Raw genomic sequence first — 57,671 nt, forward strand, 5'->3', positions numbered from 1 at the left:
GATAGCCACCGACAGCGTGACGGCAAACTCTCGCAACAGCCTGCCAGGCAGGCCGCCCATCAGCAACAGCGGCAGGAATACGGCCACCAGCGACACACTCATCGACAGCACGGTAAAGCCAACCTCGCGGCTACCTTGTAGCGCCGCTTGTAGCGGCTTCATGCCTGCCTCCAGATGGCGGGAGATGTTCTCCAGCACCACGATGGCATCATCAACCACAAAGCCGGTGGCGATAGTTAGCGCCATTAGCGACAGGTTGTTAAGGCTAAAGCCGCACAGATACATGGCGGCAAAGGTACCGATAAGCGACACCGGAACCGCCACCGCCGGGATCAGCGTCGCCCGCCCGGAACGCAGGAACAGGAAGACGACGAGAATGACCAGCGCGACGGAAATCACCAGCGTCTGCTCCACTTCTTCCAGCGATGCGCGGATGGTCGGCGAACGGTCCTGGGCAATTTGCAGATCGATAGCGGCGGGAATGGTTTGCTGTAGCGCCGGTAGCTCGGCGCGAATGCTGTCGACGGTCTGAATAATGTTGGCTTCCGGCAGCTTGCGGATCATCAGCAAAATCGCCGGTTTGGCGTTGGTCATCCCGGCATTACGCACATCCTGCACCGAGTCGGTGATGTTCGCGACGTCGCTCAGACGCACCGCCGCGCCGTTGTTATAGTGAATAATCAGCGGCTTGTACTCTGCCGCCTTTTTCAGCTCATCGTTGGCCTGCACTTGCCAGCGATGCGCGCTATCTTCAATCGCCCCCTGCGGTTTACGCACGTTGGCATTGCTGATGGCGGTGCGCACGGCATCTAGCGATACGCCCTGATTAAACAGCGCTTGCGGATTGAGATCGACGCGCACGGCGGGCAGAGAGCTGCCGCCCACGTCCACGTCGCCCACGCCGTCAATTTGCGAGATATTCTGCGCCAGCTGGGTGGAGGCAAAATCGTACAGCTCGCCCTGGGAATAGGTATCCGAGGTGAGCGTCAGGATCATAATTGGCGCGTCGGACGGGTTGGCTTTGCGATAGGTTGGGCGGCTCGGCATGCCGCTCGGCAGCAAGTTTTGCGCGGCGTTGATGGCCGCCTGTACATCGCGCGCAGCGCCGTTGATATCGCGATCGAAGTTAAATTCGAGAATGATGCGGGTACTGCCCAGCGAGCTGCTGGAGGTCATTTCGTTGACCCCGGCAATGCGACCGAGTGAACGCTCAAGCGGTGTCGCCACCGACGATGCCATTGTCTCCGGCGAAGCGCCCGGCAGCGAGGCGCTAACCATGATAACCGGGAAGTCTACCTGCGGCAGCGGGGCCACCGGCAGCAGCCGGAAGCCCAAAATACCGCACAGGGTGATGGCGAGCGAAATCAGGATCGTCGCCACCGGACGGTAGATGAAGAGTGCAAAAAATTTCACTTACACTTCCTCTTCACGGTGCGGGAACCGGCTTTTCAGGTACAGCGACAGGCGGTCGAACAGCAGATAGATAACCGGCGTGGTGAACAGCGTCAGTACCTGGCTCACCAGCAGACCACCGACCATACCAATACCCAGCGGACGACGCAGTTCGGCGCCCACCCCGGTGCTCAACATCAGCGGCAGCGCACCCAGTAGCGCCGCCAGAGTTGTCATCAGAATCGGGCGGAAACGCAGCAGACAGGCCTGATAAATCGCCTCGCGCGGTTCCATCCCCTGTTCACGCTCGGCCGCCAGCGCGAAGTCGATCATCATGATCGCGTTCTTCTTCACGATACCGATAAGCAAAATGATACCGATGATGGCAATGACGTCCAGTTCGCTGCCCGAAATCATCAGCGCCAGCAGCGCACCGACGCCCGCCGTTGGCAGCGTCGACAGAATGGTTATCGGGTGGATAAAACTCTCATACAGCACGCCGAGCACGATATACATTGCCACCACGGCCGCCACCACTAGCCAGATAGTGCTGCTCAGCGCTGACTGGAAGGCGAGGGTGCTGCCCTGGAATTCGGTGCGAATATCCGTCGGGAAGTTCAGCGATTTTTCCGCATTCTGAATGGACTGCACCGCATCGCCCAGCGAGTAGCCGCTTGGTACGTTGAACGAAATGGTCGTCACCGGGAACTGGTCAAGATGGTTAATCGACAGCGGCGCATAGCGCTGCTCGATTTTGGCGATGGCGTTGAGCGGGACGATACCGCCGTCGCTGCTGGTCAGGCGGATGTTATCCAGCGCCGCCAGCCCCGGTGTGGCACGGGTATCATGCTCGAGCACGACGCGATACTGGTTCGCTTGGGTGTAGATGGTGGAGATCAAACGTTGACCGAAGGCGTTATACAGCGCGTTGTCAACGTCGGCCATGGAAATACCGAGACGGCTGGCGCTGTCGCGATCGACATTGACAAAGGCCACCAGCCCCTGATCCTGCCAGTCGCTGCTGACATCAGAAAGCTGCGGCTGCGCCTGTAGCTGGGTCATCAGCTGCGGCACCCATTGGCTTAGCGCATCCAGCGAGTTGGCCTGCAGCGTAAACTGATACTGCGTGCGGCTAACGGTGGTGTCGATAGTCAGATCTTGCGTCGGCTGTAGATACAATTCAACGCCAGGAATACGCGCCACCGACTGTTGTAGACGGTTAATGACGGTCTGGACGCGGTCATCGCGGTCGCTTAACGGTTTCAGGTTAATTTGCAGACGTGCGCTGTTGAGCGCGGGGTTGGTGCCATCAACGCCGACAAACGAGGTCAGGCTCTCTACCGCCGGGTCTTTCAAAATCGCATCGGCCACCGTTTGCTGGCGCTGCGCCATGCTGGTGAACGACACCGACTGCGGTGCCTGCAGCGTGCCTTGAATGATGCCGTTATCCTGAATCGGGAAGAAGCCTTTCGGGATGGTGACCCACAGAATAATTGACAGTGCCAGGGTGCCGAGGGCAACGCTCAACGTTAGCCATGGATGGTTCAACACGCGAGCCAGCCAGTGACCATAAACGGCAATGACCCGTTCAAAGAAACGCTCGCTGGCGCGAGAGAAGCGGTTTTGTTTGCGTAGCGACTCATGGCTTAACATGCGCGCGCACATCATCGGCGTTAGCGTTAGCGAGACCACCGCCGAGATGAGGATAGCGACTGCCAGGGTGATAGCAAATTCGCGGAACAGACGGCCAATGATATCGCCCATAAACAGCAGTGGGATCAGTACCGCAATCAGCGACAGGGTCAGGGAGATAATGGTAAAGCCAATCTCACCCGCACCTTTGAGCGCCGCCGCCATCGGCTTCTCGCCTTTTTCGATATAGCGAGAGATGTTTTCAATCACCACGATGGCGTCATCGACCACAAAACCGGTGGCAATGGTGAGCGCCATTAGCGTCAGGTTGTTGATAGAAAAGTCGAGGAATACCATCACCGCGAAGGTGCCTACCAGCGACAGCGGCACGGCGACGCCGGGAATGATGGTGGCCGGTACGTTGCGCAGGAACAGATAGATGATCATCACCACCAGCGCAATGGCCAGCATCAGCTCAAACTGGGTGTCGGAGACCGAGGCGCGAATGTTGGTGGTTCGGTCAGAAAGCACTTCAACTTTGACCGATTTTGGCAGGCTTTCGGTCAGCTGTGGCAGCATTTCGCGGATGCTATCGGCGGTCGAAATGATGTTGGCGCCGGGCTGGCGCTGCACATTCATCACGATAGCCTGCTTTTTATTGGCCCATGCGCCAAGCCAGGTGTTTTCAGCCCCTTGTTCAATGGTTGCCACATCGCCTAAGCGAATTGCGGCGCCATTTTTGTAGGCAATGATCAGCTGGCGATATTCCTGCGCCGACTGCATCTGGTCGTTGGCGGAAAGCGTGACCGCGCGCGTTGGGCCATCCAGGCTACCTTTCGCCGAGTTGACGTTGGCGCTGGTAATGGCAGTGCGGATATCTTCGCTGGTGAGCCCCAACGCGGCAATCGCCTGGGCGTTGAGTTTCACGCGTACGGCGGGACGTTGGCCGCCCGCGAGAGTCACCAGACCTACGCCGGAAACCTGAGATATTTTCTGCGCCACACGCGTTTCCACCATATCTTCCACTTCAGTCATCGGTGTGGCGGTGGAGGTCACGGAGAGGGTCATAATGGGTGGATCCGCCGGGTTCACTTTACTGTAGACCGGTGGGTTGGGCAGATCGCTTGGCAACAGGTTGGTGGCGGCGTTAATGGCTGCCTGGACTTCCTGCTCGGCGACGTCCAGCGGTAGGGTGAGCTGGAATTGCAGTGTCACCACGGAGGCACCGCCTGAGCTTTGCGATGACATCTGTTTTAAGCCGGACATCTGGCCAAACTGGCGTTCCAGCGGCGCGGTGACGGCAGAGGTCATCACATCCGGGCTCGCACCCGGATAAAGTGTAACCACTTGGATAGTCGGGTAATCCACTTCGGGGAGCGCGGATACGGGCAGAAAACGGTAGCCGATGATCCCGGCCAGCAAAATTGCCACCATCAACAGCGTGGTGGCGACAGGGCGCATAATGAACAGGCGGGATGGGCCGCCTGTGCTGCTCGGCGGTAAAACTTGCATTAGCCGCGCGCTCCTTTATGCCCAGCGGAATGGCCTTCTGCCGCCGCCGGTTTTTCAGCGCTGGTGGCGGTGGCGTCATGCGCCGTGACCACTTCGACCTTCGCACCTTCGGTCAGGCGGTCAATGCCGTCGGTCACCACGCGGTCTCCTGCGGATAGCCCGGCGTCGATAACCACTTTCAGGCTATCCTGAATACCCGGTACTACGGTGTGTTTGCTGACTTTATTGTCGCTATTCAGCACCCAGACGAAGTGGCCGTCGTTGCCCATCTGCAGCGCGGCGGTTGGGATCACGACGGCATTTTGTTGGGTATCAACCAGCATACGCGCGTTGACGAACTGGTTGGGGAACAGCGCGTCGTCCTGGTTATTAAAGCGCGCTTTCAGCTTGATGGTGCCGGTAGTGGCGTCGATTTGGTTATCGAGGCTTAACAGCGAACCTTCGCTGAGCTTGGTTTTGTTGGTGCGATCCCAGGCTTCAACCGCCAGCGCTTTGCCCGCTTTTTGCGCGGCCACCACGGTGGCAATGTCATTTTCTGGCAGGGTAAAGACGAGGTCTATCGGGTGCGTTTGGGTCAGCACCACAATTCCGGTGGTATCTCCGCTGGAGATCTGATTACCGATATCGACCTGTTTTAAACCAACGCGGCCATCGATAGGCGCGGTAATACGGCTCCAGTTGAGCTGGAGCTGAGCGCTGGCAACCGATGCTTCATCAGCCTTGATTGTGCCTTCTGTTTCGCTGACCAGCGATTGCTGAGTGTCGAGTTCCTGACGAGAAACGAGATTGGTTTTTACCAACTGCTGGTAGCGCGCCAGATCGCGACGGGCGTTAGCGAGGGTGGCTTTGTCTTTTGCCAGCTGTCCTTGCGCCTGAGCCAGCGCAACTTTGAATTGGCTAGGGTCAATTTCCGCCAGCAAATCGCCCGCTTTGACCTGTTGTCCTTCCTGGAAATGAATCGCCATGAGCTGGCCGTCCACGCGGCTTCTGACGGTGACCGTATTAGCCGCGGTAATCGTGCCTAACCCGCTTAAATAGCGCGGTACGGCTTCACTGGTCGCGGTCGCGGCCTGAACCGGTGCCAGCGTACCGCCGAAACGACCACCGTGGCGACCACCGCCCGGAGGCGCACCCGCGGGCTTCGCGCTGCTAGAGTCCGAAGTATTGGAATTCTTGCTGAAGTGCCAGATGCCGACCGCCCCCGCGATAACCACCAGCACGGCCAGCGCAATCCGCCAGCGTGAGTTATGACTGCCTTTCATTGTTATACGTGTCTCGTCCTGAATCATTCCACGAAATGATACTAGTTTAGTAACGGAACGCTCAGAAAAAATGGAGGAAATATGAAAGACGGCGAGAATCGTCCGAAACGGGAGCGGCTTTACGAGTAGGCTCGCAAAGAGAGGGGATGAAACGGCGCAAAACGCCCGTTGGTGGTACCGTCAGCGGCGTTTAGCGAGGTGCTAAAACGGGAAAGCCCCTCCTGACGAAGGGGCCTTATATAAGGAAAGGGTTATGATGAACATGGTCATCATACTGGTGATACTCTTAGTCATTAGCTTACCGGCTTACTAAGACACCAGGGGGAGGAGCAATCCTCCCTTACCCTTACTCCTTTACGATAGGTTGAAAAAACAGCGAAGTCAACGGTCCTGTCAGGCGAAAACCACCTGCGCCCAGCGTGCAAGACCGGCGGTGACCGAGCCAAAGTCATCGCCGCCAGCGATAGGAATGCCCGGCAGCTGCTCGGCCAGCGCTTTCTTAATCAGCGGGGAGCGAGCGCTACCGCCGGTTAAGTAGATAACGTCCGGTTTTTCACGGCTATTTTCTAACGCTAGCTGAACCTGTTCGAGAATGCGCGTCAGCGGCTGATTTAGCGCGGCTTCCAGACCGTCCTGGCTGATAGCGGTGGCTAACGATTCGCTGATGAACGGCAGCGCAGTGTCGATTTGTGCGTTTTCGGACAGGGCAATTTTGCTCTCTTCCGCGCAACGGACCAGACGATAGCTCAAACGTTGCTGCCAGACTTTATACAGCAGGGACACTTTTTCCGCATCGCGTGCGTCGCGCGCCAGATCGCGCAGCAGGCGTCCGTTCGCGGCGCTGTAAAAATCGGTCTGTGCCGGGACGTCGTTAATCGCCACCGCGTTCCACCATGGGAGAATGGGCAGCGCAATGCCTTTTTCCGTCTCGCCCCCCATGCCCAACAGCGGCATCAGGCTTTTAAAGGCTAGCGCAATGTCGAGGTCGTTACCGCCAACGCGGCAGCCGCTGTGGCCGAGCAGGCTCTGTTCGCGATCGTGACGAGTGCGCCATTGTGGCCCCATCAGTAAAACGGAGCAGTCGGTGGTACCGCCACCGATATCCACCACCAGCACGCGTTTTTCGTCGCTGAGGGTGGCTTCAAAATCCAGCCCCGCGGCAACCGGCTCGTACTGAAAGACCACTTCGCGGAACCCGGCGCGCTTGGCGGCGCGCTCAAGAATACCCACCGCCTGGGCGTTAGCTTCATCGCCGCCGAGTCCCTGGAAGTTGATTGGGCGGCCGATTACCGCCTGATCCAGATTACCCTGCAGTTGCGACTGCGCCTGCTGGCGAATATGCAGCATCATGGAGCAGACTAAATCTTCAAATACCGCCACCTGCTGCGGTTTGAGTCCGCTGGCGCCGAGGAAGGATTTCGGCGACTTCACGAAGTAGACCTCTTCCGGGTCAGTGATGTACTGCTTGAGCGACGCGAGGCCAAACTGCACGCTGTTGCTCAGTACGTCGATGTCTTCGTCGCGGTTGTAGTTAATCGCCCGACGCAGCAGCGCCTGGGTTTCATCGCCCGACGCCGGTACCTGGTGGTGGCGGTACAGCCACTCGCTCACCGATTCGCGCGTCGGCGCGGACAGCATTGAAGGCAGCAGCGTGCTGCCGTTTTCCATCATCAGCATGCGCGGTGCGCCATCCTGCATCACGGCGATAGAACAGTTCGCTGTCCCGTAGTCAAAACCAATAAACACGTCAATCATCCCCATGCCAGTGAAGAAAGGGGGGCGACTTTAGCGGAATGTGGGGGTGGCGGCAACTGGAATATGAAAGCAAGGTCTTCGCGTTGATTACCCGCTATGCTGTAACGCTTGAACGATCTCTTTGCATAAGGACCGATATGTTTGAACTGCCGTGGCTTGCGCCGTACGACTGGCACTGGATGTTCAATTTTTTACAGGCGCGTGCCGTGACCGGTATTGAACGTTTTCAAGATGGTAGCTACATCCGAAGCTGGCGCTGTGGGCCGCACAGCGGGTTGATAACCATGACGCCGGACCCCGTGCGTCAGGTGCTTCGCGTCCAACTCACCCCGGGGCTTCTTCCGGTGGAGAAAGAGGCGCGAGAAGGCGTGATAAAGCTGCTGGATTTAGCCTGCGATCCGCAGCCGGTCCTGGATTCTCTGGGGATGCTGGCCGCGCCCCGGCCAGGATTACGTCTGCCCGGCTCGCTGAACGTCTTTGAGCAGGGTGTGCGCGCCATTCTTGGGCAGCTGGTGAGCGTTGCGATGGCCGCGCGGCTCACGGGCAAAGTGGTGGCGCGATACGGCGAACCGCTGGCAGAAGATGGGGGATTTATGCTCTTTCCCACGGCGGAACAGCTGGCGGCAGCGGACCCAGCAGAACTGAAAACACTGGGAATGCCGCTAAAACGCGCGGAGTCGCTCATCCATTTCGCCCATGCGATGCTTAACGGTGAACTGTCTGCTACACAGCCTGATGATGTCGATCTGGCTCTGAAAGCTCTACAGCGTTATCCGGGGATTGGTCGCTGGACGGCCAACTATTTTGCGCTACGTGGCTGGCAGGTAAAAGATATCTTCTTGCCGGATGATTACCTGATTAAACAGCGCTTCCCCGGCATGACGCCCGCACAGATACGCCGCTATGCCGAACGCTGGCAGCCGTGGCGTTCCTATGCGTTATTGCATATCTGGTATTCGGATAGCTGGTCACCAGAGTGAGCGGTTGGCGCGTAAACCGTCACAATGCCGCGGCCATTGTTTTTTGAGGTGTAGCAGGCGGAATCCGCCTGCACCAGTGCTTCGGCAAGGCTGGCATTATGCTCATGAATCAATGTTAAACCGGCGCTGGCGCCAATCCGGTGCAACCGGCCGCCCCAGGTAAACTCATAGCGGTTGATAGCATCCACAACCCGTTCGCTGGCGCTCAGTGCTTGTTCCGTGGAGCAGTGGCGAATGATAAAGCCAAACTCATCGCCACCCAGTCGTGCCAGAATATCGCTTGGCCTTAATACCGAACGCATTAGCGCCGCGATTTCATGCAGCAGCGCATCTCCTGCGGCGTGGCCAGCGCTATCGTTAACCGCTTTAAAGAAATCGAGGTCGAGCATCACCAGCGCATGCGACTGGTGGCTTCCCGGCAACAGTTTCAACAGCCCCTTAAGCTGGCTCTCGAAACTGGCGCGATTAGGCAGGCCGGTCAGCGCATCGTGGGTTGCACTGTAGCTTAGCTGGCGCAGCAGTTTGCGTGATTCGGTGACATCCTGAATGACCAGCACGTAGCCGATACGCTCACCTTCCTGCGTTTTCAACGGCGTCATGGTGTAGTGGATGTCAAAGTTACCGCCGTAGCGGTTTTGCAGGATTTTATCGTGCTCGCTTTCACCGTTAGATTTCTCTTCGGTATTGAGCTGATTCAGCATGAAGCCGTCGCTGCCGTAGGTGATGCGTAGCACTTCAAGCAACGGTTTTCCCTGAGCTTCATTTTGCTTCCAGCCGCTCATTCTTTCCGCTACCGGATTCATGAAGATAATGTTCTGCTGATTATCGGTACTGATTACCGCTTCGCGAATTGAGTCCAGCGTAATGTGCAGGCGCTCTTTTTCCTGGAATAGCGCGTCGTTAGCCTGAGTGATTTTTGTCATTAACTGCTTATTGGCTTCGCGGCTTTTTTTGAGGTCGTTAATGTCTTCAATTTGCTTAATGAAGTAAAACGGTGTCCCGTCGTCATGGCGCACCAGAGAAACGGCGAGTAAGGCCCAGACGATTTCACCTTGACGCGTGCAGTAGCGCTTCTCCAGCGAATAGCTGTCGACTTCGCCGCGTACCAGCCGGTCAAGCTGGGCCAAATCATCGGCAAGATCCTCGTGCCAGGTCACTTGTTGGAACGTCATGTGCTGTAATTCTTGCTGGCTATAACCCAGGAAGGTGCTCAAGGATTTGTTGGCCTGCAGCCATTGCCCGTGAGTATCGACTACCGCCATGCCGATGGCCGAGTACTCCATGGCGTTACGAAAACGGGTTTCGCTTTCTGCAATGTGCCGCCGCTCGCTGTGCACGGCATACATGGCAATGCTCATCACGCCGGTAGGCAGCAGTACCATCAGGAACGGCAGGCCGGGCATATTGGTCAGTTGATAGATGCCAAGGGTGGTCTCAATCATCTCCTGAACCACAGGGTGCTGTGCGGTTAAGGTCAGGACGGTCATGATGGTTATCAGAGTAATCACGAATGCTTCAATGCGCGGCAAACGTACGGCGCTCCACATTAAGAGCACCATGATGAAAGTAAACGGCCAGGGCAGATAAAGAATGGACAATATGCTTAGGGCCAGTGTGATGAGGGTAGTCAGCAACGTGTTAAGCAGCAGATGCGTGTCTCGATGTCGTCGGAAAAACTGCACGTTGAGCAGCATACCCAGCGGGACTAATGCGAGTGCACCCGTGGATTCAGCAACCGCCCAGACGATAAAGGTTTGTAGCGTATTGGCCCCTGGCGATAGGCTGCTGATCAGCGTGCTGCCGAGCAGCGGTGGAATCAGCGCACAGGCAATGGCCATGCGCGTCCAGTCATGCAGATTTCGTAGTGGGTTGTCATTCACCAGCCAGCGGCGCAGTAATAGCGCACCGGTTAAGGCTTCCAGCACATTGATAAGCGGGTAGAGCAGGGTGACCGCTGACGGTGAGAATACGCAGGTTGCGGCAATGATGGCCAACATTCCACTTATGGCAATGGCTGGCCACAGTTTCACGCTGAAGCGATAAAAGGCAGTCATAATGACAGCCGTTGGGAACCAAACCGGGGAGAGTGCGCTCGGTTTGTGCATCAACATGAACGAAAACAGCGTGAACAGAAAGGTCACTGTTCCGAGGCCGAGGAGTATCTGCACCGTGTGGAACGAGGATGTAGGGATAAGGGAAATACGCGGGTTTTCTTTCTTCATTACCACTATTTCCGGGGATATTATCCCCGGCCAGACCGAAATTAACCCCGATTATGCAACAACTCGGCGCCAGTTTATCGGATCTGTGACACTAATTGACAATAATCGTCGCTTAGTGCCATCCGTAATATTCTATTGATCCTTAGACGGTTATCGTCGAAACGATCCTGGCCGCGATTCATCTTTTGTCGCCGTAGATTGGCGTATACGACTGGTATCGTCGCATTGAAATCCCTATAATTGCCGCGTTTGGCGCTAATACGCAGGATTATTCGCAGCACACCCTGTCGAATCAGCATGGCTATTCGCGCCGTCCTTCCTTCACATCCAGGTTAATCGGGTCGCAAAATTTATGACTGATAAGTCTCATCAGTGCGTCATTGTAGGCATCGCCGGCGCATCGGCTTCAGGTAAAAGTCTTATTGCTAGTACGCTGTATCGCGAGTTGCGCGAGCAGGTAGGTGATGAGCATATCGGTGTTATTCCTGAAGATAGCTATTATAAAGACCAAAGTCACCTGTCCATGGAAGATCGGGTTAAAACCAACTATGACCATCCTAACGCGATGGATCACAGCCTGTTATTCCAGCATCTGCAGACCCTCAAGCGCGGCAATCCTATCGAACTTCCGGTTTATAGCTATGTTGAACATACCCGTAAACAGGAAACGATTCATATCGAACCCAAAAAAGTCATTATTCTTGAAGGTATTCTGCTGCTGACCGATGCACGCCTGCGTGATGAGATGAATTTCTCTATTTTCGTCGATACGCCGCTGGATATCTGCCTGATGCGTCGTATCAAGCGTGACGTGAATGAGCGCGGCCGCTCGATGGACTCGGTCATGGCGCAGTACCAGAAAACGGTACGCCCGATGTTCCTGCAGTTTATTGAACCCTCCAAGCAGTACGCCGATATTATCGTGCCACGCGGGGGCAAAAACCGTATCGCCATTGATATTCTGAAAGCGAAAATTAGTCAGTTTTTTGAATAAGTCACGTGAATTGTGTAACGTGCAGTAAAGGCCCTCAACCATGCCGGAAGAGGGCAGGTAGTAAAACAGGAGAGTGATATGCGTCTGTGTGACCGAGATATAGAAGCCTGGCTGGACGAAGGGCGGCTGTCGATCAACCCACGTCCGCCCATTGAGCGTATCAATGGCGCCACGGTTGACGTGCGTTTAGGCAATAAATTTCGCACCTTTAGCGGTCATACGGCGGCCTATATCGATTTAAGCGGGCCGAAAGCTGAAGTTAGCGCGGCGCTGGATCGCGTGATGAGCGATGAGATCGTCCTGGATGAAGGCGATGCGTTTTATCTGCATCCCGGCGAACTGGCGCTGGCGGTGACGCTGGAGTCGGTAACGCTTCCGGCGGACCTGGTCGGCTGGCTCGATGGGCGTTCTTCTCTGGCGCGTCTTGGGCTGATGGTCCACGTGACCGCGCACCGTATCGATCCGGGCTGGTCGGGCTGTATCGTTCTGGAGTTTTACAATTCCGGCAAGCTGCCGCTGGCGCTTCGTCCGGGCATGCTGATTGGCGCATTAAGCTTTGAGCCGCTGTCAGGCCCAGCTGCGCGTCCCTATAACCGTCGTGAAGATGCGAAATATCGCGATCAGCAGGGCGCGGTTGCCAGTCGCATTGATAAAGACTGACCATCCGTCGCTAACCTGATGAGGGTGCCATGAGACGAATATTGACGACGCTGATGATCCTGCTGGTTGTGCTGATTGCCGGCCTGTCATCGTTGGTGCTGCTGGTCAATCCTAATGATTTCCGCAGCTATATGGTGAAGCAGGTTGAAAGCCGCAGTGGATATCAGCTTCAGCTTGATGGCTCCCTGCGTTGGCACGTCTGGCCACGGCTGAGCATTTTGTCAGGGCGTATGACCTTAACCGCACCGGGTGCGAGCGCACCGCTCATCCGCGCGGATAACATGCGCCTTGATGTTTCTCTGCTGCCGCTGCTCTCGCATCAGCTGCAGGTGAAGCAGGTGATGCTTAAAGGTGCGGTGATCCAACTGACGCCGCAAACCGAGGCTTCTCGTGCTGATAATGCGCCGGTGGCGCCGAAAGGCACTTCACTCCCGCAGGAACCCGGCGATCGCGGGTGGTCGTTTGATATTGGCGGGCTGCAGGTTGTTGATAGTGTCCTGGTATTCCAGCACGACGATGATGAGCAGCTTACCATTCGCGATATCCACCTGCAGATGGAGCAGGATGCCAATCATCAGGCGTCTGTCGATTTCTCCGGTCGTATTAATCGCGACCAGCGCGATTTAAATCTCAATTTTTCAGCCCAGGTGCAAGCCGGTGACTACCCACATCGCCTGGATGCACAGCTGTCCCAGCTGAGCTGGCAGCTACAGGGGGCCGATCTTCCGGCTCAAGGTATTTCTGGCAGCGGCAGTCTGAACGCCAGCTGGCAGGAAGAGGGCAAAAAACTCCAGTTTGACGCGCTAAATCTCACGGCGAACGACAGTTCATTAACCGGCGACGGCAGCGTGATGCTGGGTGATATTCCCGTCTGGGCGTTAAATCTTCAGTCCGATAAGCTCAATCTCGATAACCTGCTGCTGCACTCGGCTATCGCCAACAGCGACGGCGGGGTACAAAAAGCGCAGTCGGCACCAGCGCGTCCGCGTCCGGTGATTGCCAGCAGCGTTAAGGCTGCACCTTACAGCGGATTGACCGGTTTCAATGGCACGCTGGCGATGAAGGCAAAAGCGGTTATCTGGCGCGGAATGCAGTTTGCTAATGTGAGCGTACAGGCGCAAAACCAGCAGGGGATCCTGCGCATTCCTGAGCTTAGCGGTATGTTGGACGGCGGCCAAATGTCGCTTCCCGGCGCGCTGGACGTACGCAGCGGGACACCTGTCGCCGAGTTCCAGCCTAAGCTCGACAATATTCAGATAGCCAGTCTGTTGAAGGCCTTTAACTACCCGATCAACATGACCGGGATTCTGTCGCTGGCCGGTGATTTTTCTGGCTCAATGATCGATGCGGAGAATTTCCGGCGTGATTGGCAGGGCCAGGCGCATATTGATATGAAGGATACCCGCACTGAGGGCCTGAACTTCCAGCAGCTGGTACAGCAGGCCGTTGAACGCAGTTCCGATGTTCGTGGTCAGGACAACTACGACAGCGCCACGCGCCTCGATCAGTTTACGGCGGATATTGACCTCGACGGCGGTGTAATGACCTTTAGCAATATGGCCGGGCTTTCTCCGCTGATGGCGCTGACCGGTAAAGGTTCGCTGGATTTGGTGAAAGAAGAGGGTGATATGCAGTTCGCCATCCAGGTGACCGGGGGTTGGCAAGGTCAGAGTAAGCTGGTGGATGTCCTGAAAACAACGGCCATTCCGCTGCGTGTTTACGGTAAATGGACCGAGTTGAACTACAGCCTGCAGGTTGACCAAATGCTACGTCGCCATCTGCAAAATGAAGCCAAACGGCGTTTAAACGATTGGGCCGAGCGCAATAAGAACACCCAGTCGGGCAAAGATGTAAAACAGCTTCTCGATAAGCAGTAATAAAAAAACCGGCAGCGCATCGCGTTGCCGGTTTTTTATTGTCACCCGGTCAGACTAAATGCTGCCGGGATCTTCAGGCTGACTACACTTCGTAATCCAGCTCATCCTGCGGCGGCGGGATAATCTGCACCTTTTGCACGCGATGGCTTTCAACCTGTAAAGTTTTGAGCGTCCAGGGGCCAATCTGCACCACTTCTCCGGCTTTAGGAATACGCTGCAGATGTTCCATCAGCAGCCCGGCGATGGTGTGGTACTCGCGCTTCTCGTCCAGCGGCAGTGGGATATACTGCACCAAATCCTCCAGCGGCATATGACCATTGGCCGTCCAGCTACCGTCCGCGTTACGCGCGATATCATGGCGAGCGTCAATTTCTTCCGCTTCGTTTGGCAGGTTACCGGCGATGGTTTCGGTTACGTCACTTAACGTAACGACCCCTTCCACCGAACCAAATTCATCCACCACGAAGGCAAAGTGGGTACGCGCGGTACGGAACTGTTCCAGCGCCGACAGCAACGGTAAGGCTTCCGGGAAAACCAGCGGCTGGCGGATGAGTACGCGCAAATTCAACGCTTCACCGCGTAGCGATTGCTGGAGCAGGTCAATGACGTGTACTACGCCAAGCAGGTCCTCTTCATCATCACCCCCGGTGACCACCAGACGAGTATGCTGGTTTTTCTCCAGCAGCGCACGGATTTCGCTTTCCGGCGCGCTAAGATCGATATGCTCGATATCATGACGTGATGTCATGATACTGCTTACCGTACGCTGGTTGAGATTGAGCACACGCTCAATCATCCGCCGTTCCTGCGGGTCAAAGACCTGTTGGTTATCGTGATCGGCCAGCAACGAAGCGGTACCAGCATCCAGCTCGGCATCTTCTTTATTCCCGCTCAACAAACGCATTACCGCATCGGTGGTACGGCTACGTAGCGACTGGTTGGCCGTCAGGAAGCGGCGGCGGTTGAAGATGGCCAGCTGGTTGAGAAACTCAATCATCACCGAGAAACCGATGGCCGCGTACAGATAGCCTTTCGGAATAATCACGCCAAAACCTTCCGCCACGAGGCTAAAGCCAATCATCAGCAGGAAGCTTAGACACAAAATAACGATAGTCGGATGGCTATTCACAAAGCGGGTGAGGGCTTTGCTGGCCAGCAGCATCAGGCTGATAGCAATAATCACCGCCGCCATCATCACCGCGAGGTGATCCACCATCCCCACGGCGGTGATCACCGAATCTAAGGAGAAGACGGCATCCAGCACCACGATTTGTGCCACGACGGGCCAGAAGCGCGCACCGCGCCGCTGTGTCGGACCATCGTTATCTTTACCCTCCAGCCGTTCGTTAAGCTCCACCGTTGCTTTAAACAACAGGAAGAAGCCTCCGACCAGCATAATCAAATCGCGGGCGCTGAAAGTAAAATCGTAAAGACTAAAGAGGGGCTTAGTGAGCGTGACCATCCACGAGATAGAGGCCAGCAGCACCAGACGCATCAGCATCGCCAGTATCAGCCCGGTGACGCGCGCGCGGTCGCGTTGGGCTGGAGGTAGCTTTTCAGCCAGGATGGCGATAAACACCAAATTATCAATTCCGAGAACCAGCTCGATGACGACCAGCGTCACGAGTCCCGCCCAAATAGACGGATCGGCAATCCATTCCATACGTTGGTTAAAACCTTATGTTACAAGACAAATTGATCATGGATAAATGCGAGGGAAAATGCAATGTCTGTGGGTGAATTCTCCTGATAAAAAACAGGGGGATTTGTCCAATAATAACCATAAAGAGTATGTGATATATTTTAAGTAATAAGTCGAAAAATAAAGGTTGTCAGTATTTTGTCAATATAAAGAAATTCCTAAAACCTATCGTGTCATTAGTCTTAATATTATTCTTAAAAGTATTTTTTAAGCGCGCCTTACCTTGCCTGCTATTCACTTAGCTGCAACAATTCTCCCGGTACTAAATGAATGGTCAATTTATGCGTGTCATAAAATATACCTATGGCGAAGCGCATTTGTTCATATATATCCAGGAATATTCCATATTCTTTTATGGTTTAGCTCCAGTCTACATAACAATATGATTTTAAGGTGAATTGGTAGCTGAAAGCCAAGGGCGGTAGCGTGCCTGAAGGCCTGAGGTGAAGTCTCGATTATTCTGTCAATAGCCTGCGGATGAATCCAATATTTTTTAGGATATATGCCAGTTATATTCACCGGGAATTAAATGCATGGTGAATGCTCGGGTAAACAAATGGTACGGATTAATTTAATTCGCACAGGATAATTTTTCTGCCAAAGTGATAAATAATCAATGATGAAATCCAAACTAAAATTGATGCCATTATTGGTGTCGTTAAGCTTGATGAGTGGTTGCACCATACTTCCAGGCAGCAATATGTCTACTTACGGAAAAGATGTGATTAAGCAGCAGGATGCTGATTATGACATTGGCCGGATGGTGAATGTTTATCCGCTGACCCCGCGACTGATTGAACAATTACGCCCACGTCCTAACGTCGCGCAACCTAACATGTCGCTGGATCAGGAGTTAAGCAATTACCAGTATCGCGTCGGTTCAGGCGATGTCCTGAACGTCACCGTCTGGGATCACCCGGAGCTGACCACCCCTGCTGGCCAGTATCGTAGTTCGAGCGATACCGGCAACTGGGTACAGCCAGACGGCACCATTTTCTATCCGTACATCGGTAAAGTGCAGGTGAAAGGCCGAACGCTGGCAGAAATTCGCCAGACCATTACCCAGCGCCTTGCGGCCTACATCACCGACCCGCAGGTGGATGTGAACGTCGCAGCCTTCCGCTCGCAAAAAGTGTATGTCTCCGGTCAGGTGAATAAATCAGGCCAGCAGGCTATCACCAACGTACCGTTGACCGTGCTGGATGCGCTGAATGCTGCGGGCGGCCTTGGCGAGCTCGCCGACTGGCGCAACGTCGTACTGACCCACGACGGCCGCGAGCAGCGTATTTCCGTACAGGCGCTGATGCAAAATGGCGATCTCAGCCAGAACCGGTTGCTCTATCCGGGCGATATTCTGTTCGTGCCGCGTAACGATGACCTGAAAGTCTTCGTCATGGGCGAAGTGAAAAAACAGAGCACCCTCAAAATGGACTTCAGCGGCATGACGCTGACCGAAGCGCTAGGCCAGGCAGAAGGTATCGATCTCACCACCTCCGACGCCAGCGGCATCTTCGTGATTCGCCCAACCAAAGACGGCAATAACGGCAAGATGGCCAATATCTATCAGTTGGATATGTCCGACGCGACGTCGCTGGTGATGGCAACCAACTTTATCCTTCAGCCGTATGACGTGGTGTACGTCACGACCGCACCGGTTGCCCGCTGGAACCGTCTGATTAACCAACTGTTGCCGACCATCAGTGGCGTTCGCTACATGACCGACTCGGCGAAAGACATTCATACCTGGTAACCGACATGTTTAACAAAATTCTTGTGGTTTGCGTGGGGAACATCTGTCGTTCCCCAACGGCTGAACGGCTACTGAGAAGCCATCTGCCGCAGATGACCGTGGAGTCGGCAGGGCTGGGGGCACTCGTGGGGAAAGCGGCGGATGAACGCGCCACGAGCGTGGCGGCAATGCACGACATCTCCCTGGACGGCCACTGTGCTCGTCAACTCTCCGGGCGCATGTGCCGTGAATACGATCTGATTCTGGCAATGGAAAAGCGGCATATCGCCACCCTGCATGAAATGGCGCCGGAGATGCGCGGCAAAGTCATGCTTTTCGGTCATTGGGATAACGAACGCGATATTCCCGATCCGTATCGCAAAAGCCGTGAGGCCTTTGAAGCGGTGTACCAGTTACTCGACAGGTCTGCGGCCCAGTGGGCACAGGCGCTGAAAGCACAGCAGGGATAACCATGACAGATAAAGTAAAACAGATAACTCCGCCGATATCGGGCGGCGATGAGATTGATATTGGTCGCCTGGTTGGCACGGTCATTGAAGCAAAATGGTGGGTTCTCGGCATTACCGCCGTTTTTGCCGCCGCGGCGATTGTTTACACCTTGTTTGCTACGCCGATTTACAGCGCCGACGCGCTGGTTCGTATCGAACAGAACCAGGGCAGCGCGCTGGTGCAGGACATCAGTAATGCATTAACCAGTAAGCCGCCGGCCTCTGAAGCAGAAATCCAGATGATCACCTCCCGTCTGGTGTTGGGGAAAACCGTCGACGACCTGGATCTGGATATTGCGGTAAGCAAGAACACTTTCCCGATTCTCGGCGCGGGCTGGGAACGGCTGATGGGACGTCAGAACGAGACGGTTAAGGTAACAACCTTTAATCGTCCGGCGGCGATGGCGGACAGCACCTTTACGCTCGAGGTCTTGAGCCCAACGACCTATCGCCTGAGTAACGATGATGGCTTCAGCGTTGATGGCAAAGTGGGCGAGGCGTTGAACAAAGGCGGTGTCTCGCTGGTGGTTGCCGGTATTGCGGCCCATGACGGTGCCAGCTTTACGCTGACCAAATACTCGACGCTGGGCATGATCAACACCCTGCAAAACAGCCTGAGCGTGACGGAAGACGGTAAGGATTCCGGCGTGCTAACGCTGAACATGGTTGGGGAAGATAGAGACCAGATCCGCGACATTCTCAATAGCATTGCCCGCAACTACGTGGCACAGAACGTAGCACGTAAATCGGAGGAGGCGGCAAAGAGCCTCGAATTCCTCGAAGTTCAACTGCCACAGGTGCGTAGCCAGCTTGATGTTGCTGAGAACAAGCTTAACGCCTATCGCCAGCAAAAAGATTCCGTGGATCTGCCGCTGGAAGCGAAGTCGGTGCTCGACTCGATGGTGAATATCGATGCGCAGCTCAATGAACTGACCTTCCGCGAAGCCGAAATTTCCAAGCTCTACACCCGTATCCACCCGGCTTACCGTACGCTGCTGGAAAAACGTCGGGCGCTGGAGGATGAGAAAGCGAAGCTTAGCCAGCGCGTGACGGCAATGCCGAAGACCCAGCAGGAGATTGTGCGTCTGACCCGTGATGTGGAATCCGGCCAGCAGGTCTATATGCAGTTGTTGAATAAACAGCAAGAGCTGAAAATCACCAAAGCCAGCACCGTGGGCGATGTGCGTATCGTCGACCCGGCGATTACCCAACCTGGCGTGGTGAAACCGAAGAAAGCGCTGATTATTCTGGGCAGTATTATTCTGGGGCTGATGCTGTCCATTGTCGGTGTCCTTCTGCGCTCGCTGTTTAACCGCGGCATTGAAAGCCCGCAGGTTCTGGAAGAACACGGGATCAACGTGTACGCGAGCATTCCGCTTTCTGAATGGCAAAAATCTCATGACAGCGTGAAAAACGTTAACGGCGTGAAGCGCTATAAACAAAGTCAGCTGTTGGCGGTGGGGAACCCAACCGATCTGGCGATTGAAGCCATCCGCAGCCTGCGCACCAGCCTGCACTTCGCCATGATGCAGGCGCAGAACAACGTGCTGATGATGACCGGGGTCAGCCCGTCTATCGGTAAAACGTTTGTCTGCGCCAACCTCGCGGCGGTCATCAGCCAAACTCACAAACGGGTGCTAATGATTGACTGTGATATGCGCAAAGGCTACTCCCACGAACTGTTGGGCACCACCAACGACAACGGCCTGTCCGATGTGCTGGTAGGGAAAACGGCGGTTGAAAACAGCGCGAAACGTACATCAATTGCCAACTTAGATCTTATCCCGCGCGGTCAGGTACCGCCGAACCCGTCAGAGCTGCTGATGAGCGAACGCTTTAGCGAATTGCTGAAATGGGGCTCGGCAAACTATGACCTGGTATTGATTGATACCCCGCCAATCCTGGCTGTGACGGATGCCGCCATCGTGGGCCGCCACGCGGGCACCACGCTGATGGTGACGCGCTATGCGGTGAACACCCTCAAGGAAGTCGAAACCAGCCTGAACCGCTTTGAGCAAAACGGCATCGCAGTGAAAGGGGTGATTCTCAACTCCATTTTCCGCCGTGCGACCGGCTATCAGGATTACGGCTACTACGAGTACGAGTACCAGTCGGACTCGAAATAGTATTTCCCCCTCACACTAACCCTCTCCCCAAAGGGGAGGGGGCATCGTCCGGTACTCGCCTTTATCCTCCTGGAGAGGGCAGGGACGAGGGGAATAACCGTCAAATTGCCTACTCAGGGATATCCTATGACGACAGAATACCCATTAATTTCCATCTATATGCCGACCTGGAACCGCCAGCAGCTGGCAATTCGCGCCATTAAATCCATTCTGCGCCAGGACTATCCCCATTGGGAAATGATCATCGTTGACGACTGCTCAAGCCAGTATGAGCAGTTGCAGCAGTTTGTCGCCGAGCTGAATGATGCGCGCGTGCAGTACACCCGTAATGACTTTAACTCCGGCGCCTGCGCGGTACGCAATCAGGCCATTTTGCAGGCGAGAGGGCAGTTCATTACCGGTATTGATGATGACGATGAGTGGACGCCGAATCGCCTCTCGACGTTTCTTAAGCATAAGCAGCAGCTGATGGGCCATGCATTTTTATATGCCAACGATTATGTCTGTGAAGGCGAAGTCTATTCCCAGCCTGCAAGCCTGCCGCTGTATCCGAAATCACCGTTTTCCCGTCCGCTGTTTTATAAGCGCAACATTATTGGCAACCAGGTTTTTAGCTGGGCGTGGCGCTTTAAAGAGAGTCTTTTCGATACCGAGCTGAAGGCGGCGCAGGACTACGACATCTTCCTGCGCATGGTGGTGGCCTACGGTGAGCCGTGGAAAATTGAAGCGGCAACGCAAATTCTTCACATCAACCACGGTGAAATGCAGATCACCTCTTCGCCGAAAAAGTTCTCTGGCTACTTTAGCTTTTACCGTAAACACAAAGAGAAATTCGACCGCGCCAGCAAAAAATACCAGCTGTTTACGCTCTACCAGATCCGCAATAAACGCATGACATGGAAGACATTTTTAACGCTTCTTTCGGTGCGTAATGGTAAACGCTGGGTTGATGGGTTACGGAGTAAATAATGCTGCTGGAAGACTTACGCGCAAATAGCTGGAGCCTGCGCCCGTGCTGCATGGTGGCGGCCTACCGTATCGCCAACTTTTGCTCGGTATGGCGTAAAAAAAACGTGCTGAACAATCTGTGGGCGGCACCGGTACTGGTGCTGTACCGCATCATCACCGAATGCTTTTTCGGTTATGAAATTCAGGCGGCGGCCACCATTGGCCGACGCTTTACCATTCACCACGGCTATGCAGTGGTGATTAATAAGAACGTGGTGGCGGGGGATGACTTCACTATTCGCCACGGGATTACCTTGGGCAACCGCGGCCCCAACAGTCTCGACTGTCCCACCCTCGGCAACGGCGTTGAGCTTGGCGCAAATGTGGTGATCATCGGCGGTATCCGCATCGGCAATAACGTGACCATCGGTGCAGGCAGCGTCGTGCTGGACGACGTCCCCGATAATGCGCTGGTGGTGGGTGAAAAAGCGCGAGTGAAGGTAATTAAATGAATATTCTACAATTTAATGTTCGTCTGGCCGAAGGTGGCGCGGCGGGTGTCGCACTGGACTTGCATCAGCGCGCGCTTCGTCAGGGTCTCACCTCAACGTTTGTCTACGGCTACGGTAAAGGCGGTAAAAAGAGCGTCAGCCATGACCGCTACCCGCAGGTGGTGAAGCAGACCGCCCTGCTGACATCGATGGCGAATCTGGCGCTTTTTCGCCTCTTCAACCGCGACCTGTTTGGCAATCTGAACAATCTTTATCGTCAGATCACACGGCTTGAAGGCCCGGTGGTACTGCATTTTCATGTGATGCACAGCTACTGGCTGAATTTGGCCGACGTGGTGAATTTTTGCGAGCGCGTGAAGGCGCATAACAGCGATGTCACCTTTATCTGGACTTTGCACGATCACTGGAGCGTCACCGGCCGCTGCGCATTTTTAGACGGCTGTGAAGGCTGGAAGAGCGGCTGCCAGAAATGCCCGACGCTCGACAACTATCCGCCGGTGAAAGTCGACCGTGCGCATAATCTGGTGGATGAAAAGCGCCAGCTATTCCGCCAGATGCTGGCGCTCGGCTGCCGCTTTATCTCGCCAAGCCAGCACGTTGCTGATGCGTTTAATAGCCTTTATGGGGTAGGGCGCTGCCAGATAATCAACAACGGTATTGATGTGGCGACCGAAGCCATTCTTGCCGAACTCACGCCCATCCAGGCGACCACTTCACGGCCTAAAATCGCCGTGGTGGCACACGACTTGCGCTATGACGGTAAAACTAACCAGCAGCTGGTTCGCAATATCATTGCCCTTGGCGACAAAGTGGAAGTCCATACCTTCGGTAAATTCTCGCCGTTTAGCGGTGCCAACGTGGTGAACCACGGCTTTCTGACCGACAAACGTCAGCTGATGAGTGAGCTAAATCTGCTGGATGCGCTGCTGTTTAGCTCACGGGTAGATAACTATCCGCTGATTTTGTGCGAAGCGCTTTCTATCGGCGTGCCGGTGATTGCAACCCACAGCGATGCCGCCAAAGAGGTGTTGGAAAAATCCGGCGGCCAGACAGTGGATGAATCACAAGCGCTGGCGTTGGTGCAGCTGCCGAAAGCGGATATTGCGCAGGCGGTGTTCGGCACCACGCTTGAACGGTTTAGCGCACGTAGCCGTCAGGCCTACAGTGGACAACAGATGCTGGAGGAATATGTCTCGTTCTATCAGAGTCTGTAGCTATCTGCTGCTGCCGTTAATCTATCTGCTGGTTAACGTCAAACTGGCGCAGCTGGGTGAAAGTTTTCCGATTACCATCGTCACCTTCCTTCCCGCACTGTTACTATTGTTCGTTGAGCGTATCAATCTGAAAAAACTGATGATTGCGCTGGGGCTGGGTGTGGGGCTGACGCTGTTCAACTATGTGTTCGGTCAGTCGCTGGATCCGAGCAAATACATCACCTCGACCATGCTGTTTGTCTACATCGTGATTATTATTGGTATGGTCTGGAGTATTCGTTTCAAAACCATTTCGCCGCATAACCATCGCAAGATCCTGCGTTTCTTCTATGTGGTGATCACCATTATTGTGCTGCTGGCTGCCCTCGAGATGGCGCAGATTATTTTGTTTGGTGGCAGTAGCCTGATTGAAATAATTTCGAAATATCTGATATACAGTAATAGCTATGTACTGAATTTCATCAAATTCGGTGGTAAACGTACTACTGCACTTTATTTCGAACCCGCATTCTTCGCTCTGGCATTAATCTCAATTTGGCTTTGCATCAAACAGTTTGGTATCAAAACGCCGAAGTCTGATGCTATGATTCTGGCAGGGATAATTCTTTCAGGATCGTTCTCTGGGGTAATGACATTTATCCTGTTCTACCTGCTGGAGTGGGCATTCCAGTATCTGAACAAAGATGCGATTAAGAAAAAGTTGCCGTTGGCAATTATCTCGCTGGGCGTGTTTTTAGTCGGTCTGGTCTTTGCATTTCCGTATATTGCAACACGTCTTGGTGATTTAGGGACGGAAGGGTCATCATCGTATTACCGTATTATCGGTCCATTGGTGATGGTCGGTTACTCATTGACAAGCATTGATGGGGTAATTCGTTTCGGATCTCTTTACGAATATGTTGCATCATTCGGAATATTTAACGGTGCGGACGTCGGTAAAACCATAGACAATGGTCTGTACCTGTTAATGATTTATTTTTCGTGGTTTGCGGTGATATTAACTGCGGGCTACCTATATTATGTTTTTAAATTATTTATTAACGCTTTTGGGAATAATCGCAATTTCGCCGTGCAGCTGTATCTTTTCACGCCGATATCGTTATTTTTTACCGGTTCGATATTTAGTCCGGAATATGCGTTTTTAATTGTTTGTCCTTTTATTCTGCGTAAAGCGCTGAATATTGCCGATAGCAGATGAGGTGAAACATGTTGTTAAGTGTGGTGACCGTCGCCTTTCGCAATTATGAAGGTGTGGTGAAAACCTGGCGTTCGCTGGCGCATCTGGCGGGGGATCCTAGCCTGACCTTTGAATGGATTGTGGTCGACGGTGGGTCAGAGGACGGCACGGCAGAGTTTCTCGAAAAACGTAATGGTCAGTATCAGTTACGTTATGTCAGCGAGCCGGATAAAGGCCTGTATGACGCGATGAATAAAGGCATTCGCATGGCCAACGGCAAGTTTGTGCTGTTCCTGAATTCCGGTGACAGTTTCCATCCTGAGGTGGCGCAGTTTGTCCGCCAGCTGCGAGGCCAGAATGACGACGCGATGTTCCTTGGGGATGCGATGCTGGACTTTGGTGGTGGCCATCAGGTTCGCCGTAGCGCCAAGCGCGGCTGGTATATTTATCACAGTCTTCCTGCCAGTCATCAGGCGATATTCTTTCCGCTACGCGGGCTGAAAAATTATCCTTATGACGTGCAGTATCGCGTGTCATCGGATTATGCACTGACCGCCAGAATGTATAAGTCGGGCTACGGTTTTAAACGCATAAAAGGATTGGTATCTGAATTTTCGATGGGCGGGGTGTCCACCACTAATAATGTGCAATTGTGTCAGGATGCGAAAAAAGTTCAGCTTGAAATATTACGTATGCCAACGCTGCTGACAGAATTGTCTTATTTATTACGCCTGCGCACCACCGGTAAAACCAAGACGCTTTATCACAAAGCGTAAGGAAATAGGATGCAGGAATTATCAGGATTCAAAGTCCCTAACGGTTTTCGTGGTGCCGGGGGAATTAAAGTCCAAATCTGGTGGGCAGTACAGGCCACATTATTCGCCTGGTCACCGCAGATACTCTACCGCTGGCGTGTATTTTTATTGCGCCTATTTGGCGCAAAAATAGGAAAAAACGTAGTCATTCGTCCATCGGTAAAAATTACTTATCCATGGAAATTAACCATTGGTGATTATGCCTGGGTGGGCGATGACGCGGTGCTGTATACCCTTGGGGATATTACCCTCGGTGCGAATTCAGTGGTATCGCAGAAATGTTATTTGTGCACCGGCAGTCATGATTATCTGAGTGCGCATTTTGATATTCATGCCGCTCCGATTGTCATCGGTGAAAAATGCTGGCTGGCAACGGATGTATTCGTGGCTCCCGGCACAACGATAGGCGATGGCACGATAGTGGGTGCTCGCAGCAGCGTTTTTAAATCGCTACCGGCAAATATGATTTGTCGTGGCAATCCCGCAGTGGTCACGCGCGAACGCGTAGAGAAAGTTACTCCCTAAACGGGACTATATTGAGGAAAATATAATGTCGAAAGTCGCACTTATTACCGGCGTAACCGGGCAGGATGGTTCTTATCTGGCGGAACTGCTGCTGGAAAAAGGATATGAAGTTCACGGGATTAAACGTCGTGCTTCCTCCTTCAACACCGAACGTGTCGATCACATTTACCAGGATCCGCACAGCAGCAACCCGAAATTTCACCTGCACTATGGCGATTTGACCGACAGCTCAAACCTGACGCGTATTCTTAAAGAAGTGCAGCCGGATGAAGTCTATAACCTGGGGGCGATGAGCCACGTTGCTGTGTCGTTTGAGTCCCCGGAATACACCGCTGATGTCGATGCCATGGGCACGCTGCGCCTGCTGGAAGCGATTCGCTTCTTAGGGCTGGAGAAGAAAACCCGTTTCTATCAGGCTTCTACCTCCGAGCTATACGGCCTGGTGCAGGAAATTCCGCAAAAAGAGACCACGCCTTTCTACCCGCGTTCTCCTTATGCTGTCGCCAAGCTGTACGCCTACTGGATCACTGTTAACTACCGTGAATCCTACGGCATGTACGCCTGCAACGGCATCCTGTTTAATCACGAATCCCCACGTCGTGGCGAAACCTTTGTCACCCGTAAAATCACTCGTGCGATTGCCAACATCGCTCAGGGCCTTGAGAAGTGCCTGTACCTTGGCAACATGGATTCCCTACGTGACTGGGGCCACGCTAAAGACTACGTGAAAATGCAGTGGATGATGCTGCAACAGGACCAGCCGGAAGACTTCGTTATCGCCACCGGCGTGCAGTACTCCGTCCGCCAGTTCGTCGAAATGTCCGCCGCACAGCTCGGTATCAAACTGCGCTTTGAAGGCACCGGCGTGGATGAAAAGGGGATTGTGGTTTCCGTGACCGGTCACGATGCACCGGGCGTGAAGCCGGGCGACGTGATGGTGGCTGTCGACCCACGCTACTTCCGTCCGGCGGAAGTGGAAACCCTGCTCGGCGACCCAACCAAGGCGCATGAGAAGCTGGGCTGGAAACCGGAAATCACTTTAAAAGAGATGGTTTCTGAAATGGTCGCTAAAGATCTGGAAGCAGCGAAGAAGCATTCCCTGCTGAAATCCCATGGCTATGAAGTGGCGATCGCGCTGGAGTCCTGAGTATGACCCGACAACGTATTTTTGTGGCGGGCCACCGGGGAATGGTGGGCTCAGCCATCGTTCGACAGCTTGAGCAGCGCGGTAACGTGGATCTGGTGTTGCGCAGCCGCGATGAACTTAATCTGCTGGATAGCCGCGAGGTGAATGACTTTTTCGCCCGCGAAAACATTGACCAGGTATATCTGGCGGCGGCGAAGGTGGGCGGCATTGTCGCGAATAACACCTTCCCGGCGGATTTCATCTACGAAAACATGATGATCGAAAGCAACATTATTCATGCGGCACATAGCCATAACGTGAATAAGCTGCTGTTCCTCGGTTCATCGTGTATCTATCCGAAGATGGCGAACCAGCCGATGCACGAAAGCGAACTGCTGCAGGGGACGCTTGAGGCCACCAATGAACCGTACGCGATTGCCAAAATCGCCGGCATCAAACTGTGTGAGTCCTACAACCGTCAGCACAACCGCGATTACCGCTCGGTGATGCCTACCAACCTGTACGGGCCGAACGACAACTTCCACCCGAGTAATTCACACGTGATACCGGCGCTGCTGCGCCGCTTCCACGAAGCTGCGCAACAAAATGCCAGCGACGTGGTGGTGTGGGGCAGCGGTACACCGATGCGTGAGTTTCTGCACGTGGACGACATGGCGGCGGCGAGTATTCATGTAATGGAGCTGGATCGCAGCGTATGGCTGGAAAACACCCAACCGATGCTGTCGCATATCAACGTCGGTACCGGTGTGGATTGCACCATCCGCGAGCTGGCGCAGACGCTAGCAAAAGTGGTGGGCTTTAAGGGGCGCGTGGTGTTTGACGCCACCAAACCTGACGGCACGCCGCGTAAATTGCTGGATGTTTCGCGTCTGCACCAGTTGGGCTGGTACCACGAAATCTCACTGGAAGCCGGTCTTGCCAGCACCTACCAGTGGTTTTTAGAAAACCAGCAGCGTTTCCGGGGGTAATTCATGTTTCTGAGCCAGCAAGCTTTTGCCACCGTCGTGCAGTCTACGCCGCTTATTTCTATCGATTTGATCGTCGAGAACGCGCAGGGCGAGATTCTGCTGGGTAAACGCAATAACCGTCCGGCGCAGGGCTTTTGGTTTGTGCCGGGGGGGAGGGTACAGAAAGATGAACCGCTGTCCGAAGCATTTGCGCGTTTGACGGAAGCCGAATTAGGGCTGCGCCTGCCGATGACGGCAGGCCTTTTCCACGGCGTTTGGCAACATTTCTATGACGACAACTTCTCGGGTGAGGATTTTTCTACCCACTACATCGTGCTGGGTTTTCGTCTGCAGGTTGACGCTGACGCGCTGACGTTGCCGGAGGAGCAGCATAACGACTATCGCTGGTTGAGCCCGCAGGCTCTGCTGGCGGCGGATAACGTTCACGACAACAGCCGTGCCTATTTCCGCGTCGATAAAATGGCTGAGGTACCGGGTCTATGAAAATTCTGGTCTACGGAATTAACTATTCCCCCGAACTGACCGGTATCGGCAAATACACCGGCGAAATGGTGGAGTGGATGGCGCGCCAGGGCCACGAGGTGCGGGTGATTACAGCCCCACCGTACTACCCGGAATGGCAGGTCGGCGTGAATTATTCCAGCTGGCGCTACCGCCGGGAAGAGGGCGAGGCCACCGTGTGGCGCTGCCCGCTGTATGTGCCTAAACAGCCGTCGACGCTCAAGCGACTGATCCACTTAGGCAGCTTTGCCTTAAGCAGTTTTTTCCCGCTGATGGCTCAGCGCCGCTGGAAGCCGGATCGCATTATCGGCGTGGTGCCGACGCTGTTTTGTACGCCCGGGATGCGCCTGCTGGCAAAACTCTCCGGTGCGCGCACGTTGCTGCATATTCAGGATTATGAAGTGGACGCCATGCTCGGACTGGGAATGGCCGGGAAGGGGACGTCCGGCAAGGTAGCGAAGCTCGCCAGCGCGTTTGAGCGAAGCGGTCTGCATCACGTTGATAACGTATCGACGATATCGCGTTCGATGATGAACAAAGCCTGTGAAAAAGGCGTACCGGCAGAAAAAGTGATTTTCTTCCCTAACTGGTCAGAAGTGGCTCGTTTCCGCGACGTACCGGAAACGTTGGTTATCGCTTTGCGCCAGCGTTTGGGGTTAGACGATGCGCGCAAAATTATTCTCTACTCCGGCAATATCGGAGAGAAACAGGGACTGGAGAGCGTGATCGATGCCGCTGAACAGCTCCGCGAACAGCCGTGGCAGTTTGTGATTGTGGGTCAGGGCGGTGGTAAAGCGCGGTTAGAAAGGCTGGCCGCTGAACGCGGGCTAGAGAACGTTAAGTTTCTGCCGCTGCAATCGTATGAAGATTTACCCGCGCTGCTGGCGATGGGTGATTGCCATCTGGTTATCCAAAAACGCGGCGCGGCGGATGCCGTTCTACCATCCAAGCTGACCAATATTCTGGCGGTGGGCGGTAATGCGGTGATTACCGCCGAAGCGCCAACCGAGTTGGCTCAGTTGTGCGAAGACAATCCGGGTATTGCCGTCTGCGTCACGCCTGAATCGGTTCCTGCGCTGGTGGAAGGGATTGAACAGGCGTTGAAGATGCCAAAACAGAATGCTGTCGCCCGAACCTGGGCAGAACGCGCGCTCGATAAAGAGCACGTTCTTAACCAATTTATTGCTGATATTCGGGGTTAAACGATGAGTCAATCTACGCTTTTCCCGGTCGTGATGGCCGGTGGCTCGGGCAGCCGCCTGTGGCCGTTGTCCCGAGTGCTTTATCCTAAGCAGTTCCTGTGCCTGAAGGGCGATATGACCATGCTGCAGGCCACGGTCAATCGTCTGGAAGGCGTGAAGTGCGCCAGCCCGGTGGTTATCTGCAATGAGCAGCACCGTTTTATTGTCGCCGAGCAGCTGCATCAGCTAAACAAGCTGACCGAAAATATCATTCTGGAACCGGCGGGGCGTAATACCGCACCGGCGATTGCGCTGGCGGCGCTGGCGGCAAAACGCCGTGAACCGGAAAACGACCCGCTGATGCTGGTCCTGGCGGCGGATCACGTGATTCAAAATGAAGATGCTTTCCGCGCTGCAGTGCGTGAAGCCACGCCGTATGCCCAAAGCGGTAAGCTGGTGACCTTCGGTATTGTGCCGTCGCTGCCGGAAACGGGCTATGGCTATATTCGACGCGGTGAAGTCAGCCCTGGGATTGAGGACGCGCTGGCCTTTGAAGTGGCACAGTTTGTCGAAAAACCGAATCTTGAAACAGCTCAGGCGTACGTGGCCTGTGGTGAATACTACTGGAACAGCGGCATGTTCCTGTTCCGCGCTGGCCGCTATCTGGAAGAACTGGGGAAATATCGCCCGGACATTCTGAGCGCCTGCGAGAGGGCAATGGATGTCACCGACCCGGATCTCGATTTTATCCGCGTTGATGAAGAAGCATTCCTGAGCTGCCCGGACGAATCCATCGACTACGCGGTGATGGAAAGTACTGCCGATGCGGTAGTGGTGCCAATGGATGCCGGCTGGAGTGATGTGGGTTCCTGGTCATCGCTATGGGAAATCAGCAATCACTCGGCGGAAGGCAACGTTCATCACGGTGACGTTATCAGCCACCAAACGGAAAACAGCTACATTTACGCCGAGTCAGGTCTGGTGACGACCGTCGGGGTAAAGGATTTGGTGGTGGTGCAAACCAAAGACGCGGTGCTTATCGCCGATCGCAACGCGGTGCAGGACGTGAAAAAGGTGGTCGAGAAAATTAAGGCCGACGGCCGTCACGAACACCATATCCACCGCGAGGTCTATCGCCCGTGGGGGAAATATGACTCCATCGACTCCGGAGACCGCTATCAGGTAAAACGCATCACCGTGAAGCCGGGCGAAGGGCTGTCGCTGCAGATGCATCATCACCGGGCAGAACATTGGATCGTCGTGGCCGGGACCGCCAAAGTCACCCTCAATGATGAGATCAAACTGCTGGGCGAAAACGAATCTATCTACATTCCGCTCGGCGTCACCCACTGCCTGGAAAACCCGGGAAAAATCCCGCTCGACCTGATTGAAGTGCGCTCTGGCGCTTATCTGGAAGAGGACGATGTCGTGCGTTTCCAGGACCGCTACGGGCGAGTTTAACACGCTGACAGTACCGGACGTTTAGCGTCCACCGGCAAATCATGAAACTCAAAAGTTTGGCCCTCGCGGTCAGGGCCAACTGTTGCCTGAAGAAAGGTAAGAACATGAAAAAATTAACCTGTTTTAAAGCCTACGACATTCGCGGCAAGCTGGGCGAAGAGCTCAACGAAGATATCGCGTGGCGCATTGGCCGCGCCTACGGCGAATACCTGAAGCCGAAAACCATCGTGCTGGGCGGCGATGTACGTCTGACCAGCGAAGCGCTGAAGATGGCGCTGGCGCGCGGGCTGCGCGATGCGGGTGTTGATGTGCTGGATATCGGCCTTTCCGGCACCGAAGAAATTTACTTTGCCACTTTCCATCTTGGCGTTGATGGAGGCATTGAAGTGACGGCCAGCCATAACCCGATGGACTACAACGGCATGAAGCTGGTGCGCGAGGGTGCGCGTCCGATCAGCGGCGATACCGGCCTGCGTGATGTGCAGCGTCTGGCCGAGGCCAATGATTTCCCGCCGGTGGATGAGGATCAGCGCGGCAGCTACCAGAAAATTAATCTGCAGGACGCCTATATCAAACACCTGCTGGGCTATATCGACGTGAAAAACCTGACGCCGCTGAAGCTGGTGGTCAACTCCGGCAACGGCGCGGCAGGCCCGGTGATTGATGCGCTGGAAGCGCGTTTTAAGGCGCTGAACGTGCCGGTCAATCTGATTAAAGTGCATAACACCCCAGACGGCACTTTCCCTCATGGTATCCCCAACCCGCTGCTACCTGAATGCCGCGATGACACTCGCGACGCGGTGATCAAATACGGTGCCGATATGGGCATCGCCTTCGACGGTGATTTTGACCGCTGCTTCCTTTTCGACGAAAAAGGACAGTTCATTGAGGGCTACTACATTGTCGGCCTGCTGGCGGAAGCGTTCCTCGAGAAGAATCCCGGTGCGCGAATCATTCACGACCCGCGCCTGTCCTGGAACACCGTCGATGTGGTGACGGCGGCGGGCGGCACACCGGTGATGTCAAAAACCGGTCACGCCTTTATCAAGGAACGGATGCGCCAGGACGACGCGGTATACGGCGGCGAGATGAGCGCGCATCACTACTTCCGTGATTTTGCCTACTGCGACAGCGGCATGATCCCATGGCTGCTGGTGAGCGAACTGCTGTGTCTGAAAGGCAAATCGCTGGGCGAACTGGTGCGCGACCGAATGGCCGCTTTCCCGGCCAGTGGCGAAATCAATAGCAAGCTGGCCGAGCCGGGCGCGGCGATTGCCCGCGTTGAAGCTCATTTCGCTGGCAGCGCACTGGAAATTGACCGCACCGATGGCATCAGCCTGGCTTTTGCTGACTGGCGCTTCAATCTGCGTTCATCCAACACCGAACCGGTGGTGCGCCTGAACGTGGAGTCTCGTGGTAATTCACCGCTGATGCAGGCGCGAACGCAGGACATTCTGGCGTTGCTGAATCAGTAATTGTTATTCCTTTCACCCGAACCCTCTCCCCACAGGGGAGCGGTGACCGTTCGAGCCTTGGCGGGAAACGGTTTTCGCCCTCGCCCCTTTGTGGAGAGGGCGGGGTGAGGGGGAATATTGACGAAATAGGACCAACGATGACGACTCTAATAAAGCGCGAACGAGCCAAAACGAATGCATCGTTAATCTCAATGGTGCAGCGTTTTTCGGACATCACCATCATGTTAGGTGGACTGTGGCTGGTATGTCAGGCCGTCGCGTTGCCATTTTTGTACCTGCATTTGCTGATGGCGCTGGTCACGCTGGTGGTGTTCCAGATGATTGGCGGGATCACCGATTTTTATCGTTCATGGCGCGGCGTCCGCATCACCACAGAACTGTTGCTGCTGTTGCAAAACTGGACGCTGAGCCTGGTGTTTGCCGCAGGTTTACTGGCGTTTAGCGATGATTTCAATACCAACTTCGGCATGTGGCTGGCGTGGTATCTGCTGAGCACCGTCGGCATGCTGGCAAGCCGCGCGTTCATTCGCTACGGCGCGGGCGTACTGCGTCACCGTGGCTACAACACTCGCTACGTGGCGGTGGCGGGCGATATGCCAGAAGGCCAGGAACTACTGGAGAGCTTCCGCAATCAGCCGTGGCTCGGCTATGAAGTGGTGGGCAGTTATTACGATGCTAAACCCGGTGGCGTTGATGCGGGCTGGGTGGGGAACCTCGATCAACTGCGTGACGATGCGCGCAGCGGCAAAATCCACAACGTCTATATCTCGATGACGATGCAGGAAGAGAGCGATATCAAAAATCTGGTACGCGATCTGGCCGACACCACCTGTTCGGTGCTGCTGATCCCCGATGTGTTCACTTTCAATATGCTTCACTCGCGGGTGGAAGTGGTCAACGGTATTCCGCTGGTGCCGCTGTATGACACACCGCTGTCCGGGGTTAACCGCATCATCAAACGCCTTGAGGATATTGTGTTGGCGCTGTGCATTCTGCTGCTGATTTCACCCGCGCTATGCTGCATTGCGCTGGCAGTGAAGCTGACCTCGCCGGGGCCGATTATTTTCCGCCAGACCCGTTACGGCATGGACGGTAAGCCTATCAAAGTGTGGAAATTCCGTTCGATGAAGGTGATGGAGAACGACACGGTGGTGACTCAGGCGACGCAAAATGACCCGCGCGTCACCCGAGTCGGTAACTTCCTGCGCCGTACTTCGCTCGATGAGCTGCCGCAGTTTATCAACGTGCTCACCGGTGGCATGTCTATTGTGGGCCCGCGTCCTCATGCGGTTGCGCACAACGAGCAGTACCGCCAGCTGATTGAGGGCTACATGCTACGTCACAAAGTGAAACCTGGGATCACCGGCTGGGCGCAGATCAACGGCTGGCGCGGTGAAACCGATACCCTGGAAAAAATGGAAAAGCGGGTGGAGTTCGACCTCGAATACATCCGTGAATGGAGCCTGTGGCTCGATATCCGCATTGTGTTCCTGACGGTATTCAAAGGCTTTGTCAACAAAGCAGCCTATTGAGGAAGTGACATGGGCCTGAGAGAAAAAACCATCAGCGGCGCGAAATGGTCGGCGATGGCAACGGTGGTGATTATTGGTCTGGGGCTGGCACAGATGACCGTGCTGGCGCGGCTGTTTGACGGCCACCAGTTTGGCCTGCTGACCGTATCATTAGTGATCATTGCGCTGGCGGATACGCTGTCAGATTTCGGCATTGCCAACTCGATTATCCAGCGTAAAGAGATAAGCCATCTGGAGCTGACCACGCTCTACTGGCTGAACGTGGGGCTAGGGCTGGTGGTCTGCGCGACAGTTTATCTGCTGAGCGAGACTATCGCTCGCGTGCTGCACAACCCGGATCTGGCGCCGTTGATTAAAACGCTGTCGCTGGCGTTCGTGGTGATCCCCCACGGCCAGCAGTTCCGTGCGTTAATGCAAAAAGAGCTGGAGTTTAACAAGATTGGCTCGATTGAAACCGCGGCGGTGCTGTCCGGTTTTACCTTCACGGTGATCAGCGCCTGTTATTGGCCGCTGGCGATGACCGCCATTCTCGGTTATCTGGTCAACAGCGCGGTACGTACGCTGCTGTTCGGCTATTTTGGCCGCAAGATCTACCGTCCGGGGCTGCATTTTTCGCTGACGACCGTGGTGCCGAACCTGCGCTTCGGCGCGTGGTTAACCGCCGACAGCATCATTAACTACGTCAACACCAACCTGTCGACGTTGACCCTGGCGCGCATACTCGGCGCCAGCGTGGCCGGTGGCTACAACCTCGCTTATAACGTGGCGGTGGTCCCGCCAATGAAACTGAACCCCATTATCACCCGTGTACTGTTCCCAGCCTTTGCCAAAATTCAGGACGATACCCAGAAGCTACGGGTGAACTTCTACAAGCTGCTGTCGGTAGTGGGGATTATCAACTTCCCGGCGCTGCTGGGGCTGATGGTGGTCAGCAACAACTTTGTCCCACTGGTTTTCGGTGAAAAGTGGCTGCATATCGTGCCTATCCTACAACTACTGTGTGTGGTCGGGCTGCTGCGTTCGGTCGGTAACCCGATTGGCTCACTGCTGATGGCGAAAGCGCGGGTCGATATCAGTTTTAAATTCAACGTGTTTAAAACCTTTCTGTTTATTCCTGCGGTGATTATCGGCGGACAACTCGGCGGCGCGATTGGCGTCACCTTAGGTTTCCTGCTGGTGCAGGTCATCAACACCATTCTGAGCTACTTCGTGATGATTAAACCGGTACTCGGCGCAAGCTATCGCGACTACTTGCGCAGCCTGTGGCTGCCGTTACGGTTGTCGTTGCCGACGCTGGTCACCAGCTACGCCGTCGGCCGGTTGCTGGAGGGTAGCGTGTCGCTGCCGTTACTGCTGGCGCTACAGGTGCTGGCGGGCGTGCTGAGCTTCGCCCTGGTGCTAGTGCTGTCCCGAGACAGTCTGGTGATTGAACTTAAAAAAACGCTCTGTCGGAGCGACAAATTGAAGACGTTATTACGTGTTCCTAATTGATTTGCTTGAAACCCCTTTGATGAGGCCATGATGAAATTATTAATTTTGGGAAACCACACCTGCGGTAACCGTGGCGATAGCGCCATTATGCGTGGACTGCTCGATGCGATACTCCGCCAGCAGCCGGACGTTGAGATGGATGTGATGAGCCGTTTCCCGACAAGTTCCTCCTGGTTGCAGGGGCGTGAAATTATCGCCGATCCGCTGTATCAGCTCAGCCAGAAACAGCAGGCCGCGCCGGGCATGAGCGGGCGCGTGAAGAAGGTGCTGCGCCGCCGTTTTCAGCACAAAATTTTGCTGGCAAAGGTGACCGGCGAAGGCAAGCTGCGCAACTTTGACATTGCGCCGGAATTTCATGAGTTTGTTCGTTTTCTCGGCAACTATGATGCGATAATTCAGGTCGGCGGATCGAACTACGTCGATCTCTACGGTCTGACCCATTTCGAATACCCGCTGTGCGCCTTTATGGCCAACAAGCCTATCTACATGATTGGCCACAGCGTGGGACCGTTCCAGAACCCGGACTTCAACCAACTGGCAAACTATGCCTTTGGCCGCACCAATGCGCTGATCCTGCGTGAAACCGTCAGCCGCGAGCTGATGGCAAAGGCGCAGATTGATACCCGTAAGGTTGAACAGGGCGTCGATACCGCGTGGCTGGTGGAGCACCGTCACGACAGTTTTGAACCTAGCTATGCCGTACAGCATTGGCTGAATCTGACGGCGCAGCGCAAAACCGTGGCGATCACCCTGCGTGAACTGGAGCCCTTTGATAAGCGCCTGGGCACCACCCAGCAGGCTTATGAAAAAGCCTTTGCCGAAGTGGTGAATCGCATGATTGCGGACGGCTACCAGGTGCTGGCGTTGTCAACCTGTACCAGTATCGACCGCTACAACCGGGACGACCGGATGGTGGCGCTGCGCATGTCGCAGTATGTCGAAAACCGCGAGCATTTCCATATCGCGATGGATGAACTTAACGATGTGGAAATTGGCAAAATCTTAGCCTCGTGTGCACTGACCATCGGTACCCGTCTGCATTCCGCCATTATTTCAATGAACTTTGGCACGCCGGCTATCGCCATTAACTATGAGCACAAATCCGCCGGCATCATGCAGCAGCTGGGTATGCCGGAGATGGCGATTGATATTCGTCATTTGCTGGATGGCTCCATGCAGGGCGTGGTGGCCGACATGCTTAATCAACTGCCGGCGATCGGTGAGCGCGTGGCGACGGCGGTAGAAGGCGAACGTCAGAAAGGCTTTACCATGATTGAATCGGTGTTAAACCGCATCCGGGAGGGCCGATGAAAGTCAGTTTTTTCCTGCTGAAATTCCCATTAGCGTCCGAAACGTTCGTCTTAAACCAGATCGTGGCGTTTATTGAAATGGGCCATGAGGTCGAGATTATCGCCCTGCAGAAGGGCGATTTGACCAATACCCACGCGGCTTACACCAAATACCGGCTGGCGGAAAAAGTCCGCTGGCTGCAGGATGAGCCGCCAACGGCACTGGCAAAGCTGCGCTATCGCGGATTCAGCACCCTGTGCGGGCTGCATCGTCCCGCCGTCTGGCGAGCGCTCAATACGCAGCGCTACGGTCAGGAGGCGCGTAATCTCATTCTGTCATCGATATGCAGCCGCACGCCGTCACCGATTGTGGCGGATGTGTTTATTGCTCACTTTGGCCCGGCGGGCGTCACGGCAGCGAAATTGCGTGAGCTGGACGTCATTCACGGCAAAATCGTTACCGTTTTTCACGGAATCGATATCTCCAGCCGTGAAGTACTCAATCATTACACCGGTGAATATCAACAGTTGTTCCGCCGTGGCGACATGATGCTGCCGATAAGCCAGCTGTGGGCCGACCGTTTACAGGCGATGGGCTGCCCGACGGATAAAATTACCGTCTCGCGAATGGGCGTCAATATGGATCGCTTTGCGCTGCGGCCGATGAAAGCGCCAAACGACTGCATGCAGATTATCTCGGTGGCGCGTCTGACTGAGAAAAAAGGGCTGCACGTGGCGATTGAAGCTTGTCGACAGCTCAAAGAGCAGGGCGTTAATTTTCGCTATCGCATATTGGGTATTGGGCCGTGGGAGCGGCGATTACGGACGCTGATTGAGCAGTATCAACTGGAGGACCGGGTAGAGATGCCCGGCTTCAAGCCGAGCCATGAAGTGAAGGCGATGCTGGATGAAGCGGATGTATTCCTGTTGCCATCGATTACCGGTGCGGATGGCGATATGGAGGGCATCCCAGTTGCGCTGATGGAAGCCATGGCGGTGGGGATCCCGGTGCTGTCCACCGTACACAGCGGTATCCCCGAGCTTATTGATGCCGATAACTCCGGCTGGCTGGTGGCGGAAAATGACGCCAGGGCACTGGCCGAAAAACTGCGGGTTTTAGGACGAATGGATGAACAGAGCCTGAAGCCGGTTCTGAAGCGCGCGCGCGAAAAAGTAGAAACCGATTTTAATCAGCAGGTCATTAACCGCCAGCTGGCTGGCCTGCTGCACACGCTTTGCTAAGGAGGCTTGATGCATACCTTAACCCGACGCTACTTCCTGACCGCGGGGGCGACGCTTGCCGCCGCGCTACCGGTTTTACCCGTTGCCAGCGCTCGAGCGGCAGGGAAGAGTCAAACCGCCGATATTCGTGATTATGAGCATAATGGTGACTGGATCCGCGCGTTTAACGAGGGCTTTCGCCAGGCAGACAGCATTATCGTTCCGGCAGAGGTCATCTGCGATAACATTAACACGGCCATCACCATTCCGGCCGGGAAAGCCCTGCATATCGCCGGTAGCCTGAAAGGGAACGGTCGTGGGCGCTTTATCCTGCAACCAGGCTGTCAGATTATCGGCAGCGGTAGCGCGAGCCTGTATAACATCGCTATCGATGTTCGCGGCGGAAACTGTACGATTGCCGGGCTGACGATGAGCGGCTATGGCCCCGTGGCGCAGATCTTTATCGGCGGTAAAGACAAGAGCACGTGGCGCAACCTGACCATCACCCGGCTGACTATCACCAAAGCCAACTACGGCATTCTGCGCCAGGGGTTCCATAACCAGTTCGTCGACGTCAACATCACCCACTGCCACTTTAGCTATCTACAGGGTGACGCGATTGAATGGAACGTGGCAATAAACGACCGCAACATCCTGATCTCCGACCACGTTATCGACCACATTGACTGCACCAACGGTAAAGTAAACTGGGGTATTGGCATCGGCCTTGCAGGCAGTACCTACGATAACGGGTATCCTGAAGAGCAGGCGGTCAAAAATTTTGTCGTGGCTAACATCACCGGTAGTAGCTGCCGCCAGTTGGTTCATGTTGAGAATGGGAAGCATTTTATAATCCGCAATGTAAAGGCCAGCAATATTACGCCGGACTTTAGTAAGAAAGCGGGAATAGATAACGCCACCGTTGCGATATACGGATGTGATAATTTCGTTATTGATGGTGTGGATATGGTTAATAGCGCGGGAATGCTAATTGGCTATGGTGTTATCAAAGGTAACTACTTGTCTATTCCGCAAAACTTCCGCCTTAATAATATTCAGCTGAATAATAGTCAGCTGGCTTATAACGTGCGGGGTATTCAAATATCCTCCGGCAACAATCCCTCGTTCGTCTCCATCACTAACCTTACCATGAAGCGTGCAACGCTTGAGATTCATAACAAGCCGCAGCATTTTTTCCTACGCAATATCAACGTGATGCAGGAATCCTCTCGCGGGGCAGCGCTGCAGATCAACTTCGACTTACGCAAAGATGTGCGCGGCAAGTTCATGGCGCGTAACGACACGCTGCTGTCGATGGCAAACGTCACTGCAGTGAATGAGAAAGGGCAATCGTCGGTAGATATTGACCATGTTGACCAGCGGGTGGTGAATGTGGAACGGTTGAATTTCACGCTACCGCGACCCTGAGCGCGATAAACCACTCTATTCTCGGACTACACTCAGGGATCTCACCTACTTGAATCAGTACTATGACAAAACAGAGTGGATTAAACATGTTTAATCGCTATAATTCAGCAACCGAATATAGGTGGACAAGATAATGGTTAATTTGAAAGCAGTCATTCCGGTAGCAGGCTTGGGTATGAATATGTTACCCGCCACGAAAGCAATTCCTAAAGAGATGCTGCCGATCGTCGACAAGCCAATGATTCAATACATCGTTGATGAAGTCGTTGCTGCAGGGATCAAAGAAATCGTTCTGGTCACACATGCATCGAAGAACTCGGTGGAAAACCACTTCGACACCTCGTATGAACTTGAAGCACTGCTTGAGCTGCGCGTAAAACGCCAACTCTTGGCGGAAGTTCAGGCTATCTGTCCTCCTGGCGTGACAATCATGAACGTTCGTCAGGCTCAGCCTTTAGGCCTGGGTCACTCCATTCTCTGCGCGCATCCGATTGTCGGCGATAACCCGTTTGTGGTTGTCCTGCCGGATATCGTGCTGGACAACGCCAGCGCCGACCCGCTGCGCTATAACCTGGCAGCGATGGTGGCTCGTTTCAACGAGACGGGCCGTAGCCAGGTGCTGGCAAAACGTATGCCAGGTGATCTTTCAGAATATTCTGTGATCAAGACGAAAGACCCGCTGGACGTAGAAGGTAAAGTTAGCCGTATCGTTGATTTTATCGAGAAACCGGATCAGCCGCAGGAGCTTGACTCTGATCTGATGGCCGTGGGTCGCTATGTTCTTTCCGCAGATATCTGGGCTGAACTCGCGAAAACCGTGCCTGGCGCGTGGGGACGTATTCAACTGACCGATGCGATTGCTGAGCTGGCTAAGAAGCAGTCTGTTGACGCTATGCTAATGACCGGTGAAAGCTACGACTGCGGTAAGAAGATGGGCTATATGCAGGCGTTCGTGCAGTATGGACTCCGCAACCTGAAGGAAGGGGCGAAGTTCAGGAAAGGGATTGAGAAGCTGCTGACGGAGTAAAAGATAACTACGCTTGTTTGGAACAACTTATAGCAGAATAGAGGGGCCATGCCAAACGCGCAGTAGCCTTTCTTTCTGCTTTTGTTTTTATATAGAAATTGATGGATTATCTGATACTTAGTAGAAACCTTTTCATACACGGATGATTTTTTATTATTAGGAATTATCCGAAAAATGGGCTCTTTTGTATAAGAATTTGATTAGCAGAAAATTGCTGCCATTGATTAATTCTTAACAGTGCACTGGTAGCTGTAGAGCCTGGGGCGGTAGCGTGTCTGAGTGTCTTACCAAACTGGTCATCCAGAGACTTTACATTAACATATTAACCAAAAGTAACCGCGGATAAATCACGTGAAAATATTGGTCACAGGTGGTGCTGGTTTTATTGGCTCTGCTGTAGTTCGTCATATCATTAGCAATACTCAGGACTCCGTCATTAATGTCGATAAATTGACGTATGCTGGGAACCTTGAATCTTTGATTGAAATTGAAAATAGCGAGCGCTATTCATTTGTGCATGCTGATATCTGTGATGGTGAGGCCATCGGCCGTATTTTTGTAGAACATAAACCAGATGCGGTAATGCATCTGGCCGCAGAGAGTCATGTTGATCGCTCTATCACCGGACCAGCGGCATTCATTGAGACGAATATCATTGGTACTTATGTTCTGTTAGAAGAGACCCGTAAATACTGGCAATCTCTAAGCGAACCGCTCAAAACTGCTTTCCGATTCCATCATATCTCAACTGATGAAGTGTACGGCGATTTACCTCATCCGGATGAGGTTGCGGAAGGAACAATCTTACCTATGTTTACTGAGCAGACATCTTATGCTCCAAGTAGCCCATACTCATCTTCTAAAGCATCGAGCGATCATCTTGTTCGAGCATGGCGCCGCACTTATGGCTTACCGACTATTGTAACTAATTGTTCAAATAATTATGGACCTTATCATTTCCCAGAAAAATTAATTCCATTAATTATACTAAATGCTTTAGCAGGTAAACCGCTTCCGGTATATGGCAACGGTGAGCAGATTCGTGACTGGCTTTATGTAGAGGATCATGCTCGTGCACTATATAAGGTTGTGACTGAAGGGGTTAGTGGCGAAACTTATAATATTGGTGGTCATAATGAACGAAAGAATATCGATGTTGTTAAAACCATTTGTGCCATTCTTGATGAAATTATCACAGAGAAACCAGATGGAATCTGTAAGTTTTCAGATTTGATAACATATGTTATCGATCGGCCAGGACACGATCTACGTTATGCAATTGATGCCAGTAAAATAAAAGATGATTTAGGTTGGACTCCACTAGAAACATTTGAATCAGGCATTCGTAAAACAGTAATTTGGTATTTACAAAATAAAAAATGGTGGATGCGTGTAATGGATGGCTCTTATGCAGGCGAACGTTTAGGGTTGACAGATTAATAAGGAATTGATGATGAAAGGTATTGTACTTGCAGGGGGGTCAGGAACCCGCCTTTATCCTATTACTCAAGGTGTATCTAAACAACTATTACCTGTTTATGATAAACCAATGATTTTTTATCCTATATCTGTGCTAATGTTGGCGGGAATTCGGGATGTTTTAATAATTACTACACCAGAAGATATGCCATCATTTAAGCGTTTATTAGGAGATGGCTCTCAGTTTGGTATCAATTTATCATATGAAATTCAGCCTTCCCCTGATGGTTTAGCACAAGCATTTATTATTGGTGAGAAATTCATAAATAACGAACCTTGCGCGCTTGTATTAGGTGACAATATTTATTTCGGTCAAAGTTTTGGCAAGAAGCTTGAATCAGCTGCACAGCAAACCTGTGGTGCAACTGTTTTTGGTTATCAGGTATTAGATCCGGAACGATTTGGTGTTGTTGAGTTTGATGAAGATTACAAAGCAATTTCTATTGAGGAAAAACCGGTTAAGCCAAAGTCAAGTTGGGCTGTAACAGGATTATATTTCTACGATAGCAACGTAGTTGAAATGGCTAAAAAAGTAAAACCTTCTGCAAGAGGGGAGCTTGAGATTACAACGTTGAACCAAATGTATTTAGAGCAAGGAGAACTCCAGGTTGAATTGCTTGGCCGTGGTTTTGCGTGGTTAGATACCGGCACGCATGATAGCTTGGTTGAAGCATCCCAATTCATCCATACAATAGAAAAACGTCAAGGTATGAAGGTGGCATGTCTCGAGGAAATCGCTTTCCGAAAAGGTTGGTTAACTAGTGATCAGGTAATTGAACAGGCAAATAAAATGTCGAAGAATGATTATGGTCGATATTTACGAATGTTAGTTAATGATAATATTTAAAATTTATTTGGATAAATAATGAGAATATTACTAATAGGGAAAAATGGCCAAGTTGGATGGGAGCTTCAACGCTCCTTAGCAACGTTAGGTGAAATCATTGCTGTAGATCACTCAAATAAGAGTTTGTGCGGTGATCTGAATGATTTAGATGGCATTATACGGACTATTCACCAAATTAAGCCTGATGTCATTGTTAATGCTGCAGCATATACTGCTGTAGATAGGGCCGAAATTGAGTATGAGATTGCGGAACAACTTAATGCTAGGGCTGTTTCAGTATTAGCTAAAGAGTCTAAGAAAATAAAATCTCTGCTGGTTCATTACTCGACCGATTATGTTTTTGATGGGGAGGGAGAGCATTATCGAACTGAGAGTGAATTAGCTTGCCCATTGAATGTCTATGGAAAAACAAAATTGGCAGGGGAACAAGCGATAGTGCTAGAAAATCCTCGGCATCTTATTTTTCGGACTAGTTGGGTTCATGCTTCTCGTGGTTCCAATTTCATCAAGACTATGATGAAACTTGGGCAGGAGAAAGAAGAGTTATCGATCATTAATGATCAGCATGGAGCTCCGACCAGCGCAGAGTTATTGGCTGATTGTACAGCTATTGCCATTCGTGAATTTTTTAAAAATCCGAGTCTAGCTGGTACTTATCACTTAGTTGCTAGCGGTGAAACAACATGGTACAACTTTGCTGTGAGTTTATTTGATATAGCTCGCAAAAATGGTATGCTATTAAAGTTGAATAAATTAAATGGTATTCCAACTAGTCTATACCCAACACCAGCCATGCGCCCTAAAAACTCCAGACTTTCAAATGAAAAATTTCAGAATTCGTTTAATGTTATTTTGCCAAATTGGTTAAAAGGTGTTGAGCGAACAGTAATCGAATTGATTGATAAAAAATAGTTCGCGATCAAAAACTAATATAATTAATTAAATAATTAGTGATGTCATGAAAAGTTGTTATGGAAATTACAAAGGCCCAATGTGAATACTATACCGCACGTTGCTATATTATTGGCTGCTTATAATGGTGATAAGTATATTAAAGAACAACTCCAATCACTAGTGGATCAATCATATAGCCGAATATCAATCTTCATATCTGATGATAGCAAGAATGAGGATACGTACAAAATCGTTCAAAAATTTATTTTAGATAATAATTTACAGAATGTTTTTTATAGAAAAGGGCCTCAGGAAAGTTTCGTTGAAAATTTCTTATCAATGGTGAATGACCAGAATATTATTGCTGACTATTATGCTTTTTGTGATCAGGATGATATATGGCATACCAACAAGATTAAAACTGCTGTTTCAAGGTTGTGCGAGTTAGATAGTAATACACCAAACATATACTGTGGTAGAACTCGATTGGTTAATGAGGTCGGTACAACCATAGGTTTTTCCCCCCTGTTTAAGAGGTCACCAAGTTTTAGAAATGCTTTAGTACAGAATATTGCCGGGGGGAATACAATGGTATTTAACCATTCTCTTAAAAACATATTATCATCATTACCTCAGGCTAATTGCATTAGTCACGATTGGCTCGCATATCTGATAGCGACAGCTTGCAACGGTACTGTAATTTATTCTCCAAATGCAGATATAGATTACAGACAACATGGTTCTAACATTATCGGTTCTAACAAAGGGATATTTGCTAGGGTTAAAAGACTATCATTACTTTTTAAAGGTGATTATAGAAAGTGGAATAGCCTTCACGATGATATTTTGAGCTCTGATAAATCTATACTTGAAGGTGCGAATAAAGACACCTATGATTTTTTTACTAAAGCAAGAAATGCAAGTCTATTTTATCGGGTTTTTTATTTTTTTAGAAGCAAAGTTTATAGACAATCATTATTAGGCAATATAGCGTTGTTGCTAGGTGTTATATTGAAAAAGGTTTAATTAATGAAGTACTCACTTGGATATCTATTCGATTTGACTCTTACTATTACTAGTAAGGAAATTAAGGTTAGATATAAAAATAATATATTTGGTTATTTGTGGTCATTGGCAAACCCATTATGCTTCGCATTTATATATTATATTGCTTTCAAAATGGTGATGCGGGTTCCTATTAATAATTACACGTTATTTTTGATAAGCGGTATTTTTCCATGGCAATGGTTTGCAAACTCTGTAAATATGGGAATGACAGGTTATATATCTAATGCACAGGTGATAAAAAAGACTTGTTTTCCTAGATACATCATTCCATTGGGCACAGTACTAATGGAATGTTTTCACTTCATTTTTGCAATTCCTGTAATAATAGTTTTTTTAATAATATATGGAATGACGCCGTCTTTTATCTGGATTCCCGGGATAATACTAATAGGGCTTGCCCAAGGGATTTTAACTTTCGGCGTTACATTACTGTTCGCATCTGTAAATATATTCTTTAGAGATACTGAAAGGTTTGTTAGTTTATTTATCATGATGTTATTTTATGCGACACCAATATTATATTCTCTAACAATGGTGCCAGAAAAGTATTTATGGCTTTTTGATTCTAACCCTTTAACACCGATGATTGTATGTTGGAGAGGATTATTTATGGAAAATGTGATTTACTGGAATTATCTCAATCTATTGTTCTTGTTTGGATTTATATCAGTTGCGTTCGGTGGCGCTGTATATAATAAACTAAATGCCAAATTCGCAGAGGTACTATAATGGAATGCGTTATAAGATTTGATCATGTCACGAAATCTTATCCATTATATCATCATTTTGCCATGGGGCTTAAAAATCTCATTCTTAAACCAGCATCTATAAAAGCATTTTTCAATAACACAAGCTATGTGGCTATTGAAGATATATCATTTGAAATTTTTAAAGGTGAATCTGTCGCTCTAATTGGTCGAAATGGAGCCGGGAAAAGTACGTCATTATCGCTTGTTGCAGGTGTTTTAGCGCCAACAAAAGGAAAAGTTACTGTAAACGGGAGGGTTGCATCGATGCTTGAATTGGGCGGCGGTTTTCATCCCGAATTGACAGGAAGAGAAAATATAAAATTAAATGCTTCCTTACTTGGATTGCGCAAAAAACAAATAAACGAAAAGATAGATCAAATAATTGAATTTTCTGAATTGGAAGGATTTATCGATGAGCCAATAAGGATATATTCAAGCGGGATGCTTGCAAAGCTAGGTTTTTCAGTAATATCCCAAATAGAACCAGATATACTAATTATTGATGAAGTGCTATCCGTTGGTGATATAGCATTTCAACGAAAATGTATAAAAGTAATTGAAGATTTCAAGAAACAAGGCGTCACAATTCTTCTTGTTAGTCATGATATTGAGACTGTGCGGAAGATATGTGACAAGGTGATTTGGATAGAAAATCACAAGTTAAAAGAAATCGGTGATACAAATATTGTTACTACTGAATATGTAAATGGCTTCCAGTGAGAAAGTGATGAATAATAAACCAATCTATGTTACACAACCAAACCTTCCTGAACTCAGTGAATTTATCCCTTATCTGGAAAAAATATGGAACAATAAAGTTCTGACGAATGGCGGTCCTTTTCATGTAGAGCTTGAAAATGAACTGGCAAAATATTTAGGTGTGAAGTATGTTTCTCTTTTCTCAAATGCAACTATTGCTTTAGTTACTGCTCTACAGGCATTGGAGATTACTGGAGAAGTTATTACTACACCATACTCATTTGTTGCTACCGCGCACTCAATTATCTGGAATAATCTGGAACCTGTTTTTGTCGATATTGAGTCTGATGGTTATAATATTGATGTCACCAAAATTGAACAAGCTATAACAGATAAAACAAGTGCTATCATGCCGGTGCATTGCTATGGATACCCATGCCAGTATGACAAAATTAAAGATATTGCGGACAGGCATAATCTTAAAGTGATATATGATGCAGCCCATGCATTTGGTGTGCAAGATAATAATGGAAGTGTATTGAATCATGGAGATCTATCTATATTAAGCTTCCACGCTACGAAGGTATTCAATACGTTTGAAGGTGGTGCTATTATTTGTAATACTCCAGAAATGAAGAAAAAAATAGATCAGCTGAAAAATTTTGGTTTTGTCGATGAAGTCACTGTTGTTGCTGCTGGCATTAATGGGAAGATGAGCGAAGTTAACGCTGCCTTTGGTTTGTTGCAATTAAGTCACTTAGAAAAGGCTGTAAAACTTCGACGTAAGATATCTGAAATCTATGATGCCGAGTTGTCAGGAATTCAGGGCGTAAAACTTCTCAGTGTGGCCGATGGGGTAAATAGAAACTATTCTTATTATCCATTGCTTATTACTGAAGATTTTCCTTGTTCACGGGATAGTCTCTATAATCGCATGAAAGAAGAGAACATTTTTGCTCGTCGCTATTTTTATCCTTTGATTTCTGATTTTCCCATGTATAAAAATAAAGCTTCCTCTCAAAAAGAAAATCTACCTCGTGCAGGACTAAGATCACAACAGGTTATTTGTCTACCATTATACCCAACGATGACTATAGCTGATGTAACTCGTGTAATAGATATTATTAAAGGGGAAGTTAAGTGAAGCTTGCAATTATGCAACCATATCTTTTCCCTTATATAGGTTACTATCAACTAGCCGCAAGTGTTGATAGGTTTGTATTCTATGATGACGTGGGGTATATGAAAGGAGGATGGATAAATCGGAATAGGCTTATATTCTCTGGGCAGGTGAAGTATTTCACTTTACCATTAATGAATGGTTCACCTAATAATAATATAAACGATGTTATGATATCTGAAATGCATCATAAGCAAACTAAAAAGATATTGGATTCTATTAAATTCTCATACGCTAAAAAACCTTTCTTCTCGGATGTTTTCCCATTAGTTGAAAATATACTTACCTCTGAAAATAAGAGCATTGCTGAGCTAGCAAAACTTAGTATTATTCATGTTCTACAGTTTTGTGGAATAAACATAGATTATATAATGACATCTAGCATATATAATAACAGTCATTTATCAAGTGTAGCTCGAGTGATAGATATTTGCAAAAGGGAAAATACTCAAACATATGTAAATCTTCCCGGAGGGAAAGATTTATATAACATAGAAGAATTTAGTGATGAGAATTTAACCCTCGAGTTTATAAGCCCAAATTTACTAAATTATACCGGGCAAAAAGATTTCAATCCCGGGCTTTCAATCATCGATGTACTTATGAATATTGGTCCTCTTGAGACTAAAAAAATATTGCTTGGTGTGTAAAATGAAAGATGTATCATATGGTGGTTTTTTACCAATAGAACTTTCTCCGAGATTAAATAGTATTGACTTTTTTATTAAACGTGGCATAGCACTTAATTCTGCTCGCTCTGCTTTAAAATTATTGGTCTTATCTGATAAAAGCATCAGTAGGATTTATATTCCAGCTTTTGCGTGTCAATCCATAATTGAAACTATTAAATCTTGTGGTATCGACTTCATAACTTATCATTTAGATGATGATTTTCAACCAATAAATTTGGAGTTACGTCAAAATGATAAACTGTTATATATAAATTATTTCGGAATAAACGATAGATGCATCTCAGTATTAGCGGAAAAGTACCCTGCAAAATCTCTGATCATCGATAATTCACAAGCTTTATTTTCTGAACCAATTGAATCAATTTACGCGACATTATATTCACCTAGGAAGTTTATTGGCATTGCTGATGGTGGATATTTGTCGACTGAGGTCGAACTTTTAGCTCTCAGTTACAACAGTGATGACTACGATATATCTCATTTATTAGAGAGACGTTGGGGGGATCGAGAGAAAGCATACAAAATGTTTGCTGTTCACGAAGATGATTTCTCTTGTCAATCCATTTCTAACATATCAAATGCTAGTCATGACGTCTTGATGGCTTGTGATCTTAATTATATTAAGGAACGAAGGATAAATAACTTCAGGAGACTTGCTTCTACGCTTAATAGCTGCTTAGATTCTGATTTAACTTGTTCGGTTCCTCTTACATTCCCTTTTATTTGTGATAAAGCAGATAATATTAAAAGACATCTTGTCAACAAAAAAATATTCACACCTACTTATTGGTCGGAATGCCTGAATTTTTCACTAAATTCATTTGAGTCTTTTTTAATTAATTCACTGATACATCTACCAATTGATCAAAGATATAACGAAAATGACATGTCATATATTTCAGATGTCGTTAGTTCTTTATAGGGCATGGTCATTAAGAAGGTTATGCAAATGGCAAGTAAAATAAATGTGCTAGTGTTCCCATGTGGTTCAGAAAATGCATCTGAAATATACGATGCATTAAGATACTCTCTTCATGTAAATTTATTTGGAGCGTCAAGTGTAGAGGATTATGGTCGTTTAAATTTTGATAACTACATTTCTGATGTTCCATTTATCGACGACGATAAGTTTGAAGGTGTCTTTAAAAAAATAGTTGATGATTATAATATTGATGTTGTTTTTGCCACGCATGATTCTGTGGCGGTTAAATTGTCAAAGATAAGAGATAAAAATTATTATTTGGTCAATGGTAATGAAAGAACCTGTGAAATATTGAGAAGTAAAAATGAAACTTACCGTCTTTTTTCTCATTTTTCGTGGTGTCCTGATGTATATGACCTTAATAGCCCTGAGGCTATAGTTTTCCCGTTAATAGCTAAACCTGACCAAGGGCAGGGGGGAAATGGAGTCACGCTTATAAGAAATCAAAACGATCTTCTGCAAATATCTCAGGACCCTGGAATTGTATTGGTTGAATATTTGCCTGGGGAAGAAGCGACTATAGATTGCTTCACGGATAGACAAGGTACATTAATTTACTCTAAACCACGAACAAGAGCACGTATTAGAGCTGGCATCGCAATGCAATCAGAGGTTTTTGATGATGAAATATTGGACTTAATTGCGAATAAAATTAATGAAAAAATAACATTTAGAGGTCCATGGTTTTTTCAGATGAAAAAAAATAACGATGGCTTCTGGAAATTGTTAGAAATATCATGCCGTGTAGCTGGAACTATGGTTGCTCAGCGTGCACATGGAATCAATCTTCCTCTGCTTGCAATACAAGATTATAAAGGCAGGAATATTTCATGCATCGAGAATCCATTTCTAAATAAAGTAGAAAGACGGATTGTAACGAAAGGAATATTAGAATATGAGTTTGATAATATATATGTCGATTTAGATGACACTTTAATTCTTTCTCAAGGTGTATGTGCTGATGTTATTTCATTAATTTATCAGGCAAAAAATGATGCGAAAAATATCATATTAATAACAAGGCATGAACAAGATGTAACTGATACTCTTAGGAAGTACCACATCGCGCAAAACCTTTTCGACGAAATCATACACTTAAAATCTAACGAGTCAAAAGCTGATTACATTAAAGATAAATCTATTTTCATTGATAACTTTTTCAACGAGCGTCAAGACGTATTCAATCGCTTGAGTATTCCATGTTTTGATACTGATTCTGTGTCTTTTTTATTACGGTGATGATTCATGAGGAAGATTTGTCTGTTTGCGGGTTATAATAGTAAAGAAGTTGTCCAACAATACGTGTTTGATTATCTTGCTGAATTAAATAAATATGCGGATGTTTACTACCTTTCTGATGGTGAGCTCTCAATTGGAGATATTGCTAAGTTAAAAGAAGTTTGTAAAAATGTGTGGGGGTTTAAACATGGGAAATATGATTTTGGATCCTATTCCGAATTGGCAAAAAATTTAGTTGGATGGGACGAAATAAGCAAATATGATGAGTTAATATTTGCAAACGACTCTTGTTTCCCTATCCAATCTTTCGAGCCAGTATTTAATGAAATGGATAGCCGGATTACTGTTGACAGTTGGGCCCTTCTTTCAACGGATGAATATAATAATGATCATCTGTATACATTAAAGGAATATGCAAAAATCCCGACCAAAAAGATACCTTACTTTTGCATGGGTAGCTATTTTATTTGTTTCAGAAAAAATGTTATCAATGATCTCGAATTTAGAGAGTTTATTAATAGTGTTAAAAAAGAAGAGAATAGAATTGATGTTTGCTTAAAATATGAAATGGGGTTGACTCAGTTCCTAATTAAAAAACATTTTGAAATAGACTGTTTCGTTGATGTTGTTTATAGAGGTGCAAGCATCTATGCTGAACCTGCATTGCGATTAGTTAAATATAAATTCCCATTAGTTAAGTGTCGAATTTTTACTGATAATCCAATGGGGGTTAAAAATGTGACTCAATGGATTGAGTTAATTAATCTTTATACTAACGGAAAGCTTGATTTATATATCGATGGCAAAGATAAATTACTAGGAATCGACAGAGGTAAAAGACGTAACATACGTAATAACATCTTACCCCCCATTTTTTCAAATGGCCTTAAGTACTTTATTAAACAATTTACTCCTCCAGTAATATATCCTTTGTATTGGGTGTTGAAGGACGCATTCCGCAATAAAAATATGATGTCTGCGCTATGGACAGAGATATATTTACGTTTGAGCAAGAAAAATAATTTAACATCTGATATAACGACAGCAAAACATCTTGTTGTGTATTTTAACGTCGCTAGGGACACTATCGGTGGTGGAATGCTATCGATCAACCGTTTTGTATATTTTAGTCGTGAACTTGAGCAGGGTTTTAATTTCAAAGTTATTATGTCTGGATTACCATTGATAAATAAGCCGGTTGAATACTCCTTATTTAGGCAAGCATCCCCTATGATCCATTTTTTCGATATCATAAATAACACCTCGCCGGATAAACTGACATTAAATATACCAGAGTATTATCTACCTGACTTTATCTATAAACTCGATTCTGCAAAGTATGCGTGGCTTAAAGGCATTCCTTTTTTACATATAAATATTTTGGACCAGAATCACGATTATGCGCCATCTCAGGCTGATATCGAATTTTGCAGAGAACTAACTGATAATGTAACGTTTACGACAGCGCATGAACGATACACAACCCAAGAAGTCTCGGAACATTACAATTGTCCTGTTAAGCTTCTTACTCCTTTTCTGCCTACTTTTTATAAGACAGAGTTTAAAAATAAGAAGAAGCAGATAGTTCTATCACAGGATGTTGGACCCAATTTATCTGGACTCACTAAAAATGATCTAATTTTAAAGTTTGAAACAGAGTTACCTGATTATTCCATTACAATAGTTGATAATATCGGTTTGGATGAATATAAAAGATTGATTTCAGATTCTCTTTTTACCATTACCTTTGGTGAAGGGTATGATGGGTATTTCATTGAACCTTTCCTATCAAACTCAGTATCTTTTGCCGTTTATAATGATGTTTTCTTCCCTAGCGAATTTGAAAACTGCTCGACAGTTTATAGCTCATGGCAGGATTTATTTGATAACATAGTCGCTGATGTAAAAAAATATGAAGCTAGTGAGTCGCTGTATAGAAATGTTATCAATGAAACCACTCCGCTGATATATAAATTTACAAATGATGAAAAGTCATTGGGTAATCTCATTGATTACTATTCTGGGGTGTATGATTTTTACCCATCTATCCATCAGCGATTTAAAAAATACAACCCTCAACCAACTCAGGTTGATGTGGATATTGATTTTACTAAAACTGATGTGCCATAATAGAATTTAGGAATAGATATGAAAGTTACGTCCTTTGATATTGCTGGGCCCTTACTAATAGAAGTCGATGTTTTTAAGGATGATAGGGGTTTTTTTCTGGAAAGTTTTAATAAGAAAAAATTCTTTGAAATTACTAAAATGAACTATGATTTTGTGCAAGATAATCATTCTGCATCTTCCAAAAATGTCCTAAGAGGGCTCCATTATCAAGTTTCACCAAATGAACAAGGTAAACTTGTTAGATGTCTTGTTGGTGAAGTTTATGATGTGGCTGTCGATATTAGACGAGGTTCACCGACTTTTGGAAAGTATATCGGGGTGGTATTGTCTGATAAAAACATGAATCAATTTTGGATTCCTCCTGGGTTTGCTCATGGATTCTTAGTTCTTAGTGACAAGGCGGAATTTGCATATAAAACTACAAATTATTATTCTAAGGTGGATGAACGAAGTATTAGATGGGATGATCCCTCTATTAATATTAAGTGGCCAATAACCGAAGAACCCATCTTATCAGTAAAAGATAAAACATCACCTTTTTTAGATGATCTACCTTATTAAAAGTAGGTGTTTGTTTATCAGTGCACTTAAAGTTATCCCATTAAGTGCATTGTGCTGATATTATTAGCGCAAGTTTTTGATTGGCAGATTCGTTCTACCAAACCTCACACCTGACAGGAGTATGTAATGTCCAAGCAACAGATCGGCGTTGTCGGTATGGCAGTGATGGGGCGCAACCTGGCGCTCAACATCGAAAGCCGTGGTTATACCGTCTCCATCTTCAACCGCTCCCGTGAAAAGACCGAAGAAGTTGTTGCCGAGAACCCGGGTAAGAAACTGGTTCCGCACTACACGGTGAAGGAGTTCGTCGAGTCTCTTGAAACCCCACGTCGTATCCTGTTAATGGTGAAAGCGGGCGCTGGCACCGATGCTGCCATCGATTCCCTGAAGCCGTACCTCGATAAAGGCGACATCATCATTGATGGTGGTAATACCTTCTTCCAGGACACCATTCGTCGTAACCGTGAACTGTCTGCTGAAGGCTTCAACTTCATCGGTACCGGCGTATCCGGCGGTGAAGAGGGCGCACTGAAAGGCCCATCCATCATGCCTGGCGGTCAGAAAGAAGCGTACGAGCTGGTTGCTCCAATCCTGACTAAGATTGCTGCGGTGGCTGAAGATGGCGAACCATGCGTGACTTATATCGGTGCGGACGGTGCGGGTCACTACGTGAAAATGGTTCATAACGGTATCGAATACGGCGACATGCAGCTGATTGCTGAAGCCTATTCTCTGCTGAAAGGCGGCCTGAACCTGTCTAACGACGAACTGGCTACTACCTTCACCGAGTGGAACGAAGGCGAGCTGAGCAGCTACCTGATCGACATCACCAAAGATATCTTCACCAAGAAAGACGAAGAAGGTAAATACCTGGTTGATGTAATTCTGGATGAAGCCGCTAACAAAGGCACCGGTAAATGGACCAGCCAGAGCTCCCTGGATCTGGGCGAGCCGCTGTCTCTGATTACCGAATCCGTATTTGCTCGTTACATCTCCTCCCTGAAAGAGCAGCGTGTTGCAGCATCTAAAGTGCTGACTGGCCCGCAGGCTAAACTGGCTGGCGATAAAGCGGAATTTATCGAGAAAGTCCGTCGTGCGCTGTACCTGGGTAAAATCGTCTCCTACGCACAGGGCTTCTCTCAGCTGCGTGCCGCTTCTGACGAATACAACTGGGATCTGAACTACGGCGAAATCGCGAAGATCTTCCGCGCGGGCTGCATCATTCGTGCGCAGTTCCTGCAGAAAATCACCGACGCCTACGCTGAAAATGCGGGCATCGCGAACCTGCTGTTGGCACCGTACTTCAAAAACATCGCGGACGACTACCAGCAGGCGCTGCGTGACGTTGTTGCTTACGCGGTACAGAACGGTATTCCGGTACCTACGTTCTCTGCGGCAGTGGCTTACTACGACAGCTACCGCGCCGCGGTACTGCCAGCTAACCTGATTCAGGCTCAGCGTGACTACTTCGGTGCGCATACCTATAAACGTACCGATAAAGAGGGTGTGTTCCACACCGAATGGCTGGATTAATCTGATTTAAGCCAACCGTAAATGCAGGCCCGGAGCGCTCCTCCGGGCTTTTTTATGCCCAGAAAACAGCATTCAGTCAGGTCTGATAGCCGCCGTTGCAGTAAATCGCGATATACTGACCCCACGCTTACCCGATACCACAACGTTGGGTTCCACGGTGGTGACGTGTTCACCTTCAAATGTTTAACCGGAAGAAGTTAGATAACCGATGAAGATAACTATTTCAGGAACAGGTTACGTTGGCCTGTCGAACGGCATTTTGATCGCCCTGCACCACGAAGTGGTCGCGTTGGATATCATTCAGTCTAAAGTCGACATGCTGAATCAAAAAAAATCGCCGATCGTAGATAAAGAAATTGAAGAGTATCTGGCGACAAAACCGCTGAATTTCCGGGCGACAACCGATAAGCATGACGCCTACCGCGATGCCGACTACGTTATCATCGCCACCCCGACCGACTACGACCCTAAAACCAACTATTTCAACACCTCAAGCGTTGAGTCGGTTATCCGTGATGTTGTTGAAATCAACCCGCAGGCGGTGATGATCATCAAATCCACCATTCCGGTTGGTTTTACTAAATCGATTAAAGAAGAACTGGGCATCGATAATATCTTCTTCTCGCCGGAGTTCCTGCGAGAAGGTCGTGCGCTGTACGACAACCTGCATCCGTCGCGTATCGTTATTGGTGAACGTTCCGAGCGAGCCGAGCGTTTTGCCGCGCTGCTGCAGGAAGGTGCGGTCAAACAGGATATTCCTACGCTGTTTACTGACTCCACTGAAGCCGAAGCCATCAAGCTGTTTGCTAACACCTATCTGGCGCTGCGCGTGGCCTACTTCAACGAATTGGACAGCTACGCCGAGAGCCTGGGGCTGAACTCGCGTCAGATTATTGAAGGTGTCTGCCTCGACCCACGCATTGGCAATCACTACAATAACCCGTCGTTTGGTTACGGGGGCTATTGCCTGCCGAAAGATACCAAACAGCTATTGGCCAACTATGAGTCTGTGCCGAATAACATCATCGGCGCCATTGTCGATGCTAACCGTACCCGTAAAGACTTTATCGCCGATTCTATTCTTGCGCGTAAGCCGAAGGTGGTGGGCGTATACCGACTGATCATGAAGTCCGGTTCCGATAACTTCCGTGCCTCCTCCATTCAGGGGATCATGAAACGTATCAAGGCCAAAGGCATTCCGGTGATCATTTATGAACCGGTGATGAAGGAAGATGAATTCTTCAATTCACGCGTGGTGCGCGATCTCGAGGCCTTTAAGCAGGAAGCGGACGTGATCATCTCCAACCGTATGGCCGAAGAGCTGGCGGATGTGGAAGAGAAGGTCTATACCCGCGATCTGTTTGGTAATGATTGATTGCTAAATGTTCGCCGCGACTTTGCTGGCGAACGGAATTTAAAAAGCCCTCTTGATGAGGGCTTTTTGCTATTTACACCTTATAAAACGCACGGTACCAGTCGACAAAGTTCTTCACGCCATCCTTCACCGACGATTGCGGCCTGAAGCCGACTAAATCGTACAGCGGCTGCGTTTCGGCGCTGGTTTCCAATACGTCGCCTGGCTGCATTGGCATCAAGTTTTTCTCGGCTTTTACACCAATCGCTTCTTCCAGAGCGGTAATGTAATCCATCAACTCCACCGGGGAGCTGTTACCGATGTTGTAGACACGATACGGCGCGGAGCTGGTCGCCGGAGAGCCGGTTTCTACCGTCCAGTCGCTGTTTGGCTCAGGGATCACATCCTGCAAACGGATAATAGCTTCGACAATATCATCAATGTAGGTGAAATCGCGCTTCATCTTGCCGTAGTTGTACACGTCGATGCTTTTGCCTTCGAGTATCGCCTTGGTGAATTTGAACAGCGCCATGTCTGGACGACCCCACGGGCCGTACACGGTAAAGAAACGCAGTCCGGTAGTCGGCAGGCCGTACAGATGTGAGTAGGTATGCGACATCAGCTCATTGGCTTTCTTGGTGGCCGCGTACAGTGAAACCGGGTGGTCTACGCTGTCATCGGTGGAGAAAGGCATTTTACGGTTCAGACCGTAGACCGAGCTGGAAGAGGCATACAGCAGATGCTGGACCTTATTATGACGGCAGCCTTCGAGTACGTTGAGATGGCCGACGAGGTTCGCCTGGGCGTAGGCGTGCGGGTTTTCCAGTGAATAGCGCACACCGGCCTGCGCGGCGAGGTGGATGACGCGGTCAAACCTCTGCTCGGAAAATAAAGCCGCCATGGCTGGCGTGTCCGCCAGATCCATTTTCACAAAATGGAAATCCGCTGATGACAGCTGGTCGAGGCGCGCCTGCTTCAGGCTGATGTCATAGTAATCATTCAGATTATCAATCCCGACAACCTGATGTCCGGCGGCAAGCAGGCGTTGGCTGACGTGAAAACCAATAAAGCCCGCGGCGCCGGTGACCAAATATTTCATAGCATTCCTCAAACCCAATTCTGATGCGATTATCGCTTTTAGGCGCGATCATACCGTCTGTGCGCAAAAAAATATAATCGTTATCGGTCATTAAGGTTATCTGGGAGGGCATAAAGCGAAAAACCCGGCGCAGTGGCCGGGTTTGAGGGGAGGATTTACTGATGGCGTTCGCGCAAATTCTCAATCACCGTCGTCAAATCCAGCTCCTGATCCTGCAGCAGTACCAGCAGGTGATACATCAGGTCTGAGGCTTCGTTTTTCAGCTCAAACTTATCGTGAACCGTTGCCGCCAGCGCGGTTTCTACGCCTTCTTCGCCCACTTTCTGCGCAATGCGCTTGGTGCCGCTGGCATAGAGCTTCGCAGTGTACGAGCTCGCCGGGTCGGCGGTTTTACGCTCGGCCAGCAGTTGCTCTAACTGGTAGAGGAACAGCCACTGGTGGCTGGTGTCGCCAAAGCAGCTGGAGGTGCCTTTATGGCAGGTTGGGCCAATCGGGTTAACCAGCACAAGCAGGGTGTCGTTGTCGCAGTCTGGCGCGATGCTGACGACGTTCAGGAAGTTGCCGGAGGTTTCACCTTTAGTCCACAAACGCTGTTTAGTGCGTGAGTAAAAGGTGACTTTGCCGGACTCCTGAGTTTTAGCCAGCGCGTCCTGATTCATATAGCCCAGCATCAAAACCTCGCCGGAAACGGCGTGTTGAATAATGGCGGGCATCAGTCCGTCGGTTTTTTCCCAGTCCAGTTGTTCAGTTAACATACCCGTATCTCCACGCCCTGTGCTGCCAGGTACGCTTTTAGTTCGCCAATATTAATAATTTGTTTGTGGAATACCGATGCCGCCAGCGCGCCATCAACGTTGGCGTCGCGGAAGGCTTCGAGGAAGTGTTCCATCGTTCCCGCGCC

The 57,671-nt window shown here is 50.1% G+C and carries 49 protein-coding genes (2 of these 49 running past the window's edge); 40 read left to right on the forward strand and 9 right to left on the reverse strand.

Annotated elements, in window-relative coordinates:
- The 3 genes in view from mdtC to KP80_RS19130 are tightly spaced (each overlapping or abutting the next) and all read right to left on the reverse strand, a layout consistent with a single transcriptional unit that may run on beyond the window.
- Positions 1-1,413, reverse strand: partial view of a multidrug efflux RND transporter permease subunit MdtC gene (gene mdtC / locus KP80_RS19120; protein WP_052285224.1) — the start only. 1,665 nt of this gene lie to the left of the window's left edge; 1,413 of the gene's 3,078 nt are visible here — the first part of the coding sequence; its start codon is at positions 1,411-1,413; its stop codon lies off the left edge, out of view.
- On the reverse strand, positions 1,414-4,536 hold the full coding sequence (locus KP80_RS19125) for an MdtB/MuxB family multidrug efflux RND transporter permease subunit (RefSeq protein WP_052285225.1): 3,123 nt from the start codon (positions 4,534-4,536) through the stop codon (positions 1,414-1,416).
- Positions 4,536-5,798 carry an MdtA/MuxA family multidrug efflux RND transporter periplasmic adaptor subunit gene (locus tag KP80_RS19130; RefSeq protein WP_052285226.1) on the reverse strand — a complete coding sequence of 421 codons (1,263 nt, stop codon included), beginning with the start codon at positions 5,796-5,798 and terminating at the stop codon, positions 4,536-4,538. Before KP80_RS19130 ends, KP80_RS19125 begins: the two co-directional genes overlap by 1 nt.
- Positions 5,799-6,051: 253 nt before the next feature.
- Here KP80_RS19130 and KP80_RS23470 point away from each other — a divergent pair, with 253 nt between their 5' ends.
- The gene (locus KP80_RS23470; RefSeq protein ID WP_156315699.1) at positions 6,052-6,111 is read left to right on the forward strand and encodes a type I toxin-antitoxin system Ibs family toxin; all 60 of its coding nucleotides are present in this window, start codon (positions 6,052-6,054) and stop codon (positions 6,109-6,111) included.
- 80 nt (positions 6,112-6,191) lie between these two features.
- Here KP80_RS23470 and yegD read toward each other — a convergent pair whose 3' ends face one another.
- A complete protein-coding gene (gene yegD / locus KP80_RS19135) occupies positions 6,192-7,544 on the reverse strand; it encodes a molecular chaperone (protein ID WP_052285290.1) in 1,353 nt (450 codons plus the stop codon).
- Positions 7,545-7,690: 146 nt separating this feature from the next.
- On the opposite strand from yegD, the gene alkA reads away from it, so the two are divergent.
- Entirely contained in the window at positions 7,691-8,533 is an 843-nt protein-coding gene (gene alkA, locus KP80_RS19140; RefSeq protein WP_052285227.1) for a DNA-3-methyladenine glycosylase 2, read from the forward strand.
- Here alkA and KP80_RS19145 read toward each other — a convergent pair.
- Complete coding sequence (locus KP80_RS19145; RefSeq protein ID WP_072129170.1) at positions 8,485-10,755, reverse strand: PAS domain S-box protein; 2,271 nt, start codon at positions 10,753-10,755, stop codon at positions 8,485-8,487. The two genes, alkA and KP80_RS19145, sit on opposite strands and share 49 nt — an antisense overlap.
- Positions 10,756-11,107: 352 nt before the next feature.
- Here KP80_RS19145 and udk point away from each other — a divergent pair, with 352 nt between their 5' ends.
- The 3 genes from udk to asmA all read left to right on the forward strand — a co-directional run bounded on the left by udk (position 11,108) and on the right by asmA (position 14,286).
- Entirely contained in the window at positions 11,108-11,749 is a 642-nt protein-coding gene (udk, locus tag KP80_RS19155) for a uridine kinase (RefSeq protein WP_052285230.1), read from the forward strand.
- 78 nt (positions 11,750-11,827) lie between these two features.
- Positions 11,828-12,409: a dCTP deaminase gene (gene dcd / locus KP80_RS19160; protein WP_052285231.1), complete on the forward strand. Its 582-nt coding sequence runs from the start codon at positions 11,828-11,830 to the stop codon at positions 12,407-12,409.
- A 29-nt stretch (positions 12,410-12,438) separates the two neighbouring features.
- Complete coding sequence (asmA, locus tag KP80_RS19165; RefSeq protein WP_052285232.1) at positions 12,439-14,286, forward strand: outer membrane assembly protein AsmA; 1,848 nt, start codon at positions 12,439-12,441, stop codon at positions 14,284-14,286.
- A gap of 82 nt (positions 14,287-14,368) precedes the next feature.
- On the opposite strand, the gene KP80_RS19170 is transcribed toward asmA, so the two are convergent.
- Positions 14,369-15,949 (reverse strand): TerC family protein, encoded by a 1,581-nt coding sequence (locus KP80_RS19170; RefSeq protein ID WP_052285233.1) that lies wholly within the window; start codon positions 15,947-15,949, stop codon positions 14,369-14,371.
- 655 nt (positions 15,950-16,604) lie between these two features.
- On the opposite strand from KP80_RS19170, the gene KP80_RS19175 reads away from it, so the two are divergent.
- The 35 genes from KP80_RS19175 (at position 16,605) to ugd (ending at position 55,692) form a co-directional block, all read left to right on the forward strand.
- The gene (locus KP80_RS19175) at positions 16,605-17,738 is read left to right on the forward strand and encodes a polysaccharide export protein (protein ID WP_052285234.1); all 1,134 of its coding nucleotides are present in this window, start codon (positions 16,605-16,607) and stop codon (positions 17,736-17,738) included.
- A gap of 5 nt (positions 17,739-17,743) precedes the next feature.
- On the forward strand, positions 17,744-18,187 hold the full coding sequence (wzb, locus tag KP80_RS19180; protein WP_052285235.1) for a low molecular weight protein-tyrosine-phosphatase Wzb: 444 nt from the start codon (positions 17,744-17,746) through the stop codon (positions 18,185-18,187).
- A gap of 2 nt (positions 18,188-18,189) precedes the next feature.
- Positions 18,190-20,352 carry a tyrosine-protein kinase Wzc gene (wzc, locus tag KP80_RS19185; protein WP_052285236.1) on the forward strand — a complete coding sequence of 721 codons (2,163 nt, stop codon included), beginning with the start codon at positions 18,190-18,192 and terminating at the stop codon, positions 20,350-20,352.
- A gap of 126 nt (positions 20,353-20,478) precedes the next feature.
- A complete protein-coding gene (gene wcaA, locus KP80_RS19190; protein ID WP_052285237.1) occupies positions 20,479-21,321 on the forward strand; it encodes a colanic acid biosynthesis glycosyltransferase WcaA in 843 nt (280 codons plus the stop codon).
- A 2-nt stretch (positions 21,322-21,323) separates the two neighbouring features.
- A complete protein-coding gene (gene wcaB / locus KP80_RS19195) occupies positions 21,324-21,812 on the forward strand; it encodes a colanic acid biosynthesis acetyltransferase WcaB (protein WP_156315700.1) in 489 nt (162 codons plus the stop codon).
- Entirely contained in the window at positions 21,809-23,026 is a 1,218-nt protein-coding gene (gene wcaC, locus KP80_RS19200) for a colanic acid biosynthesis glycosyltransferase WcaC (protein ID WP_052285239.1), read from the forward strand. The genes wcaB and wcaC overlap by 4 nt, the downstream gene beginning before the upstream one ends.
- On the forward strand, positions 23,001-24,224 hold the full coding sequence (wcaD, locus tag KP80_RS19205) for a colanic acid polymerase WcaD (protein ID WP_052285240.1): 1,224 nt from the start codon (positions 23,001-23,003) through the stop codon (positions 24,222-24,224). The genes wcaC and wcaD overlap by 26 nt, the downstream gene beginning before the upstream one ends.
- 8 nt (positions 24,225-24,232) lie before the next feature.
- Positions 24,233-24,979, forward strand: a complete 747-nt coding sequence (gene wcaE / locus KP80_RS19210) for a colanic acid biosynthesis glycosyltransferase WcaE (RefSeq protein WP_052285241.1) — start codon at positions 24,233-24,235, stop codon at positions 24,977-24,979.
- Between the two features lie 9 nt (positions 24,980-24,988).
- The gene (gene wcaF, locus KP80_RS19215) at positions 24,989-25,543 is read left to right on the forward strand and encodes a colanic acid biosynthesis acetyltransferase WcaF (RefSeq protein ID WP_052285242.1); all 555 of its coding nucleotides are present in this window, start codon (positions 24,989-24,991) and stop codon (positions 25,541-25,543) included.
- A gap of 25 nt (positions 25,544-25,568) precedes the next feature.
- Positions 25,569-26,690: a GDP-mannose 4,6-dehydratase gene (gene gmd, locus KP80_RS19220; protein WP_052285243.1), complete on the forward strand. Its 1,122-nt coding sequence runs from the start codon at positions 25,569-25,571 to the stop codon at positions 26,688-26,690.
- Positions 26,691-26,692: 2 nt separating this feature from the next.
- The gene (gene fcl, locus KP80_RS19225; RefSeq protein WP_052285244.1) at positions 26,693-27,658 is read left to right on the forward strand and encodes a GDP-L-fucose synthase; all 966 of its coding nucleotides are present in this window, start codon (positions 26,693-26,695) and stop codon (positions 27,656-27,658) included.
- A gap of 3 nt (positions 27,659-27,661) precedes the next feature.
- The gene (locus tag KP80_RS19230; protein ID WP_052285245.1) at positions 27,662-28,141 is read left to right on the forward strand and encodes a GDP-mannose mannosyl hydrolase; all 480 of its coding nucleotides are present in this window, start codon (positions 27,662-27,664) and stop codon (positions 28,139-28,141) included.
- A complete protein-coding gene (gene wcaI, locus KP80_RS19235) occupies positions 28,138-29,361 on the forward strand; it encodes a colanic acid biosynthesis fucosyltransferase WcaI (RefSeq protein ID WP_052285246.1) in 1,224 nt (407 codons plus the stop codon). The genes KP80_RS19230 and wcaI overlap by 4 nt, the downstream gene beginning before the upstream one ends.
- A 3-nt stretch (positions 29,362-29,364) precedes the next feature.
- The gene (gene cpsB / locus KP80_RS19240) at positions 29,365-30,801 is read left to right on the forward strand and encodes a mannose-1-phosphate guanyltransferase (protein WP_052285247.1); all 1,437 of its coding nucleotides are present in this window, start codon (positions 29,365-29,367) and stop codon (positions 30,799-30,801) included.
- A gap of 104 nt (positions 30,802-30,905) precedes the next feature.
- Entirely contained in the window at positions 30,906-32,276 is a 1,371-nt protein-coding gene (cpsG, locus tag KP80_RS19245; RefSeq protein WP_052285248.1) for a colanic acid biosynthesis phosphomannomutase CpsG, read from the forward strand.
- 137 nt (positions 32,277-32,413) lie between these two features.
- Positions 32,414-33,808, forward strand: a complete 1,395-nt coding sequence (gene wcaJ / locus KP80_RS19250; protein ID WP_052285249.1) for an undecaprenyl-phosphate glucose phosphotransferase — start codon at positions 32,414-32,416, stop codon at positions 33,806-33,808.
- A 9-nt stretch (positions 33,809-33,817) separates the two neighbouring features.
- Complete coding sequence (locus tag KP80_RS19255; RefSeq protein WP_052285250.1) at positions 33,818-35,299, forward strand: MOP flippase family protein; 1,482 nt, start codon at positions 33,818-33,820, stop codon at positions 35,297-35,299.
- A gap of 30 nt (positions 35,300-35,329) precedes the next feature.
- Positions 35,330-36,610: a colanic acid biosynthesis pyruvyl transferase WcaK gene (gene wcaK, locus KP80_RS19260; RefSeq protein ID WP_052285251.1), complete on the forward strand. Its 1,281-nt coding sequence runs from the start codon at positions 35,330-35,332 to the stop codon at positions 36,608-36,610.
- Positions 36,607-37,830 (forward strand): colanic acid biosynthesis glycosyltransferase WcaL, encoded by a 1,224-nt coding sequence (gene wcaL / locus KP80_RS19265; RefSeq protein ID WP_052285252.1) that lies wholly within the window; start codon positions 36,607-36,609, stop codon positions 37,828-37,830. Before wcaK ends, wcaL begins: the two co-directional genes overlap by 4 nt.
- 9 nt (positions 37,831-37,839) lie before the next feature.
- Positions 37,840-39,237 (forward strand): colanic acid biosynthesis protein WcaM, encoded by a 1,398-nt coding sequence (gene wcaM / locus KP80_RS19270; RefSeq protein WP_052285253.1) that lies wholly within the window; start codon positions 37,840-37,842, stop codon positions 39,235-39,237.
- A 133-nt stretch (positions 39,238-39,370) separates the two neighbouring features.
- The gene (galF, locus tag KP80_RS19275; protein ID WP_052285254.1) at positions 39,371-40,264 is read left to right on the forward strand and encodes a UTP--glucose-1-phosphate uridylyltransferase GalF; all 894 of its coding nucleotides are present in this window, start codon (positions 39,371-39,373) and stop codon (positions 40,262-40,264) included.
- Between the two features lie 351 nt (positions 40,265-40,615).
- Positions 40,616-41,704 carry a dTDP-glucose 4,6-dehydratase gene (gene rfbB, locus KP80_RS19280; RefSeq protein ID WP_052285255.1) on the forward strand — a complete coding sequence of 363 codons (1,089 nt, stop codon included), beginning with the start codon at positions 40,616-40,618 and terminating at the stop codon, positions 41,702-41,704.
- A 13-nt stretch (positions 41,705-41,717) separates the two neighbouring features.
- Positions 41,718-42,590, forward strand: coding sequence for a glucose-1-phosphate thymidylyltransferase RfbA (gene rfbA / locus KP80_RS19285; protein ID WP_052285256.1), 873 nt, complete (start codon positions 41,718-41,720; stop codon positions 42,588-42,590).
- 18 nt (positions 42,591-42,608) lie between these two features.
- Complete coding sequence (gene rfbD, locus KP80_RS19290) at positions 42,609-43,502, forward strand: dTDP-4-dehydrorhamnose reductase (protein ID WP_052285257.1); 894 nt, start codon at positions 42,609-42,611, stop codon at positions 43,500-43,502.
- Between the two features lie 81 nt (positions 43,503-43,583).
- Positions 43,584-44,510: a glycosyltransferase gene (locus KP80_RS19295; protein WP_052285258.1), complete on the forward strand. Its 927-nt coding sequence runs from the start codon at positions 43,584-43,586 to the stop codon at positions 44,508-44,510.
- A 3-nt stretch (positions 44,511-44,513) separates the two neighbouring features.
- On the forward strand, positions 44,514-45,281 hold the full coding sequence (locus KP80_RS19300) for an ABC transporter permease (protein ID WP_052285259.1): 768 nt from the start codon (positions 44,514-44,516) through the stop codon (positions 45,279-45,281).
- Positions 45,281-46,021 carry an ABC transporter ATP-binding protein gene (locus KP80_RS19305; protein WP_052285260.1) on the forward strand — a complete coding sequence of 247 codons (741 nt, stop codon included), beginning with the start codon at positions 45,281-45,283 and terminating at the stop codon, positions 46,019-46,021. The genes KP80_RS19300 and KP80_RS19305 overlap by 1 nt, the downstream gene beginning before the upstream one ends.
- Positions 46,008-47,144 carry a DegT/DnrJ/EryC1/StrS family aminotransferase gene (locus tag KP80_RS19310; RefSeq protein WP_419772964.1) on the forward strand — a complete coding sequence of 379 codons (1,137 nt, stop codon included), beginning with the start codon at positions 46,008-46,010 and terminating at the stop codon, positions 47,142-47,144. The genes KP80_RS19305 and KP80_RS19310 overlap by 14 nt, the downstream gene beginning before the upstream one ends.
- Positions 47,141-47,830: a WbqC family protein gene (locus KP80_RS19315; protein WP_052285261.1), complete on the forward strand. Its 690-nt coding sequence runs from the start codon at positions 47,141-47,143 to the stop codon at positions 47,828-47,830. The genes KP80_RS19310 and KP80_RS19315 overlap by 4 nt, the downstream gene beginning before the upstream one ends.
- A gap of 1 nt (position 47,831) precedes the next feature.
- Entirely contained in the window at positions 47,832-48,794 is a 963-nt protein-coding gene (locus KP80_RS23150; RefSeq protein WP_156315695.1) for a hypothetical protein, read from the forward strand.
- Positions 48,795-48,821: 27 nt separating this feature from the next.
- A complete protein-coding gene (locus KP80_RS19320; RefSeq protein WP_052285262.1) occupies positions 48,822-50,093 on the forward strand; it encodes an ATP-grasp domain-containing protein in 1,272 nt (423 codons plus the stop codon).
- A 6-nt stretch (positions 50,094-50,099) separates the two neighbouring features.
- Positions 50,100-52,223 carry a rhamnan synthesis F family protein gene (locus KP80_RS19325; protein ID WP_052285263.1) on the forward strand — a complete coding sequence of 708 codons (2,124 nt, stop codon included), beginning with the start codon at positions 50,100-50,102 and terminating at the stop codon, positions 52,221-52,223.
- An 18-nt stretch (positions 52,224-52,241) separates the two neighbouring features.
- Positions 52,242-52,784 carry a dTDP-4-dehydrorhamnose 3,5-epimerase gene (rfbC, locus tag KP80_RS19330; RefSeq protein WP_052285264.1) on the forward strand — a complete coding sequence of 181 codons (543 nt, stop codon included), beginning with the start codon at positions 52,242-52,244 and terminating at the stop codon, positions 52,782-52,784.
- A 126-nt stretch (positions 52,785-52,910) separates the two neighbouring features.
- On the forward strand, positions 52,911-54,317 hold the full coding sequence (gndA, locus tag KP80_RS19335) for an NADP-dependent phosphogluconate dehydrogenase (RefSeq protein ID WP_052285265.1): 1,407 nt from the start codon (positions 52,911-52,913) through the stop codon (positions 54,315-54,317).
- 208 nt (positions 54,318-54,525) lie between these two features.
- Positions 54,526-55,692, forward strand: a complete 1,167-nt coding sequence (gene ugd / locus KP80_RS19340) for a UDP-glucose 6-dehydrogenase (protein ID WP_052285266.1) — start codon at positions 54,526-54,528, stop codon at positions 55,690-55,692.
- Positions 55,693-55,765: 73 nt separating this feature from the next.
- Here ugd and KP80_RS19345 read toward each other — a convergent pair whose 3' ends face one another.
- The 3 genes from KP80_RS19345 to hisF form a co-directional block, all read right to left on the reverse strand.
- Positions 55,766-56,770 carry an NAD-dependent epimerase gene (locus KP80_RS19345; RefSeq protein ID WP_052285267.1) on the reverse strand — a complete coding sequence of 335 codons (1,005 nt, stop codon included), beginning with the start codon at positions 56,768-56,770 and terminating at the stop codon, positions 55,766-55,768.
- Positions 56,771-56,925: 155 nt separating this feature from the next.
- Entirely contained in the window at positions 56,926-57,525 is a 600-nt protein-coding gene (gene hisIE / locus KP80_RS19350; protein ID WP_052285268.1) for a bifunctional phosphoribosyl-AMP cyclohydrolase/phosphoribosyl-ATP diphosphatase HisIE, read from the reverse strand.
- Positions 57,519-57,671: the final stretch of an imidazole glycerol phosphate synthase subunit HisF gene (gene hisF, locus KP80_RS19355; protein WP_052285269.1), read on the reverse strand. The gene runs 624 nt beyond the window's last position; 153 of the gene's 777 nt are visible here — the last part of the coding sequence; the start codon falls outside the window, past its right edge — the gene reads right to left on this strand; its stop codon occupies positions 57,519-57,521. The genes hisIE and hisF overlap by 7 nt, the downstream gene beginning before the upstream one ends.

The sequence above is a fragment of the Kluyvera genomosp. 1 genome, assembly GCF_001266615.1.
GTDB lineage: Bacteria > Pseudomonadota > Gammaproteobacteria > Enterobacterales > Enterobacteriaceae > Kluyvera > Kluyvera cryocrescens_A.

What these genes read in the sequence shown, in the direction of transcription:
- KP80_RS19300 (WP_052285259.1), top strand. Translation starts at nt 44,514, where the DNA reads ATGAAGTACTCACTTGGATATCTATTCGATTTGACTCTTACTATTACT.
- asmA (WP_052285232.1), top strand. Translation starts at nt 12,439, where the DNA reads ATGAGACGAATATTGACGACGCTGATGATCCTGCTGGTTGTGCTGATT.
- gndA (WP_052285265.1), top strand. Translation starts at nt 52,911, where the DNA reads ATGTCCAAGCAACAGATCGGCGTTGTCGGTATGGCAGTGATGGGGCGC.
- wcaJ (WP_052285249.1), top strand. Translation starts at nt 32,414, where the DNA reads ATGACGACTCTAATAAAGCGCGAACGAGCCAAAACGAATGCATCGTTA.
- KP80_RS19125 (WP_052285225.1), bottom strand. Translation starts at nt 4,536, where the DNA reads ATGCAAGTTTTACCGCCGAGCAGCACAGGCGGCCCATCCCGCCTGTTC.
- wcaC (WP_052285239.1), top strand. Translation starts at nt 21,809, where the DNA reads ATGAATATTCTACAATTTAATGTTCGTCTGGCCGAAGGTGGCGCGGCG.
- gmd (WP_052285243.1), top strand. Translation starts at nt 25,569, where the DNA reads ATGTCGAAAGTCGCACTTATTACCGGCGTAACCGGGCAGGATGGTTCT.
- hisIE (WP_052285268.1), bottom strand. Translation starts at nt 57,525, where the DNA reads ATGTTAACTGAACAACTGGACTGGGAAAAAACCGACGGACTGATGCCC.
- KP80_RS19255 (WP_052285250.1), top strand. Translation starts at nt 33,818, where the DNA reads ATGGGCCTGAGAGAAAAAACCATCAGCGGCGCGAAATGGTCGGCGATG.
- wcaE (WP_052285241.1), top strand. Translation starts at nt 24,233, where the DNA reads ATGTTGTTAAGTGTGGTGACCGTCGCCTTTCGCAATTATGAAGGTGTG.
- KP80_RS19345 (WP_052285267.1), bottom strand. Translation starts at nt 56,770, where the DNA reads ATGAAATATTTGGTCACCGGCGCCGCGGGCTTTATTGGTTTTCACGTC.
- rfbC (WP_052285264.1), top strand. Translation starts at nt 52,242, where the DNA reads ATGAAAGTTACGTCCTTTGATATTGCTGGGCCCTTACTAATAGAAGTC.
- galF (WP_052285254.1), top strand. Translation starts at nt 39,371, where the DNA reads ATGGTTAATTTGAAAGCAGTCATTCCGGTAGCAGGCTTGGGTATGAAT.
- KP80_RS19130 (WP_052285226.1), bottom strand. Translation starts at nt 5,798, where the DNA reads ATGAAAGGCAGTCATAACTCACGCTGGCGGATTGCGCTGGCCGTGCTG.
- cpsB (WP_052285247.1), top strand. Translation starts at nt 29,365, where the DNA reads ATGAGTCAATCTACGCTTTTCCCGGTCGTGATGGCCGGTGGCTCGGGC.
- wzc (WP_052285236.1), top strand. Translation starts at nt 18,190, where the DNA reads ATGACAGATAAAGTAAAACAGATAACTCCGCCGATATCGGGCGGCGAT.
- alkA (WP_052285227.1), top strand. Translation starts at nt 7,691, where the DNA reads ATGTTTGAACTGCCGTGGCTTGCGCCGTACGACTGGCACTGGATGTTC.
- rfbA (WP_052285256.1), top strand. Translation starts at nt 41,718, where the DNA reads ATGAAAGGTATTGTACTTGCAGGGGGGTCAGGAACCCGCCTTTATCCT.
- ugd (WP_052285266.1), top strand. Translation starts at nt 54,526, where the DNA reads ATGAAGATAACTATTTCAGGAACAGGTTACGTTGGCCTGTCGAACGGC.
- rfbD (WP_052285257.1), top strand. Translation starts at nt 42,609, where the DNA reads ATGAGAATATTACTAATAGGGAAAAATGGCCAAGTTGGATGGGAGCTT.
- wzb (WP_052285235.1), top strand. Translation starts at nt 17,744, where the DNA reads ATGTTTAACAAAATTCTTGTGGTTTGCGTGGGGAACATCTGTCGTTCC.
- KP80_RS23150 (WP_156315695.1), top strand. Translation starts at nt 47,832, where the DNA reads ATGAAAGATGTATCATATGGTGGTTTTTTACCAATAGAACTTTCTCCG.
- fcl (WP_052285244.1), top strand. Translation starts at nt 26,693, where the DNA reads ATGACCCGACAACGTATTTTTGTGGCGGGCCACCGGGGAATGGTGGGC.
- wcaD (WP_052285240.1), top strand. Translation starts at nt 23,001, where the DNA reads ATGTCTCGTTCTATCAGAGTCTGTAGCTATCTGCTGCTGCCGTTAATC.
- KP80_RS19230 (WP_052285245.1), top strand. Translation starts at nt 27,662, where the DNA reads ATGTTTCTGAGCCAGCAAGCTTTTGCCACCGTCGTGCAGTCTACGCCG.
- wcaL (WP_052285252.1), top strand. Translation starts at nt 36,607, where the DNA reads ATGAAAGTCAGTTTTTTCCTGCTGAAATTCCCATTAGCGTCCGAAACG.
- wcaF (WP_052285242.1), top strand. Translation starts at nt 24,989, where the DNA reads ATGCAGGAATTATCAGGATTCAAAGTCCCTAACGGTTTTCGTGGTGCC.
- KP80_RS19305 (WP_052285260.1), top strand. Translation starts at nt 45,281, where the DNA reads ATGGAATGCGTTATAAGATTTGATCATGTCACGAAATCTTATCCATTA.
- KP80_RS19320 (WP_052285262.1), top strand. Translation starts at nt 48,822, where the DNA reads ATGGCAAGTAAAATAAATGTGCTAGTGTTCCCATGTGGTTCAGAAAAT.
- KP80_RS19170 (WP_052285233.1), bottom strand. Translation starts at nt 15,949, where the DNA reads ATGGAATGGATTGCCGATCCGTCTATTTGGGCGGGACTCGTGACGCTG.
- KP80_RS19175 (WP_052285234.1), top strand. Translation starts at nt 16,605, where the DNA reads ATGATGAAATCCAAACTAAAATTGATGCCATTATTGGTGTCGTTAAGC.
- KP80_RS19325 (WP_052285263.1), top strand. Translation starts at nt 50,100, where the DNA reads ATGAGGAAGATTTGTCTGTTTGCGGGTTATAATAGTAAAGAAGTTGTC.
- wcaA (WP_052285237.1), top strand. Translation starts at nt 20,479, where the DNA reads ATGACGACAGAATACCCATTAATTTCCATCTATATGCCGACCTGGAAC.
- KP80_RS19310 (WP_419772964.1), top strand. Translation starts at nt 46,008, where the DNA reads ATGGCTTCCAGTGAGAAAGTGATGAATAATAAACCAATCTATGTTACA.
- cpsG (WP_052285248.1), top strand. Translation starts at nt 30,906, where the DNA reads ATGAAAAAATTAACCTGTTTTAAAGCCTACGACATTCGCGGCAAGCTG.
- wcaK (WP_052285251.1), top strand. Translation starts at nt 35,330, where the DNA reads ATGAAATTATTAATTTTGGGAAACCACACCTGCGGTAACCGTGGCGAT.
- dcd (WP_052285231.1), top strand. Translation starts at nt 11,828, where the DNA reads ATGCGTCTGTGTGACCGAGATATAGAAGCCTGGCTGGACGAAGGGCGG.
- KP80_RS19145 (WP_072129170.1), bottom strand. Translation starts at nt 10,755, where the DNA reads ATGAAGAAAGAAAACCCGCGTATTTCCCTTATCCCTACATCCTCGTTC.
- wcaM (WP_052285253.1), top strand. Translation starts at nt 37,840, where the DNA reads ATGCATACCTTAACCCGACGCTACTTCCTGACCGCGGGGGCGACGCTT.
- udk (WP_052285230.1), top strand. Translation starts at nt 11,108, where the DNA reads ATGACTGATAAGTCTCATCAGTGCGTCATTGTAGGCATCGCCGGCGCA.
- wcaI (WP_052285246.1), top strand. Translation starts at nt 28,138, where the DNA reads ATGAAAATTCTGGTCTACGGAATTAACTATTCCCCCGAACTGACCGGT.